Origin of the sequence: Achromobacter sp. NPDC058515, from assembly GCF_042721735.1 — a bacterium.
Classification (GTDB): domain Bacteria; phylum Pseudomonadota; class Gammaproteobacteria; order Burkholderiales; family Burkholderiaceae_B; genus Achromobacter.
Map to the genome: position 1 here is coordinate 196,214 of NZ_JBHXNI010000009.1, position 54,197 is coordinate 250,410.

A 54,197-nucleotide genomic window follows, 5' to 3' on the forward strand; every position below is an offset into this window, starting at 1 on the left:
GCGGCCGGGCGTCGGAGGCGTCCGCGCCAGGCCGTAGAATGCGAGCCATTGTAGTGGAGGTGAATCATGCACACGCCCGACTGGGTGGCCCGGGGCCAAGCCCATATCTGGCTGCCCTATGCCCAGATGAAGACGGCGAGCCCGCCCCTGCCCGTGGCGCGCAGCCACGGCAGCCGGCTGGAGCTGGCCGACGGACGCAGCCTGATCGATGGCGTGGCGTCCTGGTGGACCGCCTGCCATGGGTACAACCATCCGCACATCGCCCAGGCCGTGCGCGCGCAGTTGGACGCCATGCCGCACGTGATGTTCGGCGGGCTCACCCACGAACCCGCGCTGACCCTGGCCCGCCGCCTGGCCGGCCTGCTCGGGCCGGGCCTGGACCGTGTCTTCTATACGGACTCCGGCTCGGTGGCGGTGGAAGTCGCCATGAAGATGGCCGTGCAGTTCTGGCTGAACCAGGGCGAGCGCGGCCGCGGCCGGTTCCTGGCGTTTCGCGGCGGCTACCACGGCGACACCTTCGGCACCATGGCGGTGTGCGATCCCGAAGAGGGCATGCACAGCCTGTACCGCGGCATGCTGGCCGAGCACGACATCGTCGACCTGCCGCGCGACGAGGCCTCGCTGGCCGCGCTGGACGCCTGGCTGGAAGCCCGGGCGCCTCGCCTGGCGGGCATCCTGGTCGAGCCGCTGGTGCAGGGCGCGGGCGGCATGCTGCTGCACGAGCCGGAAGTGCTGCGCCGCTTGCGCCGCCAGGCGGACAAGCACGGCCTGCTGCTGATCTTTGACGAGATCTTCACCGGCTTCGGGCGCACCGGCTCCATGTTCGCCTTCGAGCAGGCCGGCATCCGGCCCGACATCGTCACGCTGTCCAAGGCGCTGACGGGCGGCACCTTGCCGCTGGCCGCCACGGTGGCCAGCGACCGGGTGTTCCAGGCCTTCTGGTCCGACGACCCTTCCCACGCGCTGATGCACGGCCCCACCTTCATGGGCAATGCGCTGGCCTGCGCGGCCGCCAATGCCTCGCTGGACCTGTTCGAGACGGAGCCCCGGCTGGCGCAGGCGCAAGCCATCTCGTCGGCGCTGGCGGCGGGGCTGGAACCGTGCCGCGACCTGCCCTGGGTGCGCGACGTGCGCGTCTTGGGCGCGATCGGCGTGGTGGAGCTGGACGGCATCGCCGACCGCGAGGCGCTCAAGCGGCGGCTGGTGGAGGCGGGCGTCTGGGTGCGTCCGTTTGGCAACGTGGTCTACCTGACGCCGGCGCTCACCATCGCAGAAGAGGACCTGGAAACGCTGATGCGCGCCGTGACGGACGTGCTGCGCCGCCAGCGCCCCTGAGTTCCGCGGCCGGCGGGCCGTTGCGCGGGCAAACCGGGGACAGCGTCTTGATCCAGATCAAGGCGGCTGCCCGGGGCGCTGGTTACCATCGGCGCATGCGAGCAAAATCGATCTTCGCCGTCCCGGCCAGCCTGCCCGATGCCGACCGCCAGCAGCGCCGCCATGCGCTGGTGCGCCTGTCGCTGGCGTGGCTGGCGATGATGCAGGTGATGATGTTCGCGTGGCCCGGCTACCTGCGCCACGAGGGCATGCCCGCCGACGCGCTGGAAACACTGGACTGGGCCATCGTCCTGATGAACTGGGCGAGCTTTGCGCTGACCGTCCCGGTGGTGCTGTATTCGGCCTGGCCCATCTGGCGCCACGCGGGCGACAACCTGCGCCATGGCCGCGCCGGCATGGACGTGCCGGTGGCGCTTGGCATCGTGGCCGCCTTCATTCCTAGCGTGCACGCCACCATCACCGGCGCGGGCGAGGTGTATTTCGATTCCGTCACGATGTTCGTGGCCTTTCTGTTGACGGCGCGCTATCTGGAACTGTGCGCCCGCCAGTCCTTCGGCGGCGCGGCCGGCGGCCAGCGCCACGCCCGGGTCGAGGCCCGGCGCCTGCAATTGGGCGCGCGCGCCGACCGCCTGGCATCCCGTTTCGTCATGATCCAGGTGGCGCTGGCGCTGGCCGCCGCGGCCGGCTGGGCCTACGTCGATCCCGCGAACAGCATCCCCGTGATGGTGGCGCTGCTGGTGATGAGCTGTCCTTGCGCCATGTCGATGGCGGTGCCCACCGCCATGGCCTCGGCGCACTCCGCGCTGGCGGCCCATCCCAGCATGCCCGACGCGGCGCTGGACGCGCTGCTGGACGAGGCGCGGCGCAAGGCCCGCCAGAACCTGTACGGCTCGCTGGCCTGGCACCTGCTGATGACGCCGCTGGCGCTCGCCGGATGGGTCACGCCCTGGCTGGCCGCGATCACCATGCTGGTGTCGTCGCTGGCGGTCGCCTATAACTCCTGGCGCCTGTGCCGCCGGGACTGGTCGGGCGAACCCGCCTCCGGCCACGCGCTGGAAGCGGCGCAATGACCATTCTTTATCTGCTCCTGCCCCTGTCGCTGCTGTTCGTGCTGGCCATCGGCGTATCGCTGTGGTGGGCCGTGTTCAACGGCCAGTACGACGACACCGACAACGCCGGCATGGCCATCCTGCGCGACGACGACAGCGGCCCCGCCGGCCGCGGCTGAACGCGCGCGCACGAAGCAATCGCTGGGCCCGATCCCGCGCAATCGCGCGCGGGCCGTTGCGCTTATGCCGCTTTCCCCAAGCCGTCGCTGCGCGGTTGATCCATATCAACGCCGACTTGTGTGACTAGTCCCATCATCGAACCCTGGAGCTATTTGTTACTTTAGGGGAAGGGCGATGAACGATTGCGCCGCAATCGCAAGCAAGGCCGATACCTTCAACTACAAGGTCGTGAGGCAGTTCGCGCTCATGACGGTAGTGTGGGGCATAGTCGGCATGGCTGTGGGCGTTTTTCTGGCCGCGCAGCTGGTTTGGCCGCAGCTGAATTTTGACACCGCATGGCTGAGCTATGGCCGCCTGCGTCCGCTGCACACCAACGCGGTGATCTTCGCCTTCGGCGGCAGCGCGCTGTTCACGACGTCGTACTACGTGGTCCAGCGCACCTGTCAGGCGCGCCTGTTCTGCGGCCCGCTGGCCGCGTTCACGTTCTGGGGCTGGCAGATCGTCATCGTCGCCGCCGCCATCACCTTACCGATGGGCTTTACCAGCAGCAAGGAATACGCCGAACTGGAATGGCCCATCGACATCCTGATCACGCTGGTCTGGGTGGCATACGCCATCGTGTTCTTCGGCACGATCATCAAGCGCCGGTCAAAGCACATCTACGTGGCCAACTGGTTCTTCGGCTCGTACATCCTCACCATCGCCATCCTGCACATCTTCAACAACATCGAGATGCCGGTGACGCTGTGGAAGTCCTACTCCGCCTACTCGGGCGTGCAGGACGCCATGGTGCAGTGGTGGTACGGCCACAACGCCGTGGGTTTTTTCCTGACCACCAGCTTCCTGGGCATGATGTATTACTTCGTGCCCAAGCAGGCCGGCCGCCCCATCTACTCGTACCGCCTGTCCATCGTCCACTTCTGGGCGCTGGCCTTCACGTACATGTGGGCGGGCCCCCACCACCTGCTCTACACCTCCTTGCCCGACTGGACCCAGTCGCTGGGCATGACCTTCTCGCTGATCCTGCTTGCGCCTTCGTGGGGCGGCATGATCAACGGCATCATGACCCTGCAGGGCGCCTGGCACAAGCTGCGCACCGATCCGATCCTGAAGTTCATGGTCACGGCGCTGTCGTTCTACGGCATGTCGACCTTCGAAGGCTCGATGATGTCGATCCGCACGGTCAACGCGCTGTCGCACTACACGGACTGGACCATCGGCCATGTGCACTCCGGCGCGCTGGGCTGGGTCGCCATGATTTCGTTCGGCTCGCTGTACTACCTGATCCCGCGCCTGTACGGACGCGAAAAGATGCACAGCGTGAAGGCCATCGAACTGCATTTCTGGATCGCCACCATCGGCGTGGTGCTCTATATCGCCGCCATGTGGATCGCCGGCGTGCAGCAGGGCCTGATGTGGCGCGACACCGCGCCCGACGGCACCCTGGTCTACAGCTTCGTCGAGGAACTGAAGACGCGCGTTCCTTACTACCTCATCCGCTTGCTGGGAGGCGCCCTGTTCTTGGGAGGCGTGTTCGTCATGGCCTGGAACGTGTGGATGACGGTGCGCGGCGCCAAGCCGGTCAACCCCGCGATTCCGCAAGACGATTCCCATGCCGCTCGCCCGCCGGTCGCCGCGACCGCCGAGCTGGCCACTGTTTGACGAGGACATCATGGCCAACAAGAAACCTGGCTTCTTTACCCACCAGACGCTCGAGAAGAACATCGGCTGGATGATCATCGCCAGCATCCTGGTGGTGTCCTTCGCGGGCCTGGTCCAGATCGTTCCGCTGTTCTTCCAGCACAGCACGACCCAGGCCGTCGCGGGGGTGGAACCCTACAGCCCGCTGCGCCTGATGGGCCGCGACGTCTACATCCGCGAGGGCTGCGTGGGCTGCCACTCGCAGCAGGTGCGCGTGCTGGCTGCCGAAGTGCAGCGCTACGGCTCGTACTCGATCGCGTCGGAATCGGTCTTTGACCATCCCTTCCTGTGGGGCTCCAAGCGCACGGGTCCGGACCTGGCGCGCGTGGGCGAGCGCTACTCCGACGACTGGCACCGCATCCACCTGCGCGATCCGCGCAAGGTGGTGCCGGAGTCCAACATGCCGGCCTATCCGTGGCTGGAAAAGACGGTCATTACCGGCCAGAACGTGGACCAGCGCATGCGCGCCCTGCGCGCGCTGGGCGTGCCGTACACGGACGAGGATATCGCCGCGGCTCCCAAGGCCATCGAAGGCAAGACGGAAGAAGACGCGCTGGTCGCCTATCTGCAAGGCCTGGGCGTCGGCGTGCGCAAGGCGCAGCTGGCCAAGCAGGCTGAAGAGGCCAAGAAGGCCGCCCAGCCTGCCGCGCAGTCCGCGGCGCAGCCCGCCGCGCAAGCGGCGGCGGGAGGCTGACCATGCTGGGCTACCTGAGCGCAATCGTCACCGCCATCTCGATGGCGACCTTTTTCGGCATCGTCTGGTGGGCCTGCTCGCGCGGCCGCCAGGGCGCCAACCGCGAATCGGCCATGCTGCCGTTCGCACTGCCCGATGAATTCGGACAGGCACAACAAGATGGAGCGAATCGGTCATGAGCGATTTCGTTAATGGCTTCTGGGGGTATTTCATCTCGATCGTCGCCGTGGGCGGCGTGGTCTGGTGCGTCTGGCTGCTGTACACACAGCGCCGCTGGCTCGGCGCCAAGCCCGCCAGCGGGCAGGTCGAGGACACGGGCCACGTCTGGGACGGCGACCTGACCGAGCTGAACAACCCGGTCCCCACCTGGTGGACGTGGATGTATCTGCTGGCTTGCGCTTTCGCGCTGGGCTATCTGTTCCTGATGCCGGGCCTGGGCCAGTACAAGGGCCAGCTCGGGTACAGCAGCACCGAAGAGGTCGCGCAGCAGCAGGCGAAGATGGCCGAAGCCGTGCGTCCGATCTACGCGCGCTTCGAGACCATGACGGTGCCGCAGATCTCCCAGGACCCGGGCGCGCGCGAAATCGGCCAGCGCCTCTTCCTGAACACCTGCGCGCAGTGCCACGGCTCGGACGCCAAGGGCGCGCCCAGCTTTCCCAACCTGACGGACGGAGACTGGCTGCACGGCGGCACGCCCGAGTCCATCATGCAGACCATCAAGGAAGGCCGCCATGGCGTGATGCCTCCCTGGAAGGAAGCAATCGACCCCAAGATGGCCGGCGACATCGCGCAGTACGTGCGTTCGCTGTCCGGCCTGACGGCCGATCCCGTGCGCGTGTTCCGCGGCAAGCGGGAGTACGCCAATTTCTGCGTGGCCTGTCACGGTGTCGACGGCAAGGGCAACCCGCTGCTGGGCGCGCCGAACCTGACGGACGACGTCTGGCTGTACGGCAGCTCGGAAGCCACCATCGTCAAGACGATCCTGGACGGCCGCGACAACCGCATGCCGGCGCATGAGCACATCCTGAGCCCCGAGCAGATCAAGATCCTGACGGCCTGGGTCTGGGGCCTGTCCAACAAGCCGGACGCGCAGAAGCAGGCCGCGGCAACCCCCGCCGAGTCGGACGCGGCAAAGTAGCGGGGCAGCGGCATATACGTGGGGGTCCGCGGCGCGGCTCCCATATCACTTGGACTTAGAGTACGGAGCAGCAAATGGAAGATGGGTCAACCGCAAGCGTCGGCACTTCGCCTGGCGGTGACCCGCCGCCCTGGCGGCCGCATACGCGGCCGCCGCGTCCCGGCCAGGAGACCCTGGAGCAGACGCTGGCGGGGGTGCGCAGCAAGATCTATCCGCGATCCGTCAGCGGCATCTTCGCCCGCTGGCGCATCGCGTTCGTCTTTATCACCCAGATCGTCTTCTACGGGCTGCCCTGGCTGCAATGGAACGGGCGGCAGGCCGTGCTGTTCGATCTGGGCGCGCGCAAGTTCTACCTGTTCGGCCTGGTGCTGTGGCCGCAAGACGTCGTCTACCTGGCCGTGCTGCTGGTCATTTCGGCATTGGCGCTGTTCCTGTTCACCGCGGTGGCGGGGCGCCTGTTCTGCGGCTACGCCTGTCCGCAGACGGTCTACACCGAGATCTTCATGTGGATCGAGCGCAAGGTCGAAGGCGACCGCATCGCGCGCATCCGCCTGGACGAGTCGCCGTGGAGCTGGCGCAAGGTCCGCCTGAAGTTCACCAAGCACTTCCTGTGGATCGCGCTCGCGTGGTGGACGGGGTCCACCTTCATCGGCTACTTCGCGCCCATCCGCGAACTGGGCCATGAACTGTTCGCGCTGCAGCTCGGCCCCTGGCAGTGGTTCTGGATGCTGTTCTACGGCTTTGCCACCTGGGGCAACGCCGGCTTCATGCGCGAATCGGTGTGCAAGTACATGTGCCCGTACGCCCGCTTCCAAAGCGTGATGGTCGACCCGGACACCTTCGTGGTGACCTACGACAAGCGCCGCGGCGATCCGCGCGGCGGCCGTTCGCGCAAGGTCGACCACAAGGCCGCGGGCATGGGCGACTGCGTCGACTGCAGCCTGTGCGTGCAGGTCTGCCCCACCGGCATCGATATCCGCGACGGGCTGCAATACATGTGCATCGGCTGCGGCGCCTGCATCGACGCCTGTGAACAGGTCATGGACAAGATGCAGTACGAGCCCGGCCTGATCCGCTACACCTCGGACCGCGCCATGCTGGACGGCCTGTCCGCTAAAAGCGCGCGCGCCCATCTGCTGCGTCCGCGCGTGCTGATCTACGGCGCGCTGATCGCGCTGCTGGCGGCGGCCTTCGTGGCCTCGCTGGTGGTGCGCAACCCCTTGCGCGTGGACGTCATCCGCGACCGCGGCGTGCTGGGCCGCGAAGTCGCCGGCGGACTCATCGAAAACGTCTACCGCCTGCAGATCATCAACACGTCCGACACGCCGATGCGCCTGCGCTTGTCGGCGGACGGCATGCCGGGCCTGGCCGTGCTGGCCGGGCAGCAGGGCTCGGACGTGGTCGAGGTCGAAGCCGCCGCCAACAAGCTGGTGCCCATGGTGATCCGCGCCCCGGCGGGCGCCGCGCCCGGCGCCCATCCCATCACGCTGCGCGCGCGCGGCCAGGACGGCGAAAACCGGTCCATCGAGACCGACGAAGCCGCCAGTTTCTACGTGCCTGATTGAGCACTACAAGGATATCGACATGAATGCCGCGCAAACCGCCGCCGCGCAAGCCAAACCCGCCAAGCCCTGGTACCGCGAACCCTGGCCCTGGATCCTGATGGCGGGCCCGTTCGCCGCCATGCTCGGCTGCTTCGTCACGATCTACCTCGCGGTCACGCAGTTCGGCAGCCAGCCCATCCGGGAAGGCGTCGTCAAGCGCGGGCTGGTCATCGAACAGGCCGCGCCCAACGCCGGCGAGGGCATGGCGTCGCTGAGCGCCGGCGCCGCGCCGGCCAAGCCGTAACGGGGGAGAGCACGCATGGGCTTTCGTTCGCTGATGTGGATCCTGTGGCCGTCCTTCCTGGCCGCCGCCATGGCAAGCGCGCTGATTTTCGCGCTGATCGACCCGCTGGACGTTGTCGTCTTCGGCTACTTCCCCACGGGCCGCATGGGCTTCTACACCGTGTCGTTCTTCGTGCTGTGGCTGATGGCCGGGGTGTCCAGCGCCCTGACGGCCTACCTGATGCCCAAGGCCGTGGAGGACGAGGACTTCTGAGGCTCGGGCCTTCCTGGCGAATTCGCTCCGGCTCCGCGCCGGTCCCGGTAATCCGCGAATTCCAAACACACCGTTCCGCCACGCTGAACAAGCTGTAACTGCGCGGCGGGTAAAATCCCCGGCTATCGTTCAAGTTAGGGGCTCGTGTGCAGCCGGTCATTTCAGTTCAGGGTTTATCCAAACGGTACGCCTCGGGATTCCAGGCGCTCAAAGGCGTGAACCTGGATATCCAGCGCGGCGAGATTTTTGCCTTGCTCGGGCCGAACGGCGCGGGCAAGACGACGCTGATCAGCATCATCTGCGGCATCGTCAATCCCTCCGGCGGCAGGGTGCTGGCCGACGGCCACGACATCGTGTCTGAGTTCCGCGAGGCGCGCGCCAAGATCGGGCTGGTGCCTCAGGAAATCTCCACGGACGCCTTCGAAAGCGTCTGGAACACCGTCACGTTCAGCCGCGGCCTGTTCGGCAAGCCGGCCGATCCCGCGTATATCGAGAAGGTGCTGCGCGACCTGTCGCTGTGGGACAAGAAGGACAGCCGCATCATGGCGCTGTCGGGCGGCATGAAGCGCCGCGTCATGATCGCCAAGGCGCTCTCGCACGAGCCCGCGATCCTGTTCCTGGACGAGCCCACCGCGGGCGTCGACGTGGAGCTGCGCCGCGGCATGTGGGAAATGGTGCGGCGGCTGCGGGAAAACGGGGTCACGATCATCCTCACCACGCACTACATCGAAGAAGCCCAGGAGATGGCCGACCGCATCGGCGTGATCCGCAAGGGCGAGATCATCCTGGTCGAAGAAAAGAACGCGCTGATGGCCAAGCTGGGCAAACGCCAGCTGGCGCTGACGCTGAAGGCGCCGTTGCCGGGCATTCCGACCGCGCTGGACGCCTATCAGCTCGACCTGTCCGGCGACGGCTACAGGCTGGTCTACACCTATGACAACCAGGGCGGCGGCGAGATCTCGCGGCTGCTGCACGACCTGAGCAGGCTGCAGATCGAATTCACGGACCTGAATTCGACGGAAAGCTCGCTCGAGGATATCTTTGTCAGCCTGGTACACGGTCAATCATGAACTTCTACGCCATTCGCGCTATCTACCTGTTTGAAATGGCCCGGGCCTGGCGCACGCTGATGCAGAGCGTGCTGTCGCCGGTGATCTCCACCTCGCTGTATTTCGTGGTGTTCGGATCGGCCATCGGCTCGCACATGGTCGAGATCGACGGGGTCAGCTATGGCGCCTTCATCGTGCCGGGCATGATCATGCTGTCGCTGCTGACGCAAAGCATCGCCAACGCCTCCTTCGGCATCTACATGCCGCGCTTTTCCGGCACCATCTACGAAATCCACTCCGCGCCCATCTCCTACGTGGAGATCGTCATGGGCTACGTGGGGGCCGCCGCCAGCAAGTCCATCATCCTGGGGCTGATCATGCTGGCCACGGCGCGCCTGTTCGTGTCGTTCGAGGTCGCGCATCCGTTCTGGATGGTGGGCTTCCTGGTGCTGACCGCGGTCACGTTCAGCCTGTTCGGCTTCATCATCGGCGTCTGGGCCGACGGGTTCGAAAAACTGCAGCTCATTCCGCTGATGGTCGTCACGCCGCTGACCTTCCTGGGCGGCACCTTCTATTCCATCAACATGCTGCCGCCGTTCTGGCAGACCGCCACCCTGTTCAACCCGGTGCTCTACCTGGTCAGCGGCTTTCGCTGGGCGTTCTTCGGCGTGGCGGACGTCAGCGTGGGCGTCAGCGTGGGCATGACGCTGGCCTTCCTGGTGGCTTGCGTGCTGGGCGTGCGCTGGATCTTCAAGACCGGCTACCGGCTGAAGACCTAGGCGCAAAAAAGCGCCACGCGCCCGGAAAGGGCGGGTGGCGCCTGGCTGCCGCCGGCTTGGGGCCGCGGCTTACCTGGGGGCCGGACCGCCCTTGCTCATGCTCATCACACGCTGCTTGAGCTGCGGGTCCTGCTGCACGGCCTGCCCGATGCCGTTGAATTCCTCGACGGTCAGGCCGTCGGCGCGAACCAGCTGCACCATCTTGGCGTCCGCTTCCTGGACGACCTTCTGCTTGGCTTCGTCCGACTTGGCGGCGTCGACCTTGGGGCGGTACTCGTCGACGACGCCCGAGATCTTTTGCGATGCCGACGCGAAGCGCTGCAATTGCTGGTCGGAAGGCTGCTGCACGGCGGGCGCCATGCCCGGCTGTGCCTGCGTCTGCCCTTGGGGCTGGCTGGCCTGTTGCGCCAGGGCAGGTGCACCGGACAGCGCCGTCGTCAGTATGGCGGCGGATAGGAATGCGTAAGTGGAACGCTGCATGAAACCTCCTTGTTCCGGTTAATGTCCGAACATGATGACGACGGGACCCGGCGGGGGACAAGTTTCCCGATGTGTTTTCCTGTGTCGGCAGGCCACGATATGCGCATGCGCCTCAGGAGGGCGGCCCCCCGGGCGCCGCTGAAACGTTTTGCGCGGTTTCGTAGTCGCTGCTGGTCGCGATGTGTCCTTAGGTTTGCGCGCGGCGAGGCCGGTTGCTACAGGATCAGCATGCTGAGCATCACGATGGCCAGCAGCAGCACATAGACCCGCGCGTGCAGGCGGTCGGGTATGCGCGGGATCAGCGGGGCGGCCAGGCGGATGCCCGCCAGCGACCCCAGCGCCAGCGCCGCGAAGGCCAGCAGGTCCACATAGCCCACGATCCACGGCGCCAGCGCGGCGGGCAGCCCGCGCGCCGCCGCCATGTAGGCCAGCGTGCCCACCAGGGCCACCGGCAGGGTCAGCGGGATGGCCATGGCCGCGGCCTTGGCCATCGGCAGGCCGCGCCGGCGCAGCAGCGGCACGGTCATGACGCTGCCGCCCACGCCCAGGAATGTCGCGATCGCCCCGATGGCCACGCCGCCGCCCACCGCGACCGCCTGTCCCAGCGGCCGCGGCGCCTCTGCCTCGCGCTGCGCCATGAATCCCTGGCGCAGCAGGCAATCCAGGATCGTCACGCCCAGATAGGCGATGAAGGCATGGCGCACCAGGTCGCCGCTGGCGCGGGTGGCGGCCAGCGCGCCCAGCAGGGCGCCCGCGGCGATGTAGCCCGCCAGCGGCCAGACGTAGGCCCGCAGGATGTTGCCGGCGCGCTGGTGCTTGCGCGTGGCGGCGACCGAATTGACGATCATCACGCAGGTGGAGGTGGCCACCGCGATGTGCATGGCCGACTGGCCGATGGCGTCTTGGGCCCCATGCGTGGCCGTCAACACGCCGTACAGCACCGGCACCACCACAAACCCGCCGCCAAAGCCGAACAGCACGGTGGTGACGCCGCTCAAGCCGCCGAACAAGGCCAGAACCAGATAGATCATGCCGCCCTTCCTTTCAGGGAAAGCAGTCACGATACGGCAGCGCGCATTGGCCCGCTTTCGGGGATTGGACAATAATGTTTTTGTTTCGGCCAATCCCCGCTGCCGCGCCGGCGGCAAGACCCCAATGCGCAACACCCATATCGACCGGTACGACCATCTGGACCGCGCCGTCGTCGCCATCGGCAACGACTATCCGCCCGGCGAGCTGCTGCCCGCGCACGCGCATCGCCGCGCTCAGCTGCTGTACGGCGCGACCGGCGTCATGCACGTGGTCACGCGGGGCGGCAACTGGGTGGTGCCGCCGCAGCGCGCCGTCTGGATCCCGGCAGGGGTGGCGCACCAGGTCCGCATGCTGGGCGTGAGCACGCGCAGCGCCTACATCGAACCCGGCGCGGCGCGCGCGGATCGCAATGCCTGCGAGGTGATCGATGTCTCGCCGCTGCTGCGGCAATTGCTGATCGAGGCGGTGGACATGCCCGCCGACTATGACCGGCAGGGCCGCGACGGCGCGCTGGCCGCCTTGCTGCTGCATGAGGTCGAGCGCGCATCGGTGCTGCCGCTGCACATCCCGCTGCCGCGCGACAAGCGCCTGGCGCCGCTGTGCCGCGCCTTCATCGCCGCGCCCGACGCCCGCGTGCCGCCGCAAGCCTGGGCGGACCGCCTGCACATGAGCCTGCGCACTTTCAGCCGGTATTTCCGGCGGCAGACGGGCATGGCGTTTTCAGAGTGGCGCCAGCGCGCCTGCGTGGTGCTGGCCCTGGCGCGCCTGGCGGCAGGCGAGCCGGTTACGGCCATCGCGCTGGATTTCGGCTACCAGAGCCCGGCGGCGTTTTCCACGATGTTCCGGCGCGTGCTGGGCAGGGCGCCCACCGAGTACCTGCGGCAGGACTAGGGCACGTCCCGCCGGAAACGGAGGCCGATGACGCGAGACTTCAGGCCGCGTACCAGAACACCGCGAAAAAATGGCAGGCGGTGCCCGCCAGCACGAACAGATGCCAGATGAAATGGCTGTAGCGCCAGCGGTTGTCGAACACGAAGAACACGACTCCACCCGTATAGGCGAGGCCCCCCGCCACCAGCCACCACAGGCCGCCCGTGGGCACGAGTTCCAGCAGCGGCTTGGCGGCAATGACGACGATCCAGCCCATTGCCAGGTACAGCCCCGTGGAAAGCGCGGGCCGGTTGAGCCGCTTGCTGGCTTTCAGGCCGACCCCCAGCAGGGCCAGCCCCCACACCAGTCCGAACAGCGTCCAGCCCCAGGGGCCGCGCAAGGCGCCCAGCGCAAACGGCGTGTACGTGCCCGCGATCAGCAGATAGATGGCGGAGTGGTCGAGCACGTTGAAGATCTGCTTGGCGCGGCAATGGGGCAGCGCGTGATAGATGGTGGAGGCCAGATACAGCAGGCACATCGTGGCGGCGAACACCGCCGCGCCCGCGACGAAGGCCGCATCGCCCTGGCGCACGGCGGCGACGATCAGGAGCGGGGCCGCGGCCAGCGCGCCGGCGGCGCCAACTCCATGGCTGATGCTGTTGGCGATTTCTTCGCCTGTGGTCTGGGGGCGGTCGTCAGGAAACATGAATGGATCTTGTTATGGCAAGGCTTCCACCATAGGCGTTTTGCGCAGGCGGCTCAAGTGCGCGGGCGGGCTTCTGGAAGGCGATGCGGGGAAGGCTTGATCTTGGGCAAGGCCGGCCGTGGATCAGGCCAAGGAAAATCGGGCCGGCGCAGTTACTCTGTGATACATTTAACGCAGCAACGAACCGCTCGCAGAAGCGGCACGCATTCTTCTTTCTGGGCTTGCACCAGCGGCCGCGCAACAGCGCGCCCGCAACAGATACTCTTAGGGGAGGCACCGATGATTCCGGCAATTGGCCTTATGGTTGGGGCATACATCGTCACGCGCATGACAGCGATGCTGACCCGGCCCGACTCCAGTAAAGTGGTCAAGGTGCTTTCCATAATCACGATCGCCGTGGCGCTGGTTTCCTGTCTGGAACTGCTCACCGGCTCCGCAGCCCACTCGCCCGCCCGCTTCTGAGGCCTGGCGTCCACCCCCACGAGCGGCACGGCCGCCGCACCCGGCAACCCGCGATGACCATGCGCGCCGGGACCTTGACGTGGGGTAAAGAGGATTTGAACAGGCCCTAGCAAATGGCGCGCAGTTTCAGCAGTCTGTTTTTCAAAGCCGCAAAGAAGATCAGCAAGCTCCAGCGCGCGGCGCTGCGCATGGCGGCTCCCAAGACCGCGCGCAAGCGCACCGTGTCGGCGCGCAAGGCGGCCGTCGCGGCCGGGCATGCCGCCAAGGCGGCCAAGGCTGCCAAAGCCGCTTCCGCCGCGGCGCCGCGCAGCGCGGCCGCGCCGCCGCTGGGCAACGGACGCTGGGAGGCCTCGCGCCAGTTTTCCGACGGCGCGGGCCGCAGGCTCGCTTTCGCCCGCTACACCCCGGCTTGCGCGCCCCGGTCCGCCATGCCGCTGGTCGTGATGCTGCACGGCTGCAGGCAGACCTCGATGGCGTTCGCGCGCGGCTCGCGCATGAACCAATGGGCCGACGCCGGCGGCTTCATGGTGCTGTATCCGCAGCAGTCCATGGCGCGGCAGGTGCAGCGCTGCTGGCGCTGGTTTCAGCCGGACGACGCCCATGGCGGCGCCGAGGCCGACCTGATCGCGGCCCTGATCCGGACGGAAGTCGCCCGCCATGGCCTCGACCCCGAGCGCGTCTACATCGCAGGCCTGTCGGCGGGCGCGGGCATGGCCGCGCTGGTGGCCCTGCGGCATCCCGCGCTGGTCGCCGCGCTGGCCATGCACTCCGGCCCGGTCGTGGGCGACGCCCGCAATGCCGCGGGCGGCATCGGCACGATGCGGCGCGGCAGCGTCAAGCCGCTGCTGCCGCTGCTGGAGGCCGTGGCGGACCCGGCCGTATTCCAGCTCGGCATGCCCGCCATGATCCTGCAAGGGCAGCTCGACCCGGCCGTGGCCCCGCGCAACGCCAGGCAGCTGTTCGAGCAGTTCCGGGCGTTGAACCTCCTGCGTCCCGAAGACACGCCGGTGGAGCGGGTGCTGGGCCTGGGCACGGACAAGGCATATCGCCGCGTGGACATGCTGCGCGGCCGCAAGACCGTCCTGCGCCTGTGCGAGATCACGCGCGTGGAGCACGCATGGAGCGGCGGCGACGCTTCCGTGAGATACCACGCGCGCAGCGGGCCGGATGCCTCGGCGCTGGTCTGGCGATTCTTCCAGGGCCAGCGCCGCATCGCCGCCGCGCCGGCGGACGAGATCCAGGCCGCTTTGTAGGCGCGGCCCAAGGCGCTATTGTTCGCGAATCGGGAATGGATATGTCGAGGCCGGACGCGGCCGGCTCCGGCCGGGCGCGGCGTAAGATCGCGGCATTCCCCGCAAGTCCGGAGCGCCGTGCTCCGGCCCGGAAAGCCTTACGGAAATCATCGCCATGCCTCTGTCCATGTACCAGGCGTCCGTGCCTGTCTTCATCCGCGGCCTCACCGTACTGGCCGCGCTGCTGGAAAAAGCCGCCGCCCATGCCCAGTCGACGGGGGCCGATCCGTCAGCGCTCGTCAATGCCCGCCTGGCGCCCGACATGTATCCCTTGTCCGGCCAGATCCAGCGCGCCAGCGACGCGGCCAAGTTCGCGGTGCAGCGCCTGTCCCAAGGCGTCGCCCCGAAATTCCCCGACGAGGAAACCACGATCGGGCAATTGCAGCAGCGCATCGCCGACACCATTGCCTACCTGCAAAGCGTGACGCCGGAGCAGATCGATGGCGCCGAAAGCCGCAATATCGCCTTGAGCTTCGGCGAATTCAAGGCCGAGTTCCAGGGCGACGACTATCTGCTGACCTTCGCGCTGCCGAACTTCTATTTCCATGTGGCCACCGCCTACGGCATCCTGCGCCAGGCGGGCGTGCCGATCGGCAAGCTCGACTTCCTGGGTCCGTACCCGCTCTAGGCGCCTGACGCGCCGGAACCAGGCCGGGGCCATCGCGCCCGGCCTGTCCGGTCATTTCTTCGTGGCGTCGCCGCAGCCGCTCATCTCGCCCATCTGCGCCATGTTCTGCTGGATTTCTTCCGGCGTCAGGTCTTGCTTGTGCGTGGCGATGGACCAGCGGTGGCCAAAGGGATCCACCACCTGCCCGTAGCGGTCGCCCCAGAACATGTCGGCCGCGGGCATCGTCACCTGCGCGCCCGCGCTCACCGCCTGCTGCATCGCGGCGTCCACGTCGTCCAGGTACAGGTGCAGCGTGACCGGCGTGCCTTTCAGCGCCTTTGCGCCCAGGCTGCCCCACTCCGGAAAATCATCCATCAGCATCAGCACGGAATCGCCGATGCGTATGGCCGCATGCATGATCTTGCCGTTGGGGCCCGGCAGCCGCGCGAGTTCTTCGGCATTGAAGGCATTCTTGTAGAAAGCGATGGCATCGGAGGCTCCCTCGCACACGATGTGCGGAGTAAGCGTATGCATGCCTTCGGGGATGGGCTTGGTTGCAGCGGTGGCCATAATGTGTCTCCTTCGTTGTTTGACAGGCCGCGCCGGGGCGCAGCCTGCGCGCGCGCCGCGCGCCTAGTTGCCGATGAGGGTGGTGAATCCGCCCCAGCACATGCGCTTGAAATCGAACACGCCCTCGCAGGACATGCCCGTCAGCCGCGGGTCCGACATGACCTTGGCGTTGATGTCATCGCGCTCGGCCTTGCTGGCGTACAGGATCCAGGCGAACACCACTGTCTCGCCTTCGCGGGCCCCGGCCGCGGCGCTGAACGAGCCGAAGCCTTCGCGGTCGATGTCGTCCGCGACGCCTTCCCGGTAGTCCAGCGCGCCGTATTCCAGCCAGATCGCCTGCGCCTGCTGCGCCATTTTCTTGTACGCCGGCAGATTTTCCTTGGGTACGCTCAGCAGGTAACCATCTATGTACTTTTCCATCTGTCACTCCTATCGTCCGTGTTGTTCTGTTCACCGCCGGGGCGCCCGCAAGCCGCCCTGGCCGCCGTCCGGATTCAGGGCCGGCAGATGTCACTTTATCGGGATCGGCCCGGGTTTCAGATAGGCAATTGCGACAATCTTGCAGGTGGATTGCGTCAACGTGCGGGGGTATGCTTGGCAGGATGAAAAACGTCGCGTTCCTTCTGCCCAAAGGGGCCAACATCGCCTCCCTGGAAACCGCGCGCCACGGCTTCCTGGTGGCCAACGAATACCTGGCCGCGCATGGCCGCGAGCCCAGGTTCCTGGTGCGCACGCTGGCCTTGACGCGCGAGGTCAGCCTGGACGACGGGCGCATCAAGGTGCAGGCCGACCTGGTGCTGGACGAGGCCCGCGACATCCATATCTGCATTGCGCCGCCGCTGCTGGGCTCCGTGTCCGACGCAGTGCTGTCCAACCGCGAACTCATCGAATGGCTGTCGCGGCATCACCGCGACGGCGGCGAGGTCGCCAGCCTGTGCATGGGCGCCGCGCTGCTTGCGGCGGGCGGCGTGCTGGACGGCCAGCTAGCGGTCGTCCACTGGGTGGCGCAGAACCTCTACGCCAGCCTGTTTCCCAGCGTGCAATGGGTCAGCGACCGCGTCGTCATGGCGGAAAACGGCGTCTATACCAGCGGGGGCGCGTTCTCGGCCGCCCATCTGGTCTTGCACCTGATCGAGAAGTACACCGACCGCGACACCGCCATCTGGTGCGCCAAGTATTTCCAGCTGGACTGGAGCCGCCAGAGCCAGCTGCCGTTCTCGGTGTTCATGGGACAGAAGGCGCACGCGGACCAGGTCGTGCGCGCCGTGCAGGACTACATCGAAGGCCGCTACACCGAGAAGATCACCGTCGAGGAACTGGCCGGCCGCCACGCCCTGGGCCGCCGCACGCTGGAACGGCGCTTCCGCCAGGCCACCGGCAACAGCATCGTCGAATATGTGCAGCGCGTGCGCGTGGAAGCGGCCAAGAAGCGGCTGGAGACCTCGCGCAAGAGCGTCGCCGAGGTCATGTACGAAGTCGGGTACAACGACACCAAGGCCTTTCGCGACATCTTCAACAAGTATTGCGGCATGTCGCCGGTCGGGTATCGCGAGCGCTACCAGTAGCGCCGCCCGGCGCCTAGCGCTGGAACCGGTAGACGCGGGTGTCGCGCATGACGAAGCCCGCCGATTCATACAGGTGATGCGCCGACAGGCGGCTGGGGTTGGACGTCAGGTCCAGCGTCTTCGCGTTCAGTTCGCGGCTCTTCACGATGGCCGCGTGCGTGAGCGCCATGCCCACCTTCAGGCCGCGCGCCTGCTGGTCCACGACCACGTCTTCGATCCACGCCCGCACGCCCGTCGGAATGCGGAAATGCACCAGCGTAAGCGTGCCCACGATGCGCTGGTCGAGGCCCATCGTGGCCACGAACACGTGATTGCACGGCGCGTGGATGATCTCGTCGAGTTCGGATTTCGAAAGCGGCGGCGCGGTCTTGGAGAGCTGCGGCAGCAAGCGCGCAAAGGCCTCCACCAAGATGTCGTCCGCCTGGGTCGCCAGGGCGACGTTCACGCCATTATCCAAGGGTTGCATGGCTGTCTCCGGGATCGCATATGCGGATAGGGAACCTCAGAAGATCTTAACAACCCTTGGGCCAATCGCGCTGCATCGGCCCGGCGCGGATCAGCGCGCTTCCCGTCCCACCCCGATCGGCCGGTCTCCCGATATCGTGGTCCGGTGCATCTCGCGGTCGAAGCCGTCGTAGTCGTTCATCGCCAGATGCTGAGTGCAGCGGTTGTCCCACAGCGCCAGCGATCCCGGCGTCCACCGGAAACGGCAGGTGAACTCCGGCCGCGCCGCGTGGCGATACAGGAACTGAAGCAGCGGCTCGCTTTCTTCCTGCGTCATGCCGTCAAAGCGCAGCGTGTAGGTGCTGTTCACATACAGCGCCTTCCTGCCCGTTGCCGGATGCACGCGCACCACCGGGTGGATCACCTCGCTCGCGGCGCGGCTGTCGGTGCGCACGTCCATCTTGTGCGCCGGGTCGCCATTGTTCACGACCGCGCCGCCCGCGCCGTACGACCGGACGGCGCTGTGCACCGCGCCCAGCCCGTCGAGGATCTGCTTGAGGCGGTCCGACAGGCCCTCATAGGCGCGGTACATGTTCGCCCACATCGTGTCCCCGCCATACGGAGGAATGACGCGGCCATACAGCGCCGATCCCAGCGGCGGCTCTTCGGCGTAGCTCATGTCCGTGTGCCACAGGCCGCCGAACAGGCGCCGGGTGCTTTCGGCCTTGCCCTTCATCACGGGAAGTATCGTCGGATGCCCTTCCAGCGCGCGGACGAACGGCACCTCCAGCAGTTCTCCAAAGCGCGAGCTGAAAGCGATGTGCTGCTGCGGCGTCAGCTGCTGGTCCCGGAAGAAAACCACCAGGTGTTCATGCAGGGCGGCGCGCACCTCGTCGAACTGGTCGTCGGACAGCGGCCGCGACAGGTCGATGCCGCGGATCTCGGCGCCCAGGGAGCCGGCGATGGGTTGCGTTTCCAGATGGCGATACGTGGTCATGCTTGTCTCCTTGCTTATTGGATCTTGATCTGGGCGCTGCGCACGAGCGCGCCCCACTTGTCCGTCTCGGCGGCGATGTACCGCCCGAAATCCGCCGGTCCTTCGGCGGCGATGATGCCGCCCATGGCCCCGATCTGCGCGCGCACATCGGGCATGGCCAGCACTGCGAGCAACTCCTTGTTCAAGCGCTCCACGACGGGCTTGGGCGTGGCCGCCGGCGCCAGCACGCCGAACCATCCGGCGATCTCATAGCCCGGCAATCCGGCCTCGGCCATCGTCGGCACGTCGGGCAGCTGCGGCGAGCGCGCGGCGCTGGTGATGGCCAGCGCCCGCAGCTTGCCCGCCTTCACCAGCTGCAGCGCGGAAGGCATGTTGTCGAACATCATCGGCACATGCCCGGCCACCGTATCGTTCAACCCGGGCGCGCTGCCGCGATAGGGAACATGGGTCAGCCGCAGGCCCGCCGTCGAGGCGAAGAGCTCGCCCGCCAGGTGCAGCGACGTGCCGGCGCCGGGCGTCGCATAGCCCATGGGCGCGGGCGCTTTCTTCGCGTAGGCGATCAGCTCCGCCACCGAACGCACGGGCAGGGAAGGATTCACCACCAGCAGATTGGGCACGCTCATCAGCATCGTCACCGGCGCCAGGTCGCGTTGCGGCTGGTAGGGCAGGTCCGGGTACAGGGCGGGATTGATGGCGATGGGGCCGATATTGCCCATCACGATGGTGTAGCCGTCGGCGGGCTGCTTCACCGCGAAGTCGGTGCCGACGTTGCCGCCCGCCCCGGCCTTGTTCTCCACGATGACGGGCTGCCCCAGCCGTTCTCCCAGCTTGTGGCTGACCAGCCGGGCCAGCATGTCGGTCGATCCGCCGGGCGGATACGGCACGATCCATTTGATCGGCTGAGAGGGCCATGGCGATTGCGCGATGGCCGGCCCCGTACAGAGGGCAAGGCCTGCCGCAAGCGCTAGCGCGATGCGTTTCATGTTTGTCTCCTTCCCTGGCTCGCCGGTCTTGCCGGGAGCATCATTAGTGTGTATTGTTCACCTAGTGAACGATATGTTTATCAGGTGAACGTATGAAGAATAATAGATCGATCCAGAGGTGTCTATCCATCATGCGGGCGTTCCGTGGCAATGGCCGGCCCACGCTGGCCGAACTGGCGCGCGCGGTCGATCTGCCGCACGCCACTGTGCTGCGGTTCCTGCAAACGCTGGAGGAAGAGGGCTACGCCGCGCGCGAGGACAGCCGCTGGCGCCTGACGCCGCAGGTGTTCGAACTGGGGTTCGCGGCCATGGAGAGCCTGGGCGTGACGGACGCGGTGCAGGAAATCCTGCAGCGCCTGGCCGACGCCTACTCCGGCACCTCCAACCTGGGCGAAGCCAATCCGGAAGGCGTCATCATCATCGGCCGCGCCATGGCCCCGGCCGAGCGCCGCCGGCTGGTGGTGATGAACCTGCGCGTCGGCGGCGTCCTGCCGCCGGCCAGCGCGCTGGCCGGCGGGCTGGGCCTGCCGGCGGGCCAATGGAGCCGGTTCGATTACCCCGAAAGCAATCAGGTGTCGGTGGCGGTGCCCGTGCCGCAGGGCGGCTCGCGCGTGCTGTCGGTGGGGATATCAGTGGCGGCTTCGGAGGCGTCGGAAGACCGGCTGGAAGCGGAGATGGTGCCGGCGCTGCAGCGCGCGGCCGAGAGCATCGGGGGAGTGATACGGGTGGGGGTGGTCTAGCGGGGCTAGCCTTTTGGCGCTGTCATGCGGCGCCATCTCTCAGCGCGCCCAGGGCCGCCGCAATCTCTTCCAGCACCGGCCCCCATGCGTCCGGCGCGGGCTGGCGGAACAGGCGCACGGACGGATACCAGGGCGTATCGTTGCGGCCGAGCAGCCAGCGCCAATCCGGCGCAAACGGCAGCATGACCCATGCCGGGCAGCCCAGCGCGCCGGCCAGGTGCGCGGGCGCGGAATCGACGGACACCAGCACATCGAGCAGCGTGATGATGGCCGCGGTGTCGTCGAAGTCCCGGATCTCATCGCTTAAGGACGCCAGCGCCATGCCTGCCGGCGGCGTTGCGCCCTGGGCCGCGGCGGGGCCCTTTTGCAGCGCGACGAAGGTGATGCCGTCCTGCGCCAGCGGCGCCAGGTCGGACAAGGCCAGCGAGCGCCGAGCGTCATTGGGGTGGGCGGGGCGCCCCGCCCAGGCCAGGCCGACGAGCGGCCGCGGCAACGGCGCCAGCCGCGCCCGCCAATGCTCCACGCGGGCCGGATCGGCGCGCAGGTAGGCAGTGCGGACCGGCAGGTCGCCCAGGCGCAAGCCGAGAGCCAGCGGCAGGCTCATCAGTTCGCAATGGCAGTCGAAAGCCGGCGGGACCGCGCCCAGGCAGATAATTTCGTCAAAGCCGCCGCTGCGCTCGGCCAGCGCATGGCATTGCGCGTTGACCTCCAGGATGACGCGCGCCCCGCTGCGCTCGCGCGCCCGGGCCGCCAGCCGCAGGAACTGGAAAGTGTCGCCGTAGCCCTGCTCGTCATGGATCAGCAGCGTCCGGCCGGGAATGGGCTGTCCGTCCCAGCGCGGCTTCTGCACATGCCGGGCGAGCATCGCGGTATGCGCCAGCCGGTAGCGGAAGCGGTACTCGCGCCAGCCCGCCGCGAAGTCGCCCTGCAGCAGCAGGATCTCCGCCAGGTCGAAGCGCGCTCCCATGGCGTCCGGAACCGCGCGCACAATCATCTCCAGGATCCCGCGCGCCTCGTCCACCATGCCTTGCGGCCGGATCGCATGCGCCAGCTGCCGCCAAAGCGCGAGCGGCGCCGGACCGGATGCCAGCGCCTGCCGCAACAACGATTCGGCCTCGGCATGGCGGCCGGCGTCCAGCAGCGCTTGCGCCTGCAGGCGCGCGGCCTCGCAGCCGGCCGCGACCGCGTCCGGGGCGACGATGGAGCCCGCGGCGTCCAAGGCGACGGCCTGCATGTCGCGTGAATGCGAACCTTCCATTTCGGCCAGTATCCGATGGGCTTCCCGCAACTGGGGGTCGATATCGATGGCCCGGCGCACGGCGATCAGGGCTTCGTCGCGGTGGCCTTCGTCCTTCAGCGTCAACGCGAGATTGCTGAGGGCTTGCGCATGGTCGGGGTTCAGTTCCAGCGCGCGCTGGTAGTGCGCCCGCGCCATGTTTCCGTTGCCCAGGCGCTTGTAGGTATTGGCAAGGTTGTTATGGGCCTCGGGGCTGTCGGGCAGTAGCGCGGCCACGCGCCGCAGGCATTCCAGGCTGGAGGCCAACTGGCCGGCTTCCTGCAGGATAATGCCCAGGTTGTTCCAGCCTTCCGCAAGCCCGGGATCGATCTCCACAGCGCGTCGCGCGGCGTCTTCGGCCTGCGCCAGCAGCCCATTCTGGCGGCACACTTCGGCCAGATTGCTGCAGTAGGCCGCGGGCGCGCCCGCAGGCCGGCAGGCCGCGCGCAGATGCGCAATCGCCTGGTCGGGCTGGCCGTAGGCATGGGCCATCAACCCCAGCAGATGCCTTGCGTCGGGCTGGTCCGGCGATACGTCCAGCACCCGCAGGCAAAGCGCTTCGGCTTGCGGCGCCTGGCCCGCGTTCCAATGCGCGTAGGCCTGCAGCAAAGCCTGGGGAATCGTCAAAGGACTGGCGGCAGGATGGTTACTCGTGCCCAAGAAACAGCTCCACGGCAGGATCGCGGAAGGGGAGGGAGGGCGCCATTATCCGCCCAATGCGCGCCAGGCGCGTTTCAAGCACAGGCCGCCTGCAAGGCCTTCATCTGAGGGCTGTTTTCCGGGAACCGGACGAACTGCGGCTTGCCATCGTCCTTGATTTCTTCGCCGAAGGCGTCGACCAGCTCATCGTTCATATAAAAACTGGTGGCGGCAAGAAAGCCCACCAGGGCCTGATTGCAGTCGAACACGACGTCCGTCATCGTGCGGTTGTAGTTCCTGCGCTTTCCGTCCAGGCCCAGGATGTTCTGAGGGATGGCGTATCGCATTTCCATTTTGCCCTTGGCGCTTCCGGAGGGCTGCCGCGAGTCCGGGATGCCCGCGATCCTGATGGAGATGTTGGGATGGTCGCGGCGGGGCGGCACGTCAAACCACTTCTGCGCGTGGGCGGAGGCGCTGATGAACAGGCCCGTGGCGGCGACAATTCCCAGGCGGGCAATCAGGCCGCGCACCCGGGCTTTGCGAACGGGGACTGCAGACGGTGCATGCATGGTCTTTCCGTGATTGAGGGCCTGGTTTCATAAGCCGCTTGCCGGTGTGCTTCCAGTGTAAATGCTCAATCCGGCCGCGGCGATAAATGTAGCAAAATGCCGTCTGACGCCCTTGGGCGCGACTTACTCTTTACTCAGGATCCGCCATGCCCCAGTTCGACATCTATCAGGTAGACGCCTTCGCCGCCGCGCCTTTCGGCGGCAACCCCGCCGCGGTCGTGCCGCTGGACGCCTGGCTTGCCGACGCGACGCTGCAACGCATCGCCGAGGAAAACAATCTGTCCGAAACCGCCTACGTCGTGCGCAACGGGGATGTCTACGAGCTGCGCTGGTTCACGCCCGCCGTCGAGGTGGATCTTTGCGGGCACGCGACGCTGGCGTCGGCCTTCGTGCTGTTCGATCAATTGGGCGTCACGGACGAAGTGCTGCGGTTCTCCACGCGCAGCGGCGAGCTCCAGGTGTTCCGCGCCGGCAACAAGCTGGCGATGGATTTCCCGGCCAAGCAGCCCGAGGCCGCGGCGATTCCGCCGGGCCTGCTGCAGGCGCTGGGCCTGCCGGATGCGCAGGCCCTGTACCGCACCGACGATTATCTGGTGGTCATCGATGACGAATCGCTGATCGACGGCCTGAAGCCGGATTTCGTGGCGCTGGCGGCGTTTGACGTGCGCGGGGTGGCGGTGACGGCGCCGTCGGCCCAGTTCGACTTCGTGTCGCGCTGGTTCGGGCCGCGGGTCGGCGTGAACGAAGACCCGGTCACCGGGTCGGCGCATACCTCGCTGGCGCCGTATTGGGCGCAACGGCTGGGCAAGCGCAGCCTGAGCGCGCAGCAGGGCGGGGCGCGCAAAGGGCAGCTTGAATGCGAGGTGCTGGACAACGGCCGGGTGATCATCAGCGGCCAGGCGGCGCTGTACCTGCGCGGCGCGATCTACCTTTGATCCTCCGCAAGCCCTGCGTCGCCCAGCTTGCGCGCCGCGGCTTCCCGGATGCCCCGGAGCCGTTGTCCCGCTACGGCGCGGGCACGGCCTCGCTGACGCTCGCCGCCAGCATCTGCGCCGTCGCCGCGGACAGGGTCCATCCCAGGTGGCCGTGGCCCGTGTTGTAGAACACGCCGGGGCGTTTGCCCGGGCCCACGCGCGGCATCATGTCCGGCGTCATGGGGCGCAGGCCGCACCAGGGCACCACGCGCGAGGTCCGGATGCCGGGAAAGTGCTTGCGCGTCCAGTCCACCAGCGGCTGCACGCGCTCGGCGCGGATGTCCATGTTGAAGCCATTGAATTCCGCGGTGCCCGCCACGCGAAACCGGTCTCCCAGCCGGCTGGTGACGATTTTTGCGGCCTCGTCCAGCAGGCTCACGCCGGGGGCCGCCGCCAGGCTCTGCGCGTCGTCCAGATGCACGCTGATCGAGTAGCCCTTGACCGGATAGATGTTCAGCGCGTCTCCGAGCTGCCTGGCGAACTGCCGGCTGGCCGCACCGGCGCAAACGACGACGGCGTCGGCCTCGTGCTGTTCGCGTTCGCGGCCGTCGTCGCGCAGCATGTCCAGCACATAGGGGCGGCTGTCGCGGCTGATGTGGCGGATGTCCGCGTCCTGCACGAACTTCACGCCCCGGCGCTCGCAGGCGCGCGCCAGCCCGCTGGTGAATTTGTGGATGTCGCCGGTGGCGTCCGACGGGGTGTAGAAGCCGCCATGGCAGCCGGCCTGCAGGGCAGGTTCTATGCTGCGCGCCTCGTTGCTGGACACGGCGTAGCGTTCCAGGCCGCCTTCGCGCAGCAGCGCGTTTGCCCGGCTGGCGGCGTCGAAGCTGGCGGCGTCGTGATAGATGTGCAGGATGCCCCGGCGCTCCAGGTCGAAATCTATGCCTTCGTCCTCGGCCATCTCGAACAGGTGCTGGCGGGCCTGGATGGCCAGCCGGGTGGTGGCGATGGTGTTGCGGCGATAGTTGGGAATCTGCGCCATGAACTGCGCCAGCCACGAGTACTTGTGCCAGCTGAATCCGGGGTTGAGCAGCAGCGGCGCGTTGCGGCGCCACATCCAGCGCAGGCCTTTCATGATGGTGGCGGCGCTGTTCCAGACTTCGGCGTTGCTGGCCGACAGCTGGCCGCCGTTGGCATAGGACGTTTCCATGGCAGGGTAGCGCTGGCGGTCGTAGACCGTGACCGCGTAGCCCAGCTTGCTCAGGGCATAGGCGGACGTGACGCCGGTGATACCGGCGCCGATGATGGCGATGCGGGGCATGATGGCTCCAGAAAGGGTGGCGGCGGCCCTTGTTGGCCGCGGCGCCCCATCTGTCTCTGTACCTGAGAGCTTCACCCGCGCGCGGTCGGCGGCGGGATCCCCTTCGGTGGGCGCGCACGGCGCCTCTCTCCAGATTGTCTAGACCGCGCAGTCCTGTTGCCTGAGAGTTTCCGGGGCGGTTGCTCCGTCGGCGCCCGCCACGGGGGCGGGTCTCTTCTGCGGGGTTTTAAAACGACCCGCAGAGCATATCCAAAAACGGGCTGGGCGACGTTAGGGGTTAGTACCAGCATCGGCGCGCGCCAAGTTACGATGCACGCAATTGAAACCTGAAGGACGATGCATGCGTATCCGAGGACTGCTGCGCGCAGGCTTGCTTTTCACCCCTGTTTTCGCCGGCGCAGCCGGACCCGCCTTGGCCCGCACGGAACTGCCGTCTCTCGATCTGGCGGTAAGCGAGGCCGCCCAGGCGGTCATGCGGCAGCACGACATTCCAGGGATGGCGATCGCCATCACCAGCCAAGGGCAGCAGCGGTTCTACACCTATGGCGTGCAATCGCGGCAGACGCGGCAGGCGGTCACGCGCGACACGATGTTCGAGCTGGGATCGATCAGCAAGACGTTCACGGCGACTCTTGCCGGCTACGCGCAGGCCCGGGGCCAGCTCGCGCTGAGCGATAGCCCCGCCAGGTTCCTGCCCGAACTTGCCGGCAGCGACTTCGCCAGGCTGACGCTGGTCAACCTGGCCACGCACACCACCGGCGGCTTCCCCTTGCAGGTGCCCGACGCGGTGCGCAACGAGGCGCAGCTGATGGACTACCTGAAGGCCTGGAAGCCCGCGCAAGCCCCCGGCACGTCCCGCAGCTACGCCAATCCCAGCATCGGGATGCTGGGCGTCGCGACGGCCCGAAGCATGAAGCAGCCGTTCGCGCAGGCGATGGGGGAGCTGTTCGCGAAGCTGGGCCTGTCCGATACCTTCATCGATGTTCCGGCGGACAAGATGTCCCGCTATGCGCAGGGCTACAACAAGCAGGGCGCGCCCGTGCGCGTGAACCCCGGCGTGCTGGCGGACGAAGCCTACGGCGTGAAGTCCAGCGCGCGCGACATGCTCCGGTTCGTCGAGGCCAACATGGGCATGGGCGTCCAGGACGAGCCGCTCAAGCGCGCCATTGCGGCTACGCATGTGGGGTACTACCAGGTGGGCGAGATGACGCAGGACATGGTCTGGGAGCAGTTTCCCTACCCGGTGGCGCTGGACACGCTGCTGGCCGCCAACGCCGGCACGCTGAACAGCCAGAGCCATGCGGCCGCGGCCTTGAATCCGCCGCTGGCCCCGCAGGAGGCGGCATGGATCAACAAGACCGGGGCGACGAACGGCTTTGGCGGCTATGTGGCCTTCGTGCCCGCCAGGAAGCAGGGGATCGTGATCCTGGCGAACAGGAACTATCCGAACGAGGCCCGCGTGCGGCTGGCGGCGGGCATCCTGGATGAACTGGACAAGCTGGGGCGGCAGGACCGGGCGGCGCGCTGAGCGGCGGCGCGCTTGAGGCCGCAGTCGTGCACGACGGGTCGCCCCAGGTTATCTATTTCGATACTAATTACAACTCGACCTTTGGTCCGGGGGCTTGGCGGCCTTGCTGTTTGTCCCCGCCCCAGCCCCGAGCTTGTTTCAACATATCACCGCAAAAAACCCGTCCCCAATAACTGGTCCGGTTTCTTGGCCGATAATGGACTTCGTTGCCCCAAGCCGGACCCCTTATGCCCAGCGTCACCCGCCGTATCGCTTTCCCTCTGCTTGCCGCTCTGACGGCCGCCCTGGCCGGATGTTCCTCCCCCAAGCCTGCCTATGAAAAAGAGGATTTCGCGCAGAGCGACACCTTCTCCCGGACCTTTCCCGCCGCCAGCACCGCGGCGTGCGATGCGGGCCGCCGGGCCTTGCTGAGCCAGGGCTACAACATCGACAAGTTCGAACCGTCGCGCCTGACCGGCCACAAGAATTTCCAGAGCGAGGACGGGCAGCACAGCCAGATCAGTTTCAATCTCGAATGCGCCTCGGACGGCAGCTCGAACCAGCGCGCAACGGTGTTCGCCAATGCCGTCCAGGACCGCTATTCGATCAAGCGCACCAGCAACGCCGCCAGCGTGGGCGTGAGCGTGCTGGGCCAGGTCTCGATGCCGTTCGGCGCCAGCGACGATTCGCTGGTGAAGACGGGCAGCCAGACCGTGACGCGGCCCCAGTTCTACGAAGGCTTCTTCCAGCTGCTGCAGCGGTTCCTGCCGGATGCGCAGGCGGCCGCCGCGCCGCATGAGCCGCCGACCGGCCGCGGCAAGGCCGCGCCCGCCAAGGCGCCCGCCGTGCCCGCCGATCCCGTCGTCTCGCCCGATGCGCCTGCCGACACCTTGAACCCCGCGGCCGCCACCGGGGGCGACAAGCCGGCGCCCGCGGCCGCCCCGTCCGCGGCGACGCCACCCGCGCCGACCCCGGCCGCGGCGGCTCCGTCCGCGCCGACCCCGCCCGCCTCGGGGGCAGCGCAGGGAGCGGCCAGCCCCGCGCCCGCCGCCGCGCCGGCATCGCCTGAAAAGCCGGCCGCGCCGGAGAAGCCCGCCACGCCGTAACCAGGCAACTGGCTTTTCGGCGACGGCAGCGGAACGCCGGGACGTTTGCCCTAGCGCAAATCCCCGGCTTTCCCACTGTGCCGCGCGCCGTCCGCGAACGGCGATAATGCCGGCCATGACCTACCAACTCCTGAAAATGGCCCACGTCGCGGCCGTTGTGGCCTGGCTCGCGGGCTCGCTCTTCGTTTCCCTGTTTCTCCTGTCCTCGCAACCGCGGGACGGCGACGACGCGCCCAAGGAACGCAAGATGCTGCATGCCCTGCGCCGCTGGACCCTGTTCGTCACCACGCCCGCCATGGTCATCGCCTGGCTCATCGGCCTGCACCTGGCGATGACCTTGGGCTGGTTCGCCATGAACTGGATCTGGGTCAAGGTAGCCCTTGCGCTGGCGCTGTCGGCCTTGCTGGGCATGCAGAGCGCATCGCTGCGCCGCATGGCCGGCGGCAGCGCCCGCCGTCCGCCGCTGGTGGACCTGTACGCGCCGTTCACCGTCCTTGCCTCGGCCGCCATCGTGACGCTCGTGGTGGTCAAGCCGTTCTAGCCGCCAAGGCGCCAGCGCCGCGCCATATGCTGCGCGGCCATATCCAAACACCCCTGTAATAACGACTCAACCAACTATTCGTTCGCGCGCGTAAGTCCCCTCCCTAGAATCGTCTCTCTCATAACTGCGTTGACTTAGAGGCGATTCCATCATGACTATCCGTATTCTTGTCGCCGGGCAAGCGCGCGCGGCGTGGGCGCCGTTCTTCAAGCGCCTGCTGGGCGCCGTGCTGGCCTCGGCGGCCATGTTCCACGGCCCGGCCTTTTCGGCCGACCCCAAGCCGCTGAAAGTGGGCGTGCGCGGCGGCGTGGACGAGCAGATCTGGGAAGTGGTGACCCAGGTGGCTAAGAAGAACGGCCTGGCCGTCGAGCCCGTCGTCATCACCGGCACCGCCAGCCCCAATGAAGCGCTGAACAACGGCGACCTGGAGGCCAATGCGTTCCAGCACATCCCTTTCCTGAACGACCAGATCAAGCAGCGCGGCTACAAGCTGGTGGCCGTGGCCAACACGCTGATCTCGCCCATCGCGTTCTATTCCAAGAAGTACAAAGCCTTGAACGAGCTGCCGGACGGCGCCAAGGTGGGGATCCCCAACGACCCCAGCAACCAGACGCGCGCGCTGGTGATCCTGCGCGACCAGGGCCTGATCACGCTGAAGGACGGCTTCGACCCGGCGACCGGCACGGCCACCCTGGCGGACGTCACGTCCAACCCCAGGAAGCTCAACTTTGTGGAAAGCGCGTCGGTCGTGCTGGCCCGGTCGCTGCCGGACGTGGACACCGCCGCCATCGTCAACAGCTTTGCCTACCAGGCCGGCCTGATCGCCACGCGCGACGGCATCGCGGTCGAGAAGAAAGAGAACAATCCCTACGTGAACATCATCGCGGTGCGCGAAAAGGACAAGGACGCGCCGTGGGTGCCCGCGCTGATCAAGGTATACCACTCCGAGGAAGTGCGCCAGTTCATCCTGAGCAAGTACGAAGGCTCGGTGATCCCGGTTTTCTGAGCAATGATGCAACACGAGTTCTCCATCCCGCCGCGGGCCGGCCCCGCCGCGCAGTCCCAGGCGCTGGACGCGCACATTGTGTTCGAGGGGCTGCAAAAGCAGTACCAGGGCGCGCAGGGACCCGTCGCGGCCCTGTCCGACGTGTCGTTCTCGGTCGCGCGCGGCGAGGTCTTTGGCATCATCGGGCGCAGCGGCGCGGGCAAGTCCACGCTCCTGCGTTCGATCAACATGCTGGAGCGGCCCAGCGCCGGGCGCGTGCTGGTCGACGGCGTGGATGTCGGCGGGCTGGACGAAAACGCCCTGGTGGGACTGCGCCGCCGCATCGGCATGATCTTCCAGCATTTCAACCTGCTGTCCGCCAAGACCGTGGCCGAGAACGTCGCCCTGCCGCTGCGCGTGGCGGGCGTGAAGCCGGCGGCCGCGCGTGCGCGCGTGCAGGCCCTGCTGGACATGGTGGGCCTGCGCGACAAGGCCGACGTGTATCCGTCGAAGTTGTCCGGCGGGCAGAAGCAGCGCGTGGGCATTGCGCGGGCGCTGGTGCACGAGCCCGAAATCCTGCTGTGCGACGAAGCCACCTCGGCGCTGGACCCGGAGACCACGCAATCGATCCTGTCCTTGCTGCTGGACATCAACCGCAAGCTGGGGCTGACCGTGGTGCTGATCACGCACGACATGGCGGTGATCCGCGAGGTCTGCCACAAGGTGCTGGTGCTGGACGGCGGCCGCAAGGTCGAGCTGGGCGAGGTCTGGCGCGTGTTCGGCAATCCGCAGGCGGTCGCCACGCGCGCGCTGCTTCGTCCCTTGCAGCATGACCTGCCCGCCGATCTGGCGGCCCGGCTGGTGCCCGACCTGCAGGGCAGGGAGGGCGTTGTCGTGCTGCGGCTGCGCTTCACCGGCCAGGGACGCCCGGACGGCGTGTCGCTGCAGGCGCTGGCCGCGATGGGGCCGGGCGCCACGCTGCTGCATGGCGGACTGGACCGGCTGCGCGGCCACGCGCAAGGCAGCCTGCTGGTGTCGGTGCCCGCGGGCGCCCTGCAAGAAGAGACCGCGCGCGCCGCGCTGGTGGCCGATCAGATCAAGGTGCTGGGCTATGTCGCTGCCGATGCTTGATAAATACCTGCAGGCCTTCCTGCAAACCCTAGCCATGGTGGGCATATCCGCCGTCATCGCCATCGTGTCCGGCCTGGCGCTGGCGGTGGTGCTGACCATCACCGCGCCCGGCAACCTGTATCCCAAGCCGCGCCTGAACAAAGCGCTGTCGGTCACGGTGAATACCTTCCGCGCCATCCCGTTCATCATCCTGTTGGTGGCGATGCTGCCGTTCACGCGCTTCCTGGTGGGCACCACCCTGGGCACCTGGGCCGCCATCGTGCCGCTGTCGGCCAACCTGGTGCCGTTCTTCGCGCGCATCGCGCAGGTCAGCCTGAACGACGTGGACCACGGCCTGGTGGAGGCCGCGCGCGCCATGGGCTGCCGGCGCTGGCACATCGTGCGCCACGTGCTGCTGCCCGAGGCCTTGCCCGGCATCATCGGCGGCATGACCGTCAGCGTGATCGCCATGATCAACGCGTCGGCCATGGCCGGCGCGGTGGGGGCGGGCGGCCTGGGCGACCTGGCGATCCGCTACGGCTACGAGCGCTACGAGACCCGCGTGATGTTCGAGGTGATCGTGATCCTGATCGCGCTGGTGTCCCTGGTGCAGTTCACCGGCGAATGGCTGTCGCGCCGCGCCGACCACAAGCGCTGACCGGAGCCGGCCGATGCAGACGTCCGGGCGTGGCGGTTCAGCGCAGCGACGACCGCAATACGCCGGGCAGGGGCTGCCTGCCCAGCTGGTCCTGTTCGCCGACCATCCTGCTGACGGCGTCCTGGTGCTGGCGGAAACGGCGCAAGTCGTCGTCGCGTCCGAACATCAGCTCGTCGTGGTCCGCGTACCAAAACTGGCGGTTGTCGTCCAACAGGGTGATCATCTGGCCGAACTCCCGCAGGATCTGGCCCTCCAGGTCCCACACCCGGGTCAGGTTCGCGCTGCCTGCGGCATTGGAAGCGGCAAGGGAGTCCAGCAGGTTTGCTTTTTCCTGCTCGTCGATAGGCAGCGCCCGGATCCGCGCCGGCATTTGCGTCAGCACCTGCATGCTTTGCTTTCGGTAGGTGGGCACGAGCCGCTCGGCCTGCTCAAGAATGAGCCGGCTTTCGATCAGCCCCGCGTCCCGCGCCAGGCGATGGGCGTCGAACAGCCGCGGCAAGCCGATCTCCTTCAATTCCTGGACGTAGGCCTTGTGCTGCGCGAGCCGTTCGCGCGCCACGGTCTTGAGCGCGCGTTCCATTTCTCCGTAAGGGCCCGTGGCCTTGGGCGTGGGGTCGATGGAAGAGGCGGCGTCCGGCGTGGCGTGCGCGCCGCCCAGCATCAACCGCAAGGCGTCCGCGGTCTTGCGGATTTCCGCGTTGGCGACGTCGCGCTGGATTTTCTCGTCATTGCGCCGGGCGATTTCCGGGGCGACGGCAAACATCAGGAACAGGCCCGCGGCCAGCGCGATGCGCAGCCGGTTGCGCGGCGTCCTGAAGCGCTTCCACAGCGAAAGAAAGGCCAGGGCGACAAGCGGGACGACCGCCAGGCCGGCGGCGCTGGCCACGGCAAGCGCCGCGATGTCCGGCAGGCTGGAGGGGCGGGCGCTATGGACGCTCCATGCCAGCATCGCGGCATAGACCAGGCAGGTGGCTGTCTTGAGCAGCCAGCCCGGGCGGCGCGGTCGCGCCGCATCCGCGTCTTGCGGATGGGACGGCGCAGCGGCGGCCGGTTGCGTTTCCCGCTGGGAAAACGCGGGCTCTTGCTGGTCGTTCATGGCGCGTCACGAAACGGGGATATGGCTTTGGACTGTAAAGACAAGGCCTGGCCCCGTCAATGTCGCGCACCTCGGCCAATCCACGATTTCCATGCAGGGGCCCGGCGCCCTTGCGCCATCCGATGACAGGAGTTCAGAGATGTCCGATACCCCGCAACACGGCTTTGCCACGCGCGCCATCCACCTGGGCTATGACCCGCTGGACGAGCAGGGCGCGCTGTCGCCGCCGCTTTACCTGACGTCCACCTACACGCAGGACAGCATCGAGGCCTTCGACCAGATCCGCCTGGGCGAGACGCAGGGCTATGTCTACGGCCGCACGCGCAATCCGACGCAGGCCCTGTTGGAAGAGCGCCTCGCATCGCTGGAAGGGGCGCAGGCCGGGGTGGTGACGGCCTCGGGCATGGCGGCCATTTCGGCCACCCTGTTCTCGCTGCTGCAAAGCGGCGATGAAATCGTGGTCGACCAGATCGTCTACGGCACCGCCTTCACGCTGTTCACGCAGGGGCTCGCCCGCTTTGGCGTGCGCGCCGTGTTCGCGGATTTCACACGCCCCGAGACCGTCGCCGCCGCCATCGGAGCGAAGACCCGGGCGGTCTATTTTGAAACGCCGGCCAATCCGAACCTGCGCCTGGTCGACATCGCCGCCGTGTCGGCCATCGCGCGCGGCAAGGGCCTCGTGACCATCGTCGACAACACCTTCGCCACGCCCGTGCTGCAGCGGCCGCTGGAACACGGCGCGGACATCGTCCTGCATTCCGCCACCAAGTACCTGGGCGGCCACGGAGACCTGCTGGCCGGCGCGGTGCTGGGGCGCAAGGCGCACATCGACGCGATCCGCCTGCAAGGCCTGCGCTACTTCACCGGCGCCACCTTGTCGCCCTTTACCGCCTTCCTGGTGCTGCGCGGGATCAAGACGCTGGAGCTGCGCGTGCAGCGCCACAGCGAATCCGCCCTGAAGGTGGCCAGGCTGCTGCGCGAGCATCGGGCGGTGGCCGACGTGTTCTACCCCGGCCTGCCCGGCACCGCGGGCGCGGACATCGCGTTGCGCCAGCAGGCGGCGGGCGGCGGCCTGGTGGCTTTCGAACTGAAGGGCGGACTTGCCGCCGGCCGGACGCTGCTGAACAGCCTGAAGCTGGCGCGCATCGCGGTCAGCCTGGGCGATCCGGAAACGCTGATCCAGCATCCGGCATCGATGACGCACGCCGGCTACTCGGCGGAAGACCGCGAGCGCTACGGCCTGTCCGAAGGCCTGCTGCGCCTGTCCGTCGGCCTGGAGACGCCGGAAGACATCCTGGCCGACCTCAGGCAGGGCCTGGACCGGGTGTAACCGCCTGCTCGCCTGGCGGCGCCCCGGCGCGCCGCCAGGCTACCCATTCGCCTTCGCCGTCGTAATGGCGGAGCCCGCGTCCGGCGGTGGCCAGCCCTGACCGCAGCACATCCATGTCCAGGCCCGGCAGGTTGCGCAACAGGGCGGGGGGCAGGCGCTCGATGTCCAGCACGGTCTGGTCGAAGTCCAGCAGCATCAGCCCGCCTCCGTCGCTGGGCACGCGGATGAACCACAGGCTTTCCATGTAGTCGCCGAACCACGGGTCGGGATAGATGGCTTGCGTGAACAGGAAGCCGAACTCGTGGATATCGCTCCACGGCCAGAATTCGCGCAAGCCCATGGCGCGCGCCAGTGCGCTCGTGCGCGTGAAGCCGGCGTCGTCGAAACGCACGATTTCCCGCAGGGGATCTTCGGGCGCTGGCGGTCCGGCAAGAAACCGCTTGATGAATGACCACATGGTGTTGGAATAAGCGCAGCAGAATCGTTGTAAATAATATGAGCCCGAGCGCCGATGGTAGTGCATATGGGCCGGCGGCGAATGGGCAAAAATGCTCACTGCGCGGCAAATCCAGGAGCGGCGCGGCAATTCAGGCTTGAACCGCCTGAACGGGCAAAATAAGTAAATTCCCTCTGGAAAAATGCAATTCCGTTTAGCACTCTAGGCGCTCGGCGCACAGGCGCATCCCCATTCCGGGCGTTGCGGTTTGGCGTTCTGGCCATCAGCAGAGAAAAGGCGGAGTCGTGAGTTTCAATAAACGCGGGAACAGATGGCTGGGCAAAGCCGATGTCATCGTGCTGGTGTGCATCCTCTTCGCCATCTACTGGGCAATTTCCACCAACACCAGGCCGCCCATATATCCGGTGGAGGCTTTCTTCGCCGAGTCTCCGAGAACGAATTTTCAGGTGTCTCCCGATGGCAAATGGCTGGGCTTTCTGGAAACCGATCTCGACGCCGAGGGCAATTCGATTCGAGGGCTGTTCGTCCGTTCCATCACCGCGGGGATTCCCGGTCCGGCCGCGAAGAAAATCCTGGATGAGCGCGACGGGCTGATAAAAGCGTACTTTTGGAAAAGCCCTTCAACGGTCCTGGTTCACCAGGAAATTGCCGGAGGCTATCAATCGGCGATCATCGCTGTCGACATGAAGGGCGACGTGGTTGCCGCAAATACGGCCACCTTCGAGGCCGGCGCCTTGCGTCAGGAAAGCACCTTGCCGCAAGACCCTAACCGGGCCTTGATAAGCCGATACGTCCAGGCGGACGGCGCCAGTGCGCTGATGCGGGTCGACATCCGCCACGGACGCCACGCGCAGGGCGGGGCGCTCGCCGTGTTGTCGACGCGGTTCAGGGACAGGCTGGGCGACGGCGAGCTGGTGGTGTCCAGTTCAAACCTGGAAGAAACGCTATATGTACTGCGGGTATCCAGCGACCGCGATGCCGGCAGGGAATATCTTCTGCATGCGCCTACCGAAACCCTGACAAAGCTGACAGTCGACGCCGAGATGATTCCGCCGATGGCGCTGGCTGGAGCGGCCCCGGTTGCATATGCCGCGCGCGACGGCCGCGGTATCGACGGCTATCTGACGCTGCCTGTCGGTATTGAAGGAAAAGATCTTCCGTGCATCGTCATGCCGCAGGCCGAGCCCTGGAGCCGAGATCGCTGGAAATACAACCCCATCGTGCAATTGTTCGCCAATCGCGGATATTGCGTGATGCAAATAAATTATCGCGAGTCCATCGTGCACGGGCGCTCATTCCGGGAGCCCGGCATGGGCCAGTTGGAGCTGGCGATGGAAGACGATATTGAGGACGCTTCGAAATGGCTGATCGAAACCGGCGTGGCGGACGCCAACAGGATTGGAATATTCGGCATGGACCATGGCGGCTACGCTGCAATTTCGGGCGCCACCAAACTGAAATACATGATCAAGGCCGGCGATAGCGGCGGGTTCAAGAACGCTGCGGATAAATTGCAGTTCTACCATTCGATGATCCGATTCTTCGATGCCAATCTGACCTTTATCCAGGAATAAGCCTGGGGGCGCGCGCTGGCGCATGCGCCGCCTTGTCTTGCTCGCGGCTTCCATCCTCCGGCTTGTGGCCGCGCCGCAAGCCGCGTGTCCAGACGTAAAACCCCAGCCCGCTGAGTACAAGTACTCTGGTCTGAGTTTACTTTTGAATCAAAAATTTGCGAAAAGAAACCTGTTCGCACACTCGCCTGGGTTGAGATCGTGATCCTTTCGCCGAAATTTGCATAAATGAGCACTTCCCAGCAATTGCTGCGCCTTCCTCCTGACGCACTGACTATCCCGGAAGAAACAGGCGCTTTCCAGCAATACCAGGACTCGTCCGATGACGGCATGCAGTCGCTGCGAACCGCCGCCAGGGTGTACATCGTGGACGATGACGATCTGGCGGTCTGGATTATCAGACAGTTGCTCACAGACCTGCGTATCGAGATCGTCGCCTATTCGTCGGCGGAGGCCTTTGCGGCCCAATATGCGCCGACGGAATGCGAGTGCCTGATCCTGGATTTGCGCATGCCGGCGTTGGACGGGCTGAGCCTGCAACGGCGCCTGCTTGAGCGGGGCGTGGCGCCGCCCATCATCTTCATCACCGCCAATCCGGAGTTTGGCGATGCGGTCGAGGCGATGAAGCACGGGGCATTCGACTTCCTGCCCAAGCCCCTTAATGCCAACCAGCTATGCAAGGCGGTCCATGCCGCCTTGCTCGCGAGCCGGAAAATGCACACGAAGCGCATTCGAGCCGAAGAAGAAGAAGCAAGAAAAGCGCTGCTGACCACGCGCGAGCTATCCATCGTGCAGGGGGTAATCGCGGGCTATTCGAGCAAGGAGATTGCAGAACGGCTTCACCTGTCCGTCCGTACGGTCGAGAACCACAAGGCGCACATTTATTCAAAACTGGATATTCACTCTTCCCTGGGCCTGGCGCGCCTTTTCATTGGACTGGTCGAACCCGACCAAGACCAGTGAAAGCCGGGGCGCGTCGGAAGATTGAGTAGATCTACTCTGTTTATTGAGTTGTAGATCTTGAAATAATGCGAAGCATCATGTTTCGAGCGCCGCCGTGCCTGATTGCGTGGCCGCAACGTTTCCGGTTTTTGTACGCATGAAGTTCTCTATGACCAAGGATTACGCTATGAGAAATCGAATGATCCAGTTCACCGCGAAATTGGGGGTGGTGCTGGGGGCGGCGGGGCTTTCATCCGCGCCTGTTGCGATGGCGGCAGAGGGCAAGGCGCCAGTCGGGAAAATCACGGAGCGCGTCGTACCCGCCCGAGGCGCGTCCCCCGCCGCGCCGGCCGGCGCCGCCAGCGCGGGCGCGGCGGAGCCCGCAAGGACGCCGGAGACGACTGGATCCGCCGATCGCGGGCTGTCGATCACCTCTGGCGCGGCGCTGAATTCGCAATTAGTGAAGGTCCGCACCTCTGGCGGAACGGGCGCGCTGTCCTTCAGGCTGCTGGATCCTGGCGGCAAGCCCGCGGAGTTGCCTGCCGGCCTGGTTTTTGGATCGGACGGCTCCCTGTCCGGCGAGGCGCCTTCCGTGTCCAGCCCCAAGACGATTACGTACCTGATCCAGGTTCAGGACAGCGGCGGCGGGAAGGCGAGCCGGACGGTGCGCTTGACGATCAATCCGCCCTTGAACGTGCAGGGCGGCGCCATCCAGGCCACGGCCGGCGGAAAGATCAAGAGCCCCGTGAAATTTCTCAATATCAACGGCGGAACGGGGAAATACACGGTTTCCTATTCGAACGCCGAGGGTGGGGCGTTGCGGATGCCCTCCGGCTTGATGCTGGACGGCGCTGGCAATGTCAGCGGCGCGGTGCCTGCGTCCACCGAAAAGCTGGCGGGCCTTACCGCGACCATCACGGACGAAGGCGGCGCCCGCGTGTCCATGCCGGTGGAATTCAACCTGGCGCCCGCGCTTGAAATTTCGACCAATCCGGTCGAGCTGACCGCCGGCGCGACGATCCCGGCGCCTATCCCCGTCGTGACGTCGATGGGCGGCAGCGGGGCAGTCCGGTATGCGCTGTTGGATAAGGATGGGGCGACGCCGGCCAGGCTGCCGGACGGACTGCGGTTTGACGCGACGGTCGGAGCGCTCACGGGCTCGGTGCCGTCCACCCCGCAGGAAGGCCGCTATGTCGTTCGCGCGCAAGATGCCGGAGGCGGCGAAGCGAACGCAAGATTCGAATGGAAAGTGAACCCCCAGCTTCAGATCTCCTTCGAATAATCCCGCATCCAGGCAGGCCGCCGCTGGCCCGATGCGCTTCAAGGCAGGAAGGCATCGGACACGCCGGCGGCGTCGATTTGGAGGTTGAAGGAATGGCGCACAGACAGGCGCTTCGGAGAAACGGCAGATCGGAGTGGGTTATTCCGATTCGAAACGCTCGAATCAGTGTTTCGGAGACCTTTGTGACGCGCTATCAGGCAAAACGCGTCCTGAACGCGGTGCCGCAAGGCGCGCGGCATGTCTGCTTCGATTTTTCCGGCGTCGGGAGTATTGGCCCGGCGTTCGCGGACGAGATCTTCTTTATTTATGTGCGGCAGAATCCCGGCGTGGAAATCGCATGGGCAGGGGCGGCCGCCATCGTGAAAAGCCATATTCTTTGGGCGAGTTCGCGAGCCCAGAAATACGGATCGAAAATCCCCGCTGCTTTGTCCCAGCCATAGCTGCCGCATTGGGCTGGCTCAGCGTAGGCGCGGCTTTCCTGCGCGCCTGCCGCCAATGAGTAGATTGACTCTTGCCGGCCGATTAATGAAAGCCTTTAATGATTTCAATCAAACGAAACGTTGGCGGTCATGGCGGATAAAGCAGGCGGCTATCTTGGCGATATATTGTCATCGGGTTTGGCGGTATATGCCGAAATTAACCAGTCGGCGGCAGGGTCGATTCCACATGTGGTGTCTCATCTGATCCGGGAGGAACGGATGAGCGCCCTGCGCGCATGGCGGATCTATCTGGGGATATCCGTCAGGGACTTGTCCTCGGCCACGGGTATTTCCGTGCCGTCGATTGAACTTCTCGACCAAGGCGAGCTTCCGCTTTGCCAGTGGACGGCGCTGCGGGTTGCCGGCGCAATGAAAGTGGTAAGCGTGCACAGCATGGTGGCGAGCGAGCGCCTGGTGGCTTGGTGCAGAGCCGCCAGGATGGCGGCCGACGGCGGAAAGGGCGCGGCACCCGGTCGGAAGCCCCTCCGGTTTGCGGACATGCCGCTTCATTTATATCGATAAGGCATAGGTGCGTCTGCCATTAGGGGCAGGCGCTCTCTGGGAAGTGGCGTGAATTCGTCCGGCACCGACCTATCTTGCTATGCAATGTTTGAATCGCAGCCGGCCCGGTCCTTGTGCACACTCCTCCTGGCTCCGTTGCCCGATATGCGCGGCGTTCCATCGGTAGCAACCGGGGCTGCACGCAATCGGTTCCGATGCGTATGGGCCATCATTTTTTTACGCGAAAGAGGCTGGTGGTATGGGCGCGACGAGATCGAAGTGCTTCGGGCGGGTTCGCCTCGGACCAGGCGTTTCGATCGCGCTTGTCCTGGCCGTTCTTGCACTGAGCGGATCTGTCGCCTCCTTCCTGGTTCTTGTGAAAATGGCCGACCAGGCAGCGGTCCATCCAGCAAGAAACATAATGATGGGGCTGGTGTCGCTGTCAGCCTTGCTGATATCGATTGTTGCGGTCGCGCATTTGCGCGCTCAGCGTGTGCTGCTGTTAAGCGAGCGCGGCCTGAGAGCCTTCGGCGAGTTCGCCCCAGTGCTCATGTATATCCGGGACGCGCGCGGCTCCTACACCCACGTCAACGCCTCTTTTCTGATGATCGCGGCATCGGGTTCCGGCCGCCCTTCCGGCAGCGCAATTGCCGCGGCGTGCATCGATCCGGAATGGCGCGCCCTGGACGAGAGCGTGCTGGCGGCCAGGCGGCAGAGCTCGAGCGTGGTCGAACTTGACCGCGGCGACAGCCGGCGCACCTTTCACGTAGTCCGGTTCCCCATTTTCGGAGCAAGGGGGGAAGACATTATCGGCGTCGGCGGAATAGGCATCGATATCACGCAAGAAGTGCATGCCAGGCAGGAATCGCGGATGCTGAGCGAGACGCGGGCGCTTCAACTCGGCCAAGGGACGGCCGCGCGGCCTGCGAATGGCGGCTTGACCGAAGCGGCAATCACCGAAAAGATCGAACTGCTGTCGATGATCGCGCACGAGATCCAGACGCCCGTCAGCGCGATAACCGGCATCGCGTTCCTCATGGGCCAGACGCTCGCGCACGAGCAGTCCGGGCAGGTCTCCAGCCTGATCGAGGCAAGCAATTACCTGTCGGCGGTTGTGCGAAACGCCTTGGATTTTTCCCGGCTGGAAGCGGGCAGGATGGACATTCAATTCAGAAGGTTCTCCTTGCGCAAGCGTATTCAGCATGTTCTGGAGCTGGCTTGGCGCGACGCCATGGCGCACGAGGCCAGCCTGTTCGTCAGCCTGTCGCCAGACGTCCCCGACGCGGTGATCGGGGACGATGTGCGCATCATGCAGATTCTTCTGAATTACATTCAGAACGCCATCAAGTACGGAGGGCCGGGATTGGTTGTGCTTGAGGTCTCGGCCGATAGCGTCAATGGCTTATTGCACGACTTCACCTTCGCGGTCCGCGACCGGGGGCCCGGAGTCGCCCCGGATCAACTGAGCGGCTTGTTCAAGCCATTCCCGCAGCAAGCCGGACGGTCAAAGGGAAACGGCAACGGACTCGGCCTGAGCATCACCCGGCGCATCGCGGACTTGATGGGGGGCGAAACATGGATGGAAAGCAAGCCGGGGCAGGGGGCGGCCTTCTTCGCGAAGCTTCCCTTGATCGTCGACGTTTCGCGTGCCTGCACCCATAAGGCCTTGCCGTATTCGGGCAAGCGCGTCTGGGTCGTTGATCCTTGCGCCGCCTCGCGGGCGGCCATCAGTTCGGGCCTGGCCGGCCGGGGGGCGCTGGTCGAGGCGGCTGCGGACAAGTGGCCGCCGCGTCCCATCGCGGACCCGGGCGCCGCAGGCAGCGGCGCCCCGGATTATGTCATCGTGGACTGGCGGTCCTACTCGCAAGAGTTCGTGGACCGCCTGGACGCCCAATTTGAAAAGGATCGCGCGCACTTCATCGTGCTCGGGCCTCCCTTGAGCTGCTGGAAGGAGGGGATCCCCGCCGCGCGGGACAGAACGCAGTTGCGGTTCAAGCCCACGCTGTTGTCTGAATTTTGCGGAAGCTCCGCCGCCGCCTGCGCTTCCTGCCAAGGCAGCGTGACGGAACAAGAGGGTCATATCGACCGCAACTGCCTCGCTGGCCGCGCGGTGCTGCTGGCCGAGGACGATGACATCGTCCGCTCCGTTCTGCGGGAGATCCTGGTCCTGGCGGGCGCCGTGGTTCGCGTTGCCCGCGATGGACATGAAGCGCTGGGAATCTTGCGCCATTCGGATGTCGACATCCTGCTGATGGATATTCAGATGCCGGGCCTGAACGGCTTCGAAACCGCCGAACAGATCAGGACCATGCCTGACATGCGCGACCTTCCGGTCATCGCGATCACAGCCAGCCTCTCGGACGCGGACCGCGCCACCGCTGCGCGCTGCGGGGTGACGTGCGTTCTGACAAAGCCGGTAAACCCTTATCGGCTGCTTGCGTTGATGGTCCGCTTGCTCGGGCTGCGAGGCCACGATGAACTCGCGCAAGCCGCCCATGTGCTGGCGCTGGGCGAAGACGAGCCGGATACCGGCGCGTTCCGCAGGATATCCGGCCAGATAGCCGCGCTGGATGAAATCAGGATAGACAGTGCGCTCGCGAGGCTGGGAGGCCGCCATGAGATATTCGTGGACATCGTTCGGCGCGTGGTGGAGCGCGCGGCTTCGCCCCAGTCTCCGATTGACCTGTTGGCCGCGTTCAAGGACGCCGAGTCCGCCAGATCGGCATTTCACAAGCTAGTCTCGGAACTCGGCATCATCGGCGCGGAGAACCTGCAGGCCGAGGCCTGCGAGCTGGAAACGGCGGCGAGAGAATCCGCGCTGGATCATGGGGCCGTGGCCATGTTCGTCGAGCGGTACAGAAAGCTCATCGCGGACCTGCGCGGTGCTGCCTATCCCGTTTGATGCCGAGGTGTTACAACCCTTGATCCACATCAATTCCGGGCGGCGCGGCCCAGGTTAGGGTTGCGCCTTTGCCCGACGGGTCGCCGGCGACTGGCCGGCCGGCGCGGACTTGGCGACCACGCGCAGCAAGGACAGGATCAATGACAGACAAGACACCGCAGGCCTCCGAACAAGACGTTGCCGTTGCGCCGAAGAAGCGCGCCGGCGTCTCGCGCAGCGCCGCCAAGCGCACGACGCCCGCGCGCGGCGCGCCGGCCAAGGATGCCGCCCAACCCGCCGCCAAGCCGGCCGTCCAGCCCGCTGCGGAGCCCGTCGCCGAGCCCGTCGCCGAAATCCGCAAGCGCGTGACCGCGCGTCAGGATGCGGCCCGGCAAGAGACCGCGGCCGTGCTGGCCGATATCGCGCGCCGCTACCACGTCGGCGCGCCCGGCGAGGCGCATGAGGCCTTGCGTTCGGTCATCGAGGAACTGTCGCCGGACGATGCCCTTGCGGTGCATCGCGCGCTGCTGGAGGCCAACGCGCAGGCCCCGGGCGCTCGCCGCAATCCCGACGACGAACTGGCCGTCGATTGGCGCGAGGGCATCTATCCCTACCGCCATCGCATGCTGCGCCGCAATTACGAAAAGCAGAAGTACAAGCTGCAAGTCGAGCTGCTGAAGCTGCAGGCCTGGGTCAAGGCCACGGGCCAGCGCGTCGTCATCCTGTTCGAAGGCCGCGACGCGGCGGGCAAGGGCGGCACCATCAAGCGCATGATGGAACACCTGAATCCGCGCGGCGCGCGCGTGGTCGCCCTGGAAAAACCCTCCGACACGGAAAAGGGCCAGTGGTACTTCCAGCGCTACGTGCAGCACCTGCCCACCGCGGGCGAGATCGTCATGTTCGACCGGTCCTGGTACAACCGCGCCGGCGTCGAACGCGTGATGGGTTTTTGCTCGCAAGACGAATACCTGGCCTTCCTGCGCCAGACGCCCGACTTTGAACGCCACCTGGTCAGCAGCGGCATCCACCTGATCAAGCTGTGGTTCTCGGTCAGCCAGGAAGAACAGCGCCGCCGCTTCCTGCAGCGCAAGGTGCATCCGCTCAAGCAATGGAAACTGAGCCCGGTGGACCTGGCGTCGCTGGACAAGTGGGACGACTACACGCGCGCCAAGGAAGCCATGTTCGCGCACACGGACACCGCGGATGCGCCGTGGATCGTGGTGAAGTCCGACTGCAAGAAGCGCGCGCGCCTGAACGCCATGCGCTACGTGCTGAGCCGGATTCCGTACGAAGGCAAGAGCGACGACCCGCAGATGGCGCTGGATTCGCTGATCGTGGGACGCGCGCTGTAGATGCGTGGTTATCGCAAGGGCAGCCGGCGGTCAGGTCTGACCGGCTGCCGTGTCCCATTTGGGGAGATGCCGGGCAGTGCCAAAGCTATTGTCTGGACCTGGCGCCAGGACTGCGACCTTACGCGGCGCCACGGCGTCAATCTGAATCTCGTCGTCCCCCTCGCTTGCGCGGCCGGAGGTGAACGCTGAGTCCACCGCAGCATCGCTTTGGAATTTGCGTTGCATGACAACGTCTATCTGCTGGCGCTCCACACTATCAACGAGGTGCGGATAGGAGATCTGCAGCTTGGGCGCGTCCTCGGGGGAAAAGTTCAAGCGGCGCTCGATTCTCCCGAAATAGCGGTCTACCCGGCCGACGCGCTGCTCGAGGTCGCCGGGCGTCCATGCCAGGCCATAGTGCATGACGCGGTCGCAATACAGATGCAGGTTTACTCCTTCCCGTATGGTGTCAGTTCCAATCATGACATAGGGCATTCCAGGCGTGTTGAACTGCTGGATGGCGCGTTTGTGGCTGCCGCTTCCGCCGGTGACGCCAACGACGGGGTTCAGCATATGCAGGAAATCGAAGTCGTCCTGGGCCGCGCGCTGCTCCAAGGTATCGCCTTGAGCTTCGCCAATCGCCGACGAGAAGATCAGTTCGTACTGGGTTGCCCATGCGTGCCAGATGTTCCGCAGGCGTACGGCGTCGATATCCTCACTGTTTAGCCACTCCACGAACAGGTCCAGCATCGTCCCGCATTTTTGCCGTTCCTGCCTGTCCGCGCAGCATAGGTCCAGCAGCGCGTCCGTCAACCGCAGGTACTGGCCGAGCACCGAACTGAGCACCTGCCGCCATAGCAGCAAGTCTTGGCGAGACTCGTGGATCTGAGCGCCTGGCAGGGAAAGGAGTTTCGCATGCGGAGACGTCTCCACACGATCCCAGAGGGATGTGAAGCGCAGCAGGTCTTTGTCGATTCGACCATCCGTTTTCTGCGAGTCGTTGCCTTTTTCCGGCCAGATCTCCTTCGCGTAGACGTGTCCAAGGATGCCGCGCCAGAACGCCGCTTTCTCATCGGACAGTAGGAAAACAGCCTTAGCGTGTCGAGTCAGGCAATGCCAAACCAGATACCGATACTGGCTGCGGCGGTAGCGCTTTCCGCTGCGGGTCGCGAAAGCATGGGATTCGTGCCACAGCGCATCCGGAATGCGCTCGATGGCATCGTCTACGGAAATGCCGCCTTCCCGGCACAGGCGTAGAAACCAGTTCTGCTCGAAGAACAGGGGATTGCGCTGGCCGTCGTCAAATGTCGAACGGAAGCGATGTAGCCAGTTCTGGTTGCGCAGCGCGACCCGGAACTTGTTGGTGTCGTCTTCGTCTCCGGCCAGGTCTGTGGCCACACCCAGCGCCTCGCCGTTGACCGCCGGCTCGCCAAGCAGATCGTCGGTGTCGGGAAATCCTGTCTCCCAATTCAACTGTTCTTTCCAGACCGTCGCGCAGCGCGTTTCGATCGAGGACAGATAGCGCTGCATGATTCTCTGCCGCAAAACCCTTACGCTGCTGATACGCCGGCAAAAGACCAGCGATTTGATGCCCCCCGCCAATCCGTCGGCCCTATCGCCCAGCGCATAGCGCGAAAGGTCGCTTTCCACCGCGTCCACTTTCGGGTGGGGCAAGGAGAAATTGAACTGCTTCTGAAAGTCGCTGCTCAGTTCGCTGACGAGTTCGGAGTCAGGGGCCGTGGGTTCGTGAGGGCTCGAATGCAGGTCGCTGTGAAAGTCCGACTTCTGGTCATCTTCCCGGTCCTGCTCGTGGTCCCGTTCTTGCGGGCGCGCAGGCAACTTCGCGTTCTTCTGCCTTTTCTTGTTCTGTAGCGACTCTTCCAGGCTCTCGAATGAGGCCATGTAGCCACTGCGGAATCGGTTGCCGCGGCCTTCGAGCAAATCAACCAGCCGCTTCTGGACCAGCGCGACCGACAGGATACCTAGCGAGGATTGGCAGCTGATGGCCAGTGAATCGCGGTCTTCCTGGCGATAGTGCGATTTATGCAGGGTCCGTTCGCCGATTTGAAAGACTCTTGGGCGGCGAATCATGTAACGCTTTAGGACTTCTCTCAGCGCTTTGTAGTTGTCGTCAACGGCTTGGCACTCCTTGCTGATTAGTATGCCCCTGCCCGGATACTTGTTCAGGATCGTCGCGATGTTCTCGACGCCGGAATGCGCGGGTGTGGCGCTCAGGAACAGCCAGTTCCTGGCTCTGCCGGAAATGAGCTTGTGGAGCACCTCGTTGGTCTGGTTGTCGTTGCGCAGGCATTGGGCTTCATCGACGATGATGAGGTCAAAGTCGATATTCTCTTGCTTCAACCAGGCATTCACGCCCACTGCGAATTCGGTATTGAACCGGTAGCTTCTATCCTCGGCCCTGCCGCGGGCGACATGGCGGGGGAGAGTGTCGATGTGGGGCAGGTTCAGTCTGGAAATGGCGGCGTTCCAGTCGGTTTCTTCAGGCGGGAGGTACACCGGTCGGGTAAAGCTGGGATGGCGCAGCAGGTCGATTCTCGGTTCGCCGATGTTCGCTTGCTGATTCAAGCTCTTGAGCCAATCCCGCAATCCTCCGTGCATGGCGATGTCGGGTTTGGCCTGTCTGTTCCAGACAAAGCTGCGAAAGCGGTCGTACTCTTTTTTCCACCCATCCTGCACATTTTCGCGTGGGGTGACGATGAGGATTCTCGCGGCGGGGTTCTGGTTGACAAACCAGGCAGCAACGCCTAGCGCCTGCATTGTCTTGCCCAGTCCCACCTCGTCGGCCAGATAGGCAACGCGATGCTTGCGCAGGATGTTGCAAAGCGCCGCGACGCCCTCCGTCTGCAACTGCACCATCGATTCGCCCGCGTTGAACCTGCGCTGGCATCCGAAGTCGAGCAATGCTCTGATATCTTGAGTGGAGATTGTCATACCGTGCCTGCTCACTTCTTCAGTTTCGTGATGTACCAGTTCAGGATGGCGTCGCCGTCGCGAGCCAGTTTCCTGGCGCGCAGTTCTTCCTTCAATTCCGCGGCCACCCCGTTTCGCAATAGAGCGAGTTCGGACTTGAGGGAACGCTCCATGGCTGCAACGTTTGGGATCTCCCGGTACGGCACGATCAGATCCAGGCACTCCCTGATTACGACGAATTTGGCGGCAAGGGGATATCCGCCACTGCGGACAGCATTCGCGAATGCGCTCAGGCTGGCGGGTTGCCCTATCAGCAAGTCGAGAATGCGGTCCTTGTGATTCTCGACCTCTTCCAATTGAATGCGAAAGGCCTTGGCGGCCTGGAAAAAGTGGAAGGAGTCGAAGGTCTCGATACTCTGCTCGGATTCGACCGTCCGGCCCGTTTCGTCTTCCGCCTCGTCGTCCGGTGCCTTCGTTTCGTCGCCGTCGCCCTCGCCCTCGCCGCCCGAAGGATCGGTGCGCGTTTTCCATGCGTCGAGAATGTCGGAGGCGCCCAGGGGCGTTCCGTATTCCCGGGTGGAGCTATCAAGGTTGATCTGGGTGACTGAACCTTCCAACCGGTTCTCGCGCCAGATGAGGTGAAAGACGTCCGCGTCGAGGTCGGCCTTGAGCTTTCCTTTGGGCTGCCCGGCCGACACAATGATGGGTGCGATTTGGCTGGCAAGCCGCAGCTCCACCGTGTCTTGGCCTATTTCGCCTTGCAGCTTCCATGAGTACTGCGCGGATTTCCAGTCATATTGGACGAAAACATAGAACGGCCAGGGCATGGGAGCGTCCTCGTCCGTGCTGGTGGGCGCCAGACTTTCGGCGGCTAACGGTTGGGTCGGGGGCCACTTGAACTTGGCGGTGTCGAACAGCATGCTCTCGACGTTACCGATAGGCTTGCCGGCATCGCCCAGCCAGAATTGGCCCCGCCGGGTGAAGTTGCAGGATCCGATGCCTGTAACGGCTCCGTGTCCGGTCTTTAGTTCGTACAGTTTGAGATGATGGAAGCGGTTCGCCCCATCCGTCCAGCTTTCCAGCGTGGGACTGCTGCCGTCGTCAATGAAGGCCTGGACCGTATCCTTGCCCAGATTGGTCTGGACGAATTTTCTGGGCATGCGCGATGCGACGAGCGAAACGGGAATCCCCGCCAACTCTTTCGCGCTTGCCTCCGCATCTCCCCAGTAGGGGGATGCGGCGCGAAGTGCGGTGATCGCGCCATACTTCTCGCGGACAAAGCTCCACATCGACTGGTGGAGAGGCGAGAAGTAGATGTTGACGCCAGTTCGGTCTACGGAATCTACTCGGTCGGCGCCATGCGGGATGCTCTTGCTCCTGCGTATTTGCAACGCTCCGGAGAGCCTGATCGCCTCGCGGAGCGGATCACCCGCGGTGTCGTTTCCCACCTGCTCCTTCAACCAGGCGAGAAATTCCTTGACCGCCGTGGCAGGTTGTTCGCTGCTGGCGTGCACCCACGTATCGCCGAATCCTTCGCAGTTCCGGCCCCAGCCGGACAGGCTGAGATTGGCCGACATGGACGCGACGTACATCCAGCGTGTCCCGGCGCCGTCGATTCCGATCAGGATAATATTCTTGGGGTGGAACAAGCTTCCTGGGACGAGCACGGGGTATTGCGTGTACCGGAATGACTGGCGGCTGGCCTTCAACTGGGACGGATCGTAGAACACGCCAACGCGCGTTTGCAGCAGCCTGCGATGCACCTGCTGATTACGCGTTGCCGGGGGAGTGTCTGGATCGATGCCGAAAAGGGCGGGAAGCACGTTCTGTTCGAAGAAGTCGCCGTTGAAACTGAAGCTTGTGAACAACGCGACTTCAAGCTTTTCGAAAAGCTTGGCTACGGAAGTGAGCCGCTCGCGAATCAGGAGGCTCATTGTTTTCCTCTTGATGCAATCTGAACGTGGAGGTCGCCCAGCGCGCCGAGATAATAGGAGTACCGCCAAGCCTGCTCGGGGATCAGTTGCCATTCCGCCGGCATATCGGGCGACAGCCGGCAATCGAGCCTCCCATTCTCTTCGACCGAAATCCAGGGGGCTGTCCGGCGGTCCTTGCTGATTTGCGCATGATGGCTGATCAGCGACGCGACAAACGCCTGTTTGTTGTCGAGGTTCAAGCCTAGCAGCGCGTTCGAGCGCTTTCTCGCGAGGTTCGAATAGATCCCCGATTGGCGGAAGCGGGATCTGGCGGCATTGAGCGATTTCAGATCGACAGGGATGTCGGCGGCGACAAATCGGATGTCCGTGTGCTCCGAACCGCATATATATTCGAACGCGGCGTCGATCGGGGCAAGGAATTGCTCGCAGCGAACGATGTTCGTCAATGTGTCGCGGTGTTCCGGGAGTTGCTCAATTGCCTGCTTGACGAAACTGGCGATACCGCCTGCCATGCCTTGCTTTAGCGCAAGCGTGGCGACGTCGGAGGTTATCGGAGAGTCCCCGGGTGTTACGAAGGTGTTTTTGATGATGCTCTTGAACGGCAGCTTGCTTACGATCTCGGAAAGACCGACGACGTAGCGGTGGGTTCTCCTCGACGCGAGCGTCAGGGGAGGCGCGGTGGGCGATGACAGTGCCTTGGATATGTCCTTGAACATCTCTTCAACGATGCGCGACTTGTCCCGGATGTTCTGAAGCGCCTTTTCTGAAGCTATATGGTTATCTTCAGTGATCAACTTTGCCTGAATCGCCGGCCCACGGTACAAGCCCCAGACGCCGTTGGCCAATTGGTTATCAAGAAGGTGAGCATCTGGGCTCAAGCCTATCCATAGACCGGGCTCTCGGGAATACAGGCGCTGCCTGCCTGGGAGGCGCCAGTCCACCTCCGCGGAGCGGCAGGCGCGTGCAAATGCCTGCTCCAGCAAAATGAAAAAATTTCGCAGCTGTTTCCCGGTGGAACGGTAGCGCGTCGCAAATTCCGGCCACCATGCAATAGCGATCAGGAGAATGTGGAAACCCTCGGCGCGGCGGCTGGCGGCGGTCAGGTGAGGGACCACGTCGCGGGCGCGGTACTGCCAAATGGGTTGAGTCCCGAGTGGATCGCGCCCGCTCAATGGCAGGGCAAGGAACTTGTCTTTTTCTGTTATAGCTAACATCTTATGAGTTCAGCTCGTTTCCGCGTCGTTGTTGTTGCGCTGGCGAGCCACGCGCGGTCGGATATCTCACCGTTAATGCCCGCTCTGGCGTTGGAGCCAATCGCAGTTCAAGAGTTTTGCCGCCGGATTCTATCGATATTGCGCGGAGATTATTAGCCAGTGAAGCAGGCTGATCCGACCTCACTTTGCGAGTTCACAGTGCAGACGCCGCGGTTAATGCGCGATAGCGGCCTTTGTGGCTAATGGGCGGAAGGTTCTCTTGACGAAATGATCGCCACCTCCTGCCGCTTCATTAACGGCGGTGCCCGCCAGCGGGGGAGAGGGCGGCCGCGCATATCGGCGGCCAGCGGGGCAAGCTTTCAGGCGCCCAGCGCCCGCAGGTTCAGCGCGTGGCTGCGCCCGATCCACACGGCGCAGTCGCGGTGGTCGCGCAGCGAATTGCCGGTGTTGGGATGCATGAACACGTCCAGCGCGCCGTGGTTCAAGGTCAGCCAGGTCGCGATCTCGGCCAGGTGCTGCGGCGTGAACGCGATCTGGTAGCTCCATTGGGGATGCGGGCCGACGGGGCGCTCATGGAAGCGCCCCATCTCCATTTTGCCGTCGAATTGCGCGATCACCCGCTCGCGCAACGCGAACGCGGCATCGCGGCTGGCGGCATTGAAGTACACATGGGCGTGCCAGCTGGAGACATCCGTCATTGCCAGTTCGTTCATCATTTTCTCGTCAGGTTCAGCCGCCGGCGCGCTTGGCGCGATGGCCTTGTTTTGTCAGCGCGTCGATGATCCGGTCGCAGTGGTCCCCCTGCACCTCGATCACCCCGTCCTTGACGGTGCCGCCCGAGCCGCAGGCCGTGCGCAACTGCTTGCCCAGCACGCCCAGCGCCGCCGGGTCCAGCGCGAGCCCCCTGACCAATGTCACGCTCTTGCCCCCGCGGCCCTTGGTCTCGCGGGATACGCGCGCCACGCCGTCGCCGCCGGGGGACGCGCGCGAGGCTTGCTTGCACTGGCACTGCGCGAGCGGCTGACGGCACTGGGGGCACATGCGGCCGGCCTCGGTGGAGTAGACCAGGCCGCCGGTTGAGTTGCGTTTCATGGGATCAGTCCGCGCGTTCCAGGCGCCAGGTTCCGTAAGGGTTGGCGAACAGCGAATCGGGTGGATAGTCCACCGGTTCGGCGGCCTCGACGCGGTAGCGCGGCGCGTCGACGTCCACGGAAAACGTGTGGCCGGATTCGAGCTGAGGCGTCTGCGTAAACAGGTACCACGAGAACTGCGTGGCAAGGTCCGCCGCGTCCGGCTCGCTGGCGTCCACGCGCACGTCGTGCATGCCGAAGTTCTGCATGCCGCAGGTGTGGATCTCGGCGCCGCCGGTGATGGTGACGACGTAGGCGCGGTAGGCGCTGAAGCGTCCGGTGTTGTCGGCCAGTTCCAGCCATTGCGCGGGCGAGTGCGCCAGGCCCGTGCTTTCCACCTTGACGCCCAGGCCGCCGGCCTTGATCAGCGCGGCGGCCGCGGCCATCAGCGCTTCGGCGCGTTCGCGGCTGCCGCCTTCGTCGATCAGGTAGATCACGGACCGGTGGGAGGCGATGGCCGCTTGTTCCGGCGCGTCGCGCCAATGCGGGCTGGCGCTGCGAAACGCGGCGGCCATGGCCTCGTCCGGCCCTTCGAATTGCGCGGTGCAGCCCTGCTGCGTGGTCATTTCCATCAGGATGCCGCCCGCGAACAGGTAGCCGCAGGCGGATTCCATCAGCGCGCGGATGAAGGCGCCGCGGTCGTCCCAGGGGCCGGGAATGCACAGAACGGTGCGAGTATCCGCCATGGCGCCTACTTCCCCCGCATGTGGTCGATCAGGCGCCGGTCCCGCTTGGTGGGGCGTCCCGCTTCGATACCCAGCGCGGGCTCCGGCGCCAGGCGGCGCATTTCCGCGGCGCGTTCGCGCGCCGCGACGCTGTCGGCGGTTTCTTCGTACAGCAGGCGGGCCGCCGGGGCGGGGCCGCGCACGCCGCTGACCGCGACGACGCGCACGTGCACGGCCGGGTCTTCCTTGCGCACGGTGATCAGGTCGCCGGGGGCGACCTCGCGCGAAGGCTTGGCTGGCTGGTCGTTCACGAAAACGCGGCCGCGGCCGATTTCCTGCACGGCCAGGCTGCGGGTCTTGTAGAAGCGCGCCGCCCATAGCCATTTGTCGAGTCGGATCTTGTCCATGTTCTTGCGGGTACCTGCACAAATGCGATCTGAAGCATCCATGATAGCCGCGCCGGCTTGCGTGTAGCCCCCAAGTCGCGCACGCCTGGCCACCATGGGGGCGTTTTGTCGCCGCCGCGCTTCCATCAAGTCCCGGGCTGCACAACCGATTTGATGATGTTGCCAAGCCACTGAACGGCCGGGTCATTGTCCCGGCTCTGATGCCTGACCATGGCGACGTGGGTTGCCGGGAGTGCGACCGGAAGTTCGGCGACTTCCAGGCCGTGCTCCCGGCGCCACGAGTCGGCGAGCAGCCTTGGCACCGTGGCGACAGCCGGCAGCTCCCTCAGCACGGGGGCACGGACGAAAAGCCCGGCACGGTGCAAACAATTCGCCGCTCGATGCCGCGCGGCGCCAGCGCCTCGTCGACGATGCCGCGGGCGGCGCCTCGGTAGGTGACCATCACATGCATCGGCCGTCTGGTCAAGACCGGCAAGTCGTTCAGGTGGGAGCCGGTCAGCTATAGCACCCAGTTCAATTGATCGGGCCGGGAATCGGAGGCGGGTTCCAAGCATGGGCATCGGTCTTGTGCCGGCCCGGCGAAAAAAAGGCGCCCCGAAGGGCGCCGCAAGACCGGCTATCCGGCAACCGGGCCCGCGAGGCCCGGCAGTACTCAATCCAGCTTCAGATCCGCTTCCTTCACCACGCGCTGCCACTTGGCGATCTCGGCGCGGCGGAAGGTGTCCAGGTCGGCGGGCGTGGAGCCGATAGGTTCCGCGCCGATGCCGGCCAGCTGCTCGGCGATCGCCGGGTCCTTCAGCACCTTGGCCAGCGCTTGCGACACCTGGTCCACGATGGCGGGCGGCGTGCCGGCCGGGGCGAACACGGCGTTCCATTCGTAGGTCTCGTAGCCCGGCACGCCCGATTCGGCGATGGTGGGCAGGTCGGGAGCGGTCTTGGAGCGTTCCAGCCCGCCCACGGCCACGGCGCGCAGCTTGCCGTTCTTCACGTGCTGCCAGGCCGAGCCCATGCTGGCGAACATGACGGGGACCTGGCCCGACATCACGTCGATCATGGCCGGGCCGCCGCCCTTGTAGGCCACGTGCTGGAGCTGGGTCTTGGCGAGCAGGTTGAACAGTTCGCCGGCCAGGTGCTGGGCGGAACCGGGGCCGGCCGAGGCGAAGTAGACGTGATCCTTGGCGTCGGGCTGGCCCAGCCTGATCAGGTCCGCCACGGTCTAGACTTCGTACGACGGCGTGACGACCAGCACGTTGGGCACGCGCAGCAGCAGCGACACGGGCGCAAAGGCGGCCAGGGTATCGAACTGCATCTTGCCGTGCAGGGCCGGATTCTGGGCGTGGTTGGAGGCGTCCAGCATCAGGGTGTAGCCGTCGGGCTTGGCCTTGGCGACGACCGCGCCGCCGATCATGCCGCCGGCGCCGCCGCGATTTTCAATGACGACGGGCTGGCCCAGTTCCGCGGCCAGCTTGGGGCCGATCAGGCGGGCCACCACGTCCACGGTGCCGCCGGGCGGATAGGTGACGACCAGCGTGACCGCGCGCTCGGGATAGGCGGCGGATGCGGCGCCGGCCGCGCCGGCCAGCAGTGCGGCGGCGGCGAGCAGGGCGCTGCGGCGCGCCAGGCGTTTGAACGGATGGGTCATGGTGTGTCTCCTTGGAATTGGAACAGCCGCAACGGGGTGTCGGCAAGCAGGACGCGCCGTTGCGCGGGATCGTCGATCCAGGCGTCCAGCCACTGCGTCGCCGCGGGGTAGGACGCCAGGTGGCGGTGCTCGGTATGGGGCCAGTCGCTGCCCCACATGAGTCGTTCGGGCGTGTAGGCGTCCAGCAACTGCTGCGCGGCCAGGCGGTCGGACGCGGCGCACGCGGGCGCGGCCCAGTTGCGGTAGGGGGCGGACAGCTTGACCCAGACGCGGCCGCTGTCCGCCTGCCGCAGCAGGTACTGGAAGCCGGGGTCGGATACGCCCAGCGCGGCGTCGGGGCGGCCGAAGTGGTCCACCACGACGCGGCAGCCCGCCGCCAGGAGGACGGGCATGACGCCGCGCAGGCGGGCGGCCTGCAGGTGGATTTCGACGTGCCAGCCCAGCGCGTTGACGCGGCTCAGCAGGGCCTGCCACGCGGGCGCCTCCAGGGCGGGCAGCTCCAGCCCGATCAGGTTCAGGCGGATGCCGACCACGCCGGCCCGGGCCAGGGCCTGCAATTCGGATTCCGAGATGTCCTTGCCCACCACGGCCACGCCCCGCAGGCGTTCGGGCGCGGCGCGCAGCGCCTGGACCATGTGGCTGTTGTCGGCGCCCAGGAAGCTGGGCTGCACCAGCACGCCGTGGCTCAGTCCGTGCGCATCCAGCAGGGCGAGGTATTCGGCAAGCGCGGCGTCGTAGTCGGGCGTATGGCGGCGCGTGTCGGCAAGCGCCAGGCCTTGCCGGAATACGTGCGCATGGGTGTCGACGGCGGCGCCGGTAACGGGCGGGGGCAAATCGGTCTCCTCGTTCCGCATGCGAGGCGCGGGCCTGCGATGCTCTTCTGTAAGGCGGGATTCTAGGGAGTCGGGGTATAGTTTTCTATTGTGGAAAAGCGCTTTTTATATATTGGATTGATATGGAAACCAGGCACCTGCGGTATTTTCTGGCCGTGGTGGACCATGGCAG

At 65.7% G+C, this 54,197-nt stretch carries 55 protein-coding genes, 2 pseudogenes and 2 riboswitches (1 of these 59 cut by a window edge); of the genes and pseudogenes, 34 read left to right on the forward strand and 23 right to left on the reverse strand.

Going from position 1 to position 54,197, the window contains the following annotated elements:
- Positions 1-66: 66 nt before the first annotated feature.
- From ACFWP0_RS17280 to ACFWP0_RS17335, 12 genes are all read left to right on the forward strand, one after another.
- Positions 67-1,335: an adenosylmethionine--8-amino-7-oxononanoate transaminase gene (locus tag ACFWP0_RS17280; protein WP_377844015.1), complete on the forward strand. Its 1,269-nt coding sequence runs from the start codon at positions 67-69 to the stop codon at positions 1,333-1,335.
- 95 nt (positions 1,336-1,430) lie between these two features.
- Complete coding sequence (locus ACFWP0_RS17285; RefSeq protein WP_377844017.1) at positions 1,431-2,405, forward strand: hypothetical protein; 975 nt, start codon at positions 1,431-1,433, stop codon at positions 2,403-2,405.
- Positions 2,402-2,563 carry a cbb3-type cytochrome oxidase assembly protein CcoS gene (ccoS, locus tag ACFWP0_RS17290; protein ID WP_377844018.1) on the forward strand — a complete coding sequence of 54 codons (162 nt, stop codon included), beginning with the start codon at positions 2,402-2,404 and terminating at the stop codon, positions 2,561-2,563. Before ACFWP0_RS17285 ends, ccoS begins: the two co-directional genes overlap by 4 nt.
- 175 nt (positions 2,564-2,738) lie before the next feature.
- Positions 2,739-4,226 carry a cytochrome-c oxidase, cbb3-type subunit I gene (gene ccoN, locus ACFWP0_RS17295; protein ID WP_377844020.1) on the forward strand — a complete coding sequence of 496 codons (1,488 nt, stop codon included), beginning with the start codon at positions 2,739-2,741 and terminating at the stop codon, positions 4,224-4,226.
- 10 nt (positions 4,227-4,236) lie between these two features.
- Positions 4,237-4,959 carry a cytochrome-c oxidase, cbb3-type subunit II gene (ccoO, locus tag ACFWP0_RS17300; protein WP_377844022.1) on the forward strand — a complete coding sequence of 241 codons (723 nt, stop codon included), beginning with the start codon at positions 4,237-4,239 and terminating at the stop codon, positions 4,957-4,959.
- Positions 4,960-4,961: 2 nt separating this feature from the next.
- Positions 4,962-5,138: a cytochrome oxidase gene (locus ACFWP0_RS17305; RefSeq protein ID WP_008168186.1), complete on the forward strand. Its 177-nt coding sequence runs from the start codon at positions 4,962-4,964 to the stop codon at positions 5,136-5,138.
- Positions 5,135-6,097 (forward strand): cytochrome-c oxidase, cbb3-type subunit III, encoded by a 963-nt coding sequence (gene ccoP / locus ACFWP0_RS17310; protein WP_377844024.1) that lies wholly within the window; start codon positions 5,135-5,137, stop codon positions 6,095-6,097. The genes ACFWP0_RS17305 and ccoP overlap by 4 nt, the downstream gene beginning before the upstream one ends.
- Positions 6,098-6,171: 74 nt before the next feature.
- Positions 6,172-7,662 carry a cytochrome c oxidase accessory protein CcoG gene (gene ccoG / locus ACFWP0_RS17315; RefSeq protein ID WP_377844026.1) on the forward strand — a complete coding sequence of 497 codons (1,491 nt, stop codon included), beginning with the start codon at positions 6,172-6,174 and terminating at the stop codon, positions 7,660-7,662.
- Between the two features lie 19 nt (positions 7,663-7,681).
- Positions 7,682-7,945 (forward strand): nitrogen fixation protein FixH, encoded by a 264-nt coding sequence (locus ACFWP0_RS17320; RefSeq protein WP_377844028.1) that lies wholly within the window; start codon positions 7,682-7,684, stop codon positions 7,943-7,945.
- Positions 7,946-7,960: 15 nt separating this feature from the next.
- Positions 7,961-8,197, forward strand: a complete 237-nt coding sequence (locus ACFWP0_RS17325) for a hypothetical protein (protein WP_377844030.1) — start codon at positions 7,961-7,963, stop codon at positions 8,195-8,197.
- A gap of 146 nt (positions 8,198-8,343) precedes the next feature.
- Positions 8,344-9,267, forward strand: coding sequence for an ABC transporter ATP-binding protein (locus tag ACFWP0_RS17330; protein ID WP_377844032.1), 924 nt, complete (start codon positions 8,344-8,346; stop codon positions 9,265-9,267).
- Entirely contained in the window at positions 9,264-10,025 is a 762-nt protein-coding gene (locus ACFWP0_RS17335; RefSeq protein ID WP_377844034.1) for an ABC transporter permease, read from the forward strand. The genes ACFWP0_RS17330 and ACFWP0_RS17335 overlap by 4 nt, the downstream gene beginning before the upstream one ends.
- A 69-nt stretch (positions 10,026-10,094) precedes the next feature.
- Here ACFWP0_RS17335 and ACFWP0_RS17340 read toward each other — a convergent pair whose 3' ends face one another.
- Both ACFWP0_RS17340 and ACFWP0_RS17345 read right to left on the reverse strand, forming a co-directional pair.
- Complete coding sequence (locus ACFWP0_RS17340; RefSeq protein ID WP_377844035.1) at positions 10,095-10,505, reverse strand: DUF4168 domain-containing protein; 411 nt, start codon at positions 10,503-10,505, stop codon at positions 10,095-10,097.
- Between the two features lie 215 nt (positions 10,506-10,720).
- A complete protein-coding gene (locus tag ACFWP0_RS17345) occupies positions 10,721-11,536 on the reverse strand; it encodes a sulfite exporter TauE/SafE family protein (RefSeq protein ID WP_377844037.1) in 816 nt (271 codons plus the stop codon).
- 124 nt (positions 11,537-11,660) lie between these two features.
- Between ACFWP0_RS17345 and ACFWP0_RS17350 the strand changes: the two genes are divergently transcribed.
- Complete coding sequence (locus tag ACFWP0_RS17350; protein ID WP_377844039.1) at positions 11,661-12,428, forward strand: AraC family transcriptional regulator; 768 nt, start codon at positions 11,661-11,663, stop codon at positions 12,426-12,428.
- A gap of 40 nt (positions 12,429-12,468) precedes the next feature.
- On the opposite strand, the gene ACFWP0_RS17355 is transcribed toward ACFWP0_RS17350, so the two are convergent.
- Positions 12,469-13,113, reverse strand: a complete 645-nt coding sequence (locus ACFWP0_RS17355; protein WP_377844041.1) for a hemolysin III family protein — start codon at positions 13,111-13,113, stop codon at positions 12,469-12,471.
- A 279-nt stretch (positions 13,114-13,392) separates the two neighbouring features.
- Here ACFWP0_RS17355 and ACFWP0_RS17360 point away from each other — a divergent pair, with 279 nt between their 5' ends.
- From ACFWP0_RS17360 to ACFWP0_RS17370, 3 genes are all read left to right on the forward strand, one after another.
- Positions 13,393-13,575, forward strand: a complete 183-nt coding sequence (locus ACFWP0_RS17360; RefSeq protein ID WP_377844043.1) for a hypothetical protein — start codon at positions 13,393-13,395, stop codon at positions 13,573-13,575.
- Positions 13,576-13,688: 113 nt separating this feature from the next.
- The gene (locus ACFWP0_RS17365) at positions 13,689-14,828 is read left to right on the forward strand and encodes an alpha/beta hydrolase family esterase (RefSeq protein WP_377844044.1); all 1,140 of its coding nucleotides are present in this window, start codon (positions 13,689-13,691) and stop codon (positions 14,826-14,828) included.
- Positions 14,829-14,982: 154 nt separating this feature from the next.
- Positions 14,983-15,495 carry a DUF1993 family protein gene (locus ACFWP0_RS17370; RefSeq protein ID WP_377844046.1) on the forward strand — a complete coding sequence of 171 codons (513 nt, stop codon included), beginning with the start codon at positions 14,983-14,985 and terminating at the stop codon, positions 15,493-15,495.
- 51 nt (positions 15,496-15,546) lie between these two features.
- Here the strand turns inward: ACFWP0_RS17370 and ACFWP0_RS17375 are convergent, their stop codons facing one another.
- On the reverse strand, positions 15,547-16,044 hold the full coding sequence (locus tag ACFWP0_RS17375; protein WP_377844048.1) for a VOC family protein: 498 nt from the start codon (positions 16,042-16,044) through the stop codon (positions 15,547-15,549).
- 63 nt (positions 16,045-16,107) lie between these two features.
- On the reverse strand, positions 16,108-16,464 hold the full coding sequence (locus ACFWP0_RS17380) for a DUF1428 domain-containing protein (protein WP_377844049.1): 357 nt from the start codon (positions 16,462-16,464) through the stop codon (positions 16,108-16,110).
- A 170-nt stretch (positions 16,465-16,634) separates the two neighbouring features.
- On the opposite strand from ACFWP0_RS17380, the gene ACFWP0_RS17385 reads away from it, so the two are divergent.
- Positions 16,635-17,609 carry a GlxA family transcriptional regulator gene (locus ACFWP0_RS17385; RefSeq protein ID WP_377844050.1) on the forward strand — a complete coding sequence of 325 codons (975 nt, stop codon included), beginning with the start codon at positions 16,635-16,637 and terminating at the stop codon, positions 17,607-17,609.
- 13 nt (positions 17,610-17,622) lie between these two features.
- On the opposite strand, the gene ACFWP0_RS17390 is transcribed toward ACFWP0_RS17385, so the two are convergent.
- From ACFWP0_RS17390 to ACFWP0_RS17400, 3 genes are all read right to left on the reverse strand, one after another.
- Positions 17,623-18,075, reverse strand: a complete 453-nt coding sequence (locus ACFWP0_RS17390; protein ID WP_377844051.1) for a GNAT family N-acetyltransferase — start codon at positions 18,073-18,075, stop codon at positions 17,623-17,625.
- A gap of 90 nt (positions 18,076-18,165) precedes the next feature.
- Positions 18,166-19,050, reverse strand: a complete 885-nt coding sequence (locus ACFWP0_RS17395) for a TauD/TfdA dioxygenase family protein (RefSeq protein ID WP_377844052.1) — start codon at positions 19,048-19,050, stop codon at positions 18,166-18,168.
- 14 nt (positions 19,051-19,064) lie between these two features.
- Positions 19,065-20,033 (reverse strand): Bug family tripartite tricarboxylate transporter substrate binding protein, encoded by a 969-nt coding sequence (locus ACFWP0_RS17400; RefSeq protein WP_377844054.1) that lies wholly within the window; start codon positions 20,031-20,033, stop codon positions 19,065-19,067.
- A gap of 92 nt (positions 20,034-20,125) precedes the next feature.
- On the opposite strand from ACFWP0_RS17400, the gene ACFWP0_RS17405 reads away from it, so the two are divergent.
- A complete protein-coding gene (locus ACFWP0_RS17405; protein ID WP_377844056.1) occupies positions 20,126-20,773 on the forward strand; it encodes an IclR family transcriptional regulator in 648 nt (215 codons plus the stop codon).
- A gap of 22 nt (positions 20,774-20,795) precedes the next feature.
- Here the strand turns inward: ACFWP0_RS17405 and ACFWP0_RS17410 are convergent, their stop codons facing one another.
- The 3 genes and pseudogenes from ACFWP0_RS17410 to ACFWP0_RS17420 form a co-directional block, all read right to left on the reverse strand.
- Positions 20,796-21,974: a tetratricopeptide repeat protein gene (locus tag ACFWP0_RS17410; RefSeq protein ID WP_377844139.1), complete on the reverse strand. Its 1,179-nt coding sequence runs from the start codon at positions 21,972-21,974 to the stop codon at positions 20,796-20,798.
- Between the two features lie 132 nt (positions 21,975-22,106).
- Positions 22,107-22,709: pseudogene (locus ACFWP0_RS17415) on the reverse strand (tetratricopeptide repeat protein); the annotation flags it as partial.
- A 74-nt stretch (positions 22,710-22,783) separates the two neighbouring features.
- On the reverse strand, positions 22,784-23,257 hold the full coding sequence (locus tag ACFWP0_RS17420) for a hypothetical protein (RefSeq protein ID WP_377844058.1): 474 nt from the start codon (positions 23,255-23,257) through the stop codon (positions 22,784-22,786).
- 146 nt (positions 23,258-23,403) lie between these two features.
- On the opposite strand from ACFWP0_RS17420, the gene ACFWP0_RS17425 reads away from it, so the two are divergent.
- Positions 23,404-24,192: a PhzF family phenazine biosynthesis protein gene (locus ACFWP0_RS17425; RefSeq protein ID WP_377844060.1), complete on the forward strand. Its 789-nt coding sequence runs from the start codon at positions 23,404-23,406 to the stop codon at positions 24,190-24,192.
- A 70-nt stretch (positions 24,193-24,262) separates the two neighbouring features.
- On the opposite strand, the gene ACFWP0_RS17430 is transcribed toward ACFWP0_RS17425, so the two are convergent.
- Positions 24,263-25,492, reverse strand: a complete 1,230-nt coding sequence (locus ACFWP0_RS17430; protein WP_377844061.1) for a D-amino acid dehydrogenase — start codon at positions 25,490-25,492, stop codon at positions 24,263-24,265.
- A 46-nt stretch (positions 25,493-25,538) separates the two neighbouring features.
- Positions 25,539-25,629, reverse strand: a riboswitch (glycine riboswitch).
- Position 25,630: 1 nt separating this feature from the next.
- Positions 25,631-25,721, reverse strand: a riboswitch (glycine riboswitch).
- 111 nt (positions 25,722-25,832) lie between these two features.
- Between ACFWP0_RS17430 and ampC the strand changes: the two genes are divergently transcribed.
- The 6 genes from ampC (at position 25,833) to ACFWP0_RS17460 (ending at position 31,399) form a co-directional block, all read left to right on the forward strand.
- On the forward strand, positions 25,833-27,020 hold the full coding sequence (gene ampC / locus ACFWP0_RS17435) for a class C beta-lactamase (RefSeq protein WP_377844063.1): 1,188 nt from the start codon (positions 25,833-25,835) through the stop codon (positions 27,018-27,020).
- A gap of 227 nt (positions 27,021-27,247) precedes the next feature.
- Positions 27,248-28,105 (forward strand): DUF2242 domain-containing protein, encoded by an 858-nt coding sequence (locus ACFWP0_RS17440; RefSeq protein WP_377844065.1) that lies wholly within the window; start codon positions 27,248-27,250, stop codon positions 28,103-28,105.
- Positions 28,106-28,220: 115 nt separating this feature from the next.
- Positions 28,221-28,646 (forward strand): CopD family protein, encoded by a 426-nt coding sequence (locus ACFWP0_RS17445; protein WP_377844067.1) that lies wholly within the window; start codon positions 28,221-28,223, stop codon positions 28,644-28,646.
- A gap of 151 nt (positions 28,647-28,797) precedes the next feature.
- Positions 28,798-29,652 (forward strand): MetQ/NlpA family ABC transporter substrate-binding protein, encoded by an 855-nt coding sequence (locus ACFWP0_RS17450; protein WP_377844069.1) that lies wholly within the window; start codon positions 28,798-28,800, stop codon positions 29,650-29,652.
- Between the two features lie 3 nt (positions 29,653-29,655).
- On the forward strand, positions 29,656-30,762 hold the full coding sequence (locus ACFWP0_RS17455) for a methionine ABC transporter ATP-binding protein (RefSeq protein ID WP_377844071.1): 1,107 nt from the start codon (positions 29,656-29,658) through the stop codon (positions 30,760-30,762).
- A complete protein-coding gene (locus ACFWP0_RS17460) occupies positions 30,743-31,399 on the forward strand; it encodes a methionine ABC transporter permease (RefSeq protein ID WP_377844073.1) in 657 nt (218 codons plus the stop codon). The genes ACFWP0_RS17455 and ACFWP0_RS17460 overlap by 20 nt, the downstream gene beginning before the upstream one ends.
- Before the next feature lie 37 nt (positions 31,400-31,436).
- On the opposite strand, the gene ACFWP0_RS17465 is transcribed toward ACFWP0_RS17460, so the two are convergent.
- Positions 31,437-32,495, reverse strand: a complete 1,059-nt coding sequence (locus ACFWP0_RS17465; protein WP_377844075.1) for a hypothetical protein — start codon at positions 32,493-32,495, stop codon at positions 31,437-31,439.
- Between the two features lie 139 nt (positions 32,496-32,634).
- Here ACFWP0_RS17465 and ACFWP0_RS17470 point away from each other — a divergent pair, with 139 nt between their 5' ends.
- Positions 32,635-33,825, forward strand: coding sequence for a trans-sulfuration enzyme family protein (locus ACFWP0_RS17470; RefSeq protein ID WP_377844077.1), 1,191 nt, complete (start codon positions 32,635-32,637; stop codon positions 33,823-33,825).
- Here ACFWP0_RS17470 and ACFWP0_RS17475 read toward each other — a convergent pair.
- On the reverse strand, positions 33,800-34,282 hold the full coding sequence (locus ACFWP0_RS17475) for a hypothetical protein (protein ID WP_377844078.1): 483 nt from the start codon (positions 34,280-34,282) through the stop codon (positions 33,800-33,802). The two genes, ACFWP0_RS17470 and ACFWP0_RS17475, sit on opposite strands and share 26 nt — an antisense overlap.
- A gap of 284 nt (positions 34,283-34,566) precedes the next feature.
- Here ACFWP0_RS17475 and ACFWP0_RS17480 point away from each other — a divergent pair, with 284 nt between their 5' ends.
- From ACFWP0_RS17480 to ppk2, 7 genes are all read left to right on the forward strand, one after another.
- The gene (locus ACFWP0_RS17480) at positions 34,567-35,856 is read left to right on the forward strand and encodes an alpha/beta hydrolase family protein (RefSeq protein ID WP_377844080.1); all 1,290 of its coding nucleotides are present in this window, start codon (positions 34,567-34,569) and stop codon (positions 35,854-35,856) included.
- Positions 35,857-36,081: 225 nt separating this feature from the next.
- Positions 36,082-36,816 carry a response regulator transcription factor gene (locus ACFWP0_RS17485; RefSeq protein ID WP_377844082.1) on the forward strand — a complete coding sequence of 245 codons (735 nt, stop codon included), beginning with the start codon at positions 36,082-36,084 and terminating at the stop codon, positions 36,814-36,816.
- A gap of 178 nt (positions 36,817-36,994) precedes the next feature.
- Positions 36,995-38,077, forward strand: coding sequence for an Ig domain-containing protein (locus ACFWP0_RS17490; protein ID WP_377844084.1), 1,083 nt, complete (start codon positions 36,995-36,997; stop codon positions 38,075-38,077).
- A gap of 182 nt (positions 38,078-38,259) precedes the next feature.
- The gene (locus ACFWP0_RS17495) at positions 38,260-38,517 is read left to right on the forward strand and encodes an STAS-like domain-containing protein (RefSeq protein WP_377844086.1); all 258 of its coding nucleotides are present in this window, start codon (positions 38,260-38,262) and stop codon (positions 38,515-38,517) included.
- A gap of 129 nt (positions 38,518-38,646) precedes the next feature.
- Entirely contained in the window at positions 38,647-39,078 is a 432-nt protein-coding gene (locus ACFWP0_RS17500) for a hypothetical protein (RefSeq protein ID WP_377844088.1), read from the forward strand.
- A gap of 400 nt (positions 39,079-39,478) precedes the next feature.
- Positions 39,479-41,959 carry a hybrid sensor histidine kinase/response regulator gene (locus ACFWP0_RS17505; protein ID WP_377844089.1) on the forward strand — a complete coding sequence of 827 codons (2,481 nt, stop codon included), beginning with the start codon at positions 39,479-39,481 and terminating at the stop codon, positions 41,957-41,959.
- A 140-nt stretch (positions 41,960-42,099) separates the two neighbouring features.
- Positions 42,100-43,290, forward strand: coding sequence for a polyphosphate kinase 2 (ppk2, locus tag ACFWP0_RS17510; RefSeq protein WP_377844091.1), 1,191 nt, complete (start codon positions 42,100-42,102; stop codon positions 43,288-43,290).
- A 30-nt stretch (positions 43,291-43,320) separates the two neighbouring features.
- On the opposite strand, the gene ACFWP0_RS17515 is transcribed toward ppk2, so the two are convergent.
- From ACFWP0_RS17515 to ACFWP0_RS17555, 9 genes and pseudogenes are all read right to left on the reverse strand, one after another.
- Entirely contained in the window at positions 43,321-46,221 is a 2,901-nt protein-coding gene (locus tag ACFWP0_RS17515) for an SNF2-related protein (protein WP_377844093.1), read from the reverse strand.
- Between the two features lie 11 nt (positions 46,222-46,232).
- Complete coding sequence (locus ACFWP0_RS17520; protein WP_377844094.1) at positions 46,233-48,134, reverse strand: hypothetical protein; 1,902 nt, start codon at positions 48,132-48,134, stop codon at positions 46,233-46,235.
- Complete coding sequence (locus ACFWP0_RS17525) at positions 48,131-49,348, reverse strand: hypothetical protein (protein WP_377844096.1); 1,218 nt, start codon at positions 49,346-49,348, stop codon at positions 48,131-48,133. The genes ACFWP0_RS17520 and ACFWP0_RS17525 overlap by 4 nt, the downstream gene beginning before the upstream one ends.
- Positions 49,349-49,707: 359 nt before the next feature.
- Entirely contained in the window at positions 49,708-50,061 is a 354-nt protein-coding gene (locus ACFWP0_RS17530; RefSeq protein WP_377844098.1) for a DOPA 4,5-dioxygenase family protein, read from the reverse strand.
- Between the two features lie 16 nt (positions 50,062-50,077).
- Complete coding sequence (locus ACFWP0_RS17535; protein ID WP_377844100.1) at positions 50,078-50,440, reverse strand: translation initiation factor Sui1; 363 nt, start codon at positions 50,438-50,440, stop codon at positions 50,078-50,080.
- Between the two features lie 4 nt (positions 50,441-50,444).
- Positions 50,445-51,164, reverse strand: coding sequence for a hypothetical protein (locus ACFWP0_RS17540; RefSeq protein ID WP_377844102.1), 720 nt, complete (start codon positions 51,162-51,164; stop codon positions 50,445-50,447).
- A gap of 5 nt (positions 51,165-51,169) precedes the next feature.
- On the reverse strand, positions 51,170-51,550 hold the full coding sequence (locus tag ACFWP0_RS17545; protein ID WP_377844104.1) for an RNA-binding S4 domain-containing protein: 381 nt from the start codon (positions 51,548-51,550) through the stop codon (positions 51,170-51,172).
- A 652-nt stretch (positions 51,551-52,202) separates the two neighbouring features.
- Positions 52,203-53,192, reverse strand: a pseudogene (locus ACFWP0_RS17550) (tripartite tricarboxylate transporter substrate binding protein).
- Complete coding sequence (locus ACFWP0_RS17555) at positions 53,189-54,025, reverse strand: amidohydrolase family protein (RefSeq protein WP_377844106.1); 837 nt, start codon at positions 54,023-54,025, stop codon at positions 53,189-53,191. Before ACFWP0_RS17555 ends, ACFWP0_RS17550 begins: the two are co-directional and overlap by 4 nt.
- Positions 54,026-54,147: 122 nt before the next feature.
- Between ACFWP0_RS17555 and ACFWP0_RS17560 the strand changes: the two genes are divergently transcribed.
- A protein-coding gene (locus ACFWP0_RS17560) for a LysR family transcriptional regulator (RefSeq protein ID WP_377844108.1) crosses the window boundary here: on the forward strand, positions 54,148-54,197 show its start. It continues 841 nt past the right edge of the window; the window shows 50 of its 891 coding nt (coding positions 1-50); the start codon lies at positions 54,148-54,150; its stop codon lies off the right edge, out of view.

What these genes read in the sequence shown, in the direction of transcription:
- ccoN (WP_377844020.1), top strand. Translation starts at nt 2,739, where the DNA reads ATGAACGATTGCGCCGCAATCGCAAGCAAGGCCGATACCTTCAACTAC.
- ACFWP0_RS17430 (WP_377844061.1), bottom strand. Translation starts at nt 25,492, where the DNA reads ATGCCCCGCATCGCCATCATCGGCGCCGGTATCACCGGCGTCACGTCC.
- ACFWP0_RS17460 (WP_377844073.1), top strand. Translation starts at nt 30,743, where the DNA reads ATGTCGCTGCCGATGCTTGATAAATACCTGCAGGCCTTCCTGCAAACC.
- ccoS (WP_377844018.1), top strand. Translation starts at nt 2,402, where the DNA reads ATGACCATTCTTTATCTGCTCCTGCCCCTGTCGCTGCTGTTCGTGCTG.
- ccoP (WP_377844024.1), top strand. Translation starts at nt 5,135, where the DNA reads ATGAGCGATTTCGTTAATGGCTTCTGGGGGTATTTCATCTCGATCGTC.
- ACFWP0_RS17420 (WP_377844058.1), bottom strand. Translation starts at nt 23,257, where the DNA reads ATGCATGCACCGTCTGCAGTCCCCGTTCGCAAAGCCCGGGTGCGCGGC.
- ACFWP0_RS17390 (WP_377844051.1), bottom strand. Translation starts at nt 18,075, where the DNA reads ATGCAACCCTTGGATAATGGCGTGAACGTCGCCCTGGCGACCCAGGCG.
- ACFWP0_RS17545 (WP_377844104.1), bottom strand. Translation starts at nt 51,550, where the DNA reads ATGGACAAGATCCGACTCGACAAATGGCTATGGGCGGCGCGCTTCTAC.
- ACFWP0_RS17385 (WP_377844050.1), top strand. Translation starts at nt 16,635, where the DNA reads ATGCTTGGCAGGATGAAAAACGTCGCGTTCCTTCTGCCCAAAGGGGCC.
- ccoG (WP_377844026.1), top strand. Translation starts at nt 6,172, where the DNA reads ATGGAAGATGGGTCAACCGCAAGCGTCGGCACTTCGCCTGGCGGTGAC.
- ACFWP0_RS17285 (WP_377844017.1), top strand. Translation starts at nt 1,431, where the DNA reads ATGCGAGCAAAATCGATCTTCGCCGTCCCGGCCAGCCTGCCCGATGCC.
- ACFWP0_RS17335 (WP_377844034.1), top strand. Translation starts at nt 9,264, where the DNA reads ATGAACTTCTACGCCATTCGCGCTATCTACCTGTTTGAAATGGCCCGG.
- ACFWP0_RS17450 (WP_377844069.1), top strand. Translation starts at nt 28,798, where the DNA reads ATGACTATCCGTATTCTTGTCGCCGGGCAAGCGCGCGCGGCGTGGGCG.
- ppk2 (WP_377844091.1), top strand. Translation starts at nt 42,100, where the DNA reads ATGACAGACAAGACACCGCAGGCCTCCGAACAAGACGTTGCCGTTGCG.
- ACFWP0_RS17305 (WP_008168186.1), top strand. Translation starts at nt 4,962, where the DNA reads ATGCTGGGCTACCTGAGCGCAATCGTCACCGCCATCTCGATGGCGACC.
- ACFWP0_RS17520 (WP_377844094.1), bottom strand. Translation starts at nt 48,134, where the DNA reads ATGAGCCTCCTGATTCGCGAGCGGCTCACTTCCGTAGCCAAGCTTTTC.
- ACFWP0_RS17405 (WP_377844056.1), top strand. Translation starts at nt 20,126, where the DNA reads ATGAAGAATAATAGATCGATCCAGAGGTGTCTATCCATCATGCGGGCG.
- ACFWP0_RS17375 (WP_377844048.1), bottom strand. Translation starts at nt 16,044, where the DNA reads ATGGCCACCGCTGCAACCAAGCCCATCCCCGAAGGCATGCATACGCTT.
- ACFWP0_RS17320 (WP_377844028.1), top strand. Translation starts at nt 7,682, where the DNA reads ATGAATGCCGCGCAAACCGCCGCCGCGCAAGCCAAACCCGCCAAGCCC.
- ACFWP0_RS17360 (WP_377844043.1), top strand. Translation starts at nt 13,393, where the DNA reads ATGATTCCGGCAATTGGCCTTATGGTTGGGGCATACATCGTCACGCGC.
- ACFWP0_RS17340 (WP_377844035.1), bottom strand. Translation starts at nt 10,505, where the DNA reads ATGCAGCGTTCCACTTACGCATTCCTATCCGCCGCCATACTGACGACG.
- ACFWP0_RS17380 (WP_377844049.1), bottom strand. Translation starts at nt 16,464, where the DNA reads ATGGAAAAGTACATAGATGGTTACCTGCTGAGCGTACCCAAGGAAAAT.
- ACFWP0_RS17280 (WP_377844015.1), top strand. Translation starts at nt 67, where the DNA reads ATGCACACGCCCGACTGGGTGGCCCGGGGCCAAGCCCATATCTGGCTG.
- ACFWP0_RS17440 (WP_377844065.1), top strand. Translation starts at nt 27,248, where the DNA reads ATGCCCAGCGTCACCCGCCGTATCGCTTTCCCTCTGCTTGCCGCTCTG.
- ACFWP0_RS17365 (WP_377844044.1), top strand. Translation starts at nt 13,689, where the DNA reads ATGGCGCGCAGTTTCAGCAGTCTGTTTTTCAAAGCCGCAAAGAAGATC.
- ACFWP0_RS17540 (WP_377844102.1), bottom strand. Translation starts at nt 51,164, where the DNA reads ATGGCGGATACTCGCACCGTTCTGTGCATTCCCGGCCCCTGGGACGAC.
- ACFWP0_RS17500 (WP_377844088.1), top strand. Translation starts at nt 38,647, where the DNA reads ATGGCGGATAAAGCAGGCGGCTATCTTGGCGATATATTGTCATCGGGT.
- ACFWP0_RS17475 (WP_377844078.1), bottom strand. Translation starts at nt 34,282, where the DNA reads ATGTGGTCATTCATCAAGCGGTTTCTTGCCGGACCGCCAGCGCCCGAA.
- ampC (WP_377844063.1), top strand. Translation starts at nt 25,833, where the DNA reads ATGCGTATCCGAGGACTGCTGCGCGCAGGCTTGCTTTTCACCCCTGTT.
- ACFWP0_RS17355 (WP_377844041.1), bottom strand. Translation starts at nt 13,113, where the DNA reads ATGTTTCCTGACGACCGCCCCCAGACCACAGGCGAAGAAATCGCCAAC.
- ACFWP0_RS17485 (WP_377844082.1), top strand. Translation starts at nt 36,082, where the DNA reads ATGAGCACTTCCCAGCAATTGCTGCGCCTTCCTCCTGACGCACTGACT.
- ccoO (WP_377844022.1), top strand. Translation starts at nt 4,237, where the DNA reads ATGGCCAACAAGAAACCTGGCTTCTTTACCCACCAGACGCTCGAGAAG.
- ACFWP0_RS17530 (WP_377844098.1), bottom strand. Translation starts at nt 50,061, where the DNA reads ATGAACGAACTGGCAATGACGGATGTCTCCAGCTGGCACGCCCATGTG.
- ACFWP0_RS17350 (WP_377844039.1), top strand. Translation starts at nt 11,661, where the DNA reads ATGCGCAACACCCATATCGACCGGTACGACCATCTGGACCGCGCCGTC.
- ACFWP0_RS17345 (WP_377844037.1), bottom strand. Translation starts at nt 11,536, where the DNA reads ATGATCTATCTGGTTCTGGCCTTGTTCGGCGGCTTGAGCGGCGTCACC.
- ACFWP0_RS17490 (WP_377844084.1), top strand. Translation starts at nt 36,995, where the DNA reads ATGATCCAGTTCACCGCGAAATTGGGGGTGGTGCTGGGGGCGGCGGGG.
- ACFWP0_RS17445 (WP_377844067.1), top strand. Translation starts at nt 28,221, where the DNA reads ATGACCTACCAACTCCTGAAAATGGCCCACGTCGCGGCCGTTGTGGCC.
- ACFWP0_RS17525 (WP_377844096.1), bottom strand. Translation starts at nt 49,348, where the DNA reads ATGTTAGCTATAACAGAAAAAGACAAGTTCCTTGCCCTGCCATTGAGC.
- ACFWP0_RS17395 (WP_377844052.1), bottom strand. Translation starts at nt 19,050, where the DNA reads ATGACCACGTATCGCCATCTGGAAACGCAACCCATCGCCGGCTCCCTG.
- ACFWP0_RS17370 (WP_377844046.1), top strand. Translation starts at nt 14,983, where the DNA reads ATGCCTCTGTCCATGTACCAGGCGTCCGTGCCTGTCTTCATCCGCGGC.
- ACFWP0_RS17425 (WP_377844060.1), top strand. Translation starts at nt 23,404, where the DNA reads ATGCCCCAGTTCGACATCTATCAGGTAGACGCCTTCGCCGCCGCGCCT.
- ACFWP0_RS17400 (WP_377844054.1), bottom strand. Translation starts at nt 20,033, where the DNA reads ATGAAACGCATCGCGCTAGCGCTTGCGGCAGGCCTTGCCCTCTGTACG.
- ACFWP0_RS17515 (WP_377844093.1), bottom strand. Translation starts at nt 46,221, where the DNA reads ATGACAATCTCCACTCAAGATATCAGAGCATTGCTCGACTTCGGATGC.
- ACFWP0_RS17465 (WP_377844075.1), bottom strand. Translation starts at nt 32,495, where the DNA reads ATGAACGACCAGCAAGAGCCCGCGTTTTCCCAGCGGGAAACGCAACCG.
- ACFWP0_RS17325 (WP_377844030.1), top strand. Translation starts at nt 7,961, where the DNA reads ATGGGCTTTCGTTCGCTGATGTGGATCCTGTGGCCGTCCTTCCTGGCC.
- ACFWP0_RS17455 (WP_377844071.1), top strand. Translation starts at nt 29,656, where the DNA reads ATGATGCAACACGAGTTCTCCATCCCGCCGCGGGCCGGCCCCGCCGCG.
- ACFWP0_RS17505 (WP_377844089.1), top strand. Translation starts at nt 39,479, where the DNA reads ATGATGGGGCTGGTGTCGCTGTCAGCCTTGCTGATATCGATTGTTGCG.
- ACFWP0_RS17535 (WP_377844100.1), bottom strand. Translation starts at nt 50,440, where the DNA reads ATGAAACGCAACTCAACCGGCGGCCTGGTCTACTCCACCGAGGCCGGC.
- ACFWP0_RS17470 (WP_377844077.1), top strand. Translation starts at nt 32,635, where the DNA reads ATGTCCGATACCCCGCAACACGGCTTTGCCACGCGCGCCATCCACCTG.